This is a genomic window from Sphingopyxis sp. SE2 (genome assembly GCF_032227185.1).
GTDB lineage: Bacteria > Pseudomonadota > Alphaproteobacteria > Sphingomonadales > Sphingomonadaceae > Sphingopyxis.
Genome location: NZ_JAPMXW010000001.1, coordinates 2,608,748 through 2,664,289 on the forward strand (window position 1 = coordinate 2,608,748; position 55,542 = coordinate 2,664,289).

60 protein-coding genes and 1 tRNA gene (2 of these 61 only partly in view) are annotated in these 55,542 nt (G+C 65.9%); 33 read left to right on the plus strand and 28 right to left on the minus strand.

Annotated features, from left to right (window positions below; genetic code table 11):
- From OVY29_RS12375 to OVY29_RS12405, 7 genes are all read left to right on the plus strand, one after another.
- Positions 1-283, plus strand: partial view of a CHASE domain-containing protein gene (locus OVY29_RS12375; protein WP_313911497.1) — the 3' portion only. 1,364 nt of this gene lie to the left of the window's left edge; 283 of the gene's 1,647 nt are visible here — the last part of the coding sequence; its start codon lies off the left edge, out of view; its stop codon occupies positions 281-283.
- Entirely contained in the window at positions 267-3,950 is a 3,684-nt protein-coding gene (locus tag OVY29_RS12380; RefSeq protein ID WP_313911498.1) for a hydantoinase B/oxoprolinase family protein, read from the plus strand. Before OVY29_RS12375 ends, OVY29_RS12380 begins: the two co-directional genes overlap by 17 nt.
- Before the next feature lie 200 nt (positions 3,951-4,150).
- Positions 4,151-4,822 (plus strand): DUF969 domain-containing protein, encoded by a 672-nt coding sequence (locus OVY29_RS12385; protein ID WP_313911499.1) that lies wholly within the window; start codon positions 4,151-4,153, stop codon positions 4,820-4,822.
- Positions 4,819-5,757, plus strand: a complete 939-nt coding sequence (locus tag OVY29_RS12390; RefSeq protein WP_313911500.1) for a DUF979 domain-containing protein — start codon at positions 4,819-4,821, stop codon at positions 5,755-5,757. The genes OVY29_RS12385 and OVY29_RS12390 overlap by 4 nt, the downstream gene beginning before the upstream one ends.
- A 7-nt stretch (positions 5,758-5,764) precedes the next feature.
- Positions 5,765-6,760 carry a DUF2891 domain-containing protein gene (locus OVY29_RS12395; protein WP_313911501.1) on the plus strand — a complete coding sequence of 332 codons (996 nt, stop codon included), beginning with the start codon at positions 5,765-5,767 and terminating at the stop codon, positions 6,758-6,760.
- Positions 6,761-6,821: 61 nt separating this feature from the next.
- On the plus strand, positions 6,822-7,826 hold the full coding sequence (locus tag OVY29_RS12400; RefSeq protein ID WP_313911502.1) for a LacI family DNA-binding transcriptional regulator: 1,005 nt from the start codon (positions 6,822-6,824) through the stop codon (positions 7,824-7,826).
- Positions 7,827-7,945: 119 nt separating this feature from the next.
- Complete coding sequence (locus OVY29_RS12405; protein ID WP_037557238.1) at positions 7,946-8,125, plus strand: Flp family type IVb pilin; 180 nt, start codon at positions 7,946-7,948, stop codon at positions 8,123-8,125.
- Here the strand turns inward: OVY29_RS12405 and OVY29_RS12410 are convergent.
- The 5 genes from OVY29_RS12410 to OVY29_RS12430 form a co-directional block, all read right to left on the minus strand.
- On the minus strand, positions 8,115-8,864 hold the full coding sequence (locus tag OVY29_RS12410) for a hypothetical protein (RefSeq protein ID WP_313911503.1): 750 nt from the start codon (positions 8,862-8,864) through the stop codon (positions 8,115-8,117). The two genes, OVY29_RS12405 and OVY29_RS12410, sit on opposite strands and share 11 nt — an antisense overlap.
- 150 nt (positions 8,865-9,014) lie before the next feature.
- On the minus strand, positions 9,015-9,707 hold the full coding sequence (locus tag OVY29_RS12415; protein WP_313911504.1) for a hypothetical protein: 693 nt from the start codon (positions 9,705-9,707) through the stop codon (positions 9,015-9,017).
- Between the two features lie 202 nt (positions 9,708-9,909).
- Complete coding sequence (locus OVY29_RS12420; protein ID WP_313911505.1) at positions 9,910-10,176, minus strand: hypothetical protein; 267 nt, start codon at positions 10,174-10,176, stop codon at positions 9,910-9,912.
- 301 nt (positions 10,177-10,477) lie between these two features.
- Complete coding sequence (locus OVY29_RS12425; protein WP_313911506.1) at positions 10,478-11,398, minus strand: IS1595 family transposase; 921 nt, start codon at positions 11,396-11,398, stop codon at positions 10,478-10,480.
- Between the two features lie 154 nt (positions 11,399-11,552).
- On the minus strand, positions 11,553-12,362 hold the full coding sequence (locus OVY29_RS12430; protein ID WP_313911507.1) for a hypothetical protein: 810 nt from the start codon (positions 12,360-12,362) through the stop codon (positions 11,553-11,555).
- 229 nt (positions 12,363-12,591) lie between these two features.
- Between OVY29_RS12430 and acnA the strand changes: the two genes are divergently transcribed.
- Entirely contained in the window at positions 12,592-15,264 is a 2,673-nt protein-coding gene (acnA, locus tag OVY29_RS12435; protein ID WP_313911508.1) for an aconitate hydratase AcnA, read from the plus strand.
- 73 nt (positions 15,265-15,337) lie between these two features.
- The gene (locus OVY29_RS12440; RefSeq protein WP_037557678.1) at positions 15,338-15,613 is read left to right on the plus strand and encodes a CBU_0592 family membrane protein; all 276 of its coding nucleotides are present in this window, start codon (positions 15,338-15,340) and stop codon (positions 15,611-15,613) included.
- Here OVY29_RS12440 and OVY29_RS12445 read toward each other — a convergent pair.
- The 5 genes from OVY29_RS12445 to OVY29_RS12465 all read right to left on the minus strand — a co-directional run bounded on the left by OVY29_RS12445 (position 15,610) and on the right by OVY29_RS12465 (position 19,736).
- Positions 15,610-17,067 carry an amidohydrolase family protein gene (locus tag OVY29_RS12445; RefSeq protein ID WP_313911509.1) on the minus strand — a complete coding sequence of 486 codons (1,458 nt, stop codon included), beginning with the start codon at positions 17,065-17,067 and terminating at the stop codon, positions 15,610-15,612. The genes OVY29_RS12440 and OVY29_RS12445 overlap by 4 nt on opposite strands.
- Before the next feature lie 63 nt (positions 17,068-17,130).
- Positions 17,131-17,206, minus strand: a tRNA-Val gene (locus tag OVY29_RS12450).
- Positions 17,207-17,280: 74 nt separating this feature from the next.
- Positions 17,281-18,252 (minus strand): magnesium and cobalt transport protein CorA, encoded by a 972-nt coding sequence (locus OVY29_RS12455; RefSeq protein WP_313911510.1) that lies wholly within the window; start codon positions 18,250-18,252, stop codon positions 17,281-17,283.
- A gap of 75 nt (positions 18,253-18,327) precedes the next feature.
- Positions 18,328-18,840 (minus strand): hypothetical protein, encoded by a 513-nt coding sequence (locus OVY29_RS12460; protein WP_313911511.1) that lies wholly within the window; start codon positions 18,838-18,840, stop codon positions 18,328-18,330.
- Between the two features lie 38 nt (positions 18,841-18,878).
- On the minus strand, positions 18,879-19,736 hold the full coding sequence (locus OVY29_RS12465; RefSeq protein WP_313911512.1) for a winged helix DNA-binding protein: 858 nt from the start codon (positions 19,734-19,736) through the stop codon (positions 18,879-18,881).
- 467 nt (positions 19,737-20,203) lie between these two features.
- Between OVY29_RS12465 and OVY29_RS12470 the strand changes: the two genes are divergently transcribed.
- The 6 genes from OVY29_RS12470 (at position 20,204) to OVY29_RS12495 (ending at position 23,918) form a co-directional block, all read left to right on the plus strand.
- Entirely contained in the window at positions 20,204-20,737 is a 534-nt protein-coding gene (locus OVY29_RS12470) for a thermonuclease family protein (protein ID WP_313911513.1), read from the plus strand.
- A gap of 62 nt (positions 20,738-20,799) precedes the next feature.
- A complete protein-coding gene (crcB, locus tag OVY29_RS12475) occupies positions 20,800-21,180 on the plus strand; it encodes a fluoride efflux transporter CrcB (RefSeq protein ID WP_037557675.1) in 381 nt (126 codons plus the stop codon).
- A complete protein-coding gene (locus OVY29_RS12480) occupies positions 21,177-22,379 on the plus strand; it encodes an RluA family pseudouridine synthase (protein WP_037557674.1) in 1,203 nt (400 codons plus the stop codon). The genes crcB and OVY29_RS12480 overlap by 4 nt, the downstream gene beginning before the upstream one ends.
- The gene (locus OVY29_RS12485) at positions 22,379-22,999 is read left to right on the plus strand and encodes an FMN-binding negative transcriptional regulator (protein WP_037557673.1); all 621 of its coding nucleotides are present in this window, start codon (positions 22,379-22,381) and stop codon (positions 22,997-22,999) included. Before OVY29_RS12480 ends, OVY29_RS12485 begins: the two co-directional genes overlap by 1 nt.
- Positions 22,996-23,232: a hypothetical protein gene (locus OVY29_RS12490; protein ID WP_037557672.1), complete on the plus strand. Its 237-nt coding sequence runs from the start codon at positions 22,996-22,998 to the stop codon at positions 23,230-23,232. The genes OVY29_RS12485 and OVY29_RS12490 overlap by 4 nt, the downstream gene beginning before the upstream one ends.
- Positions 23,229-23,918 (plus strand): ATP12 family chaperone protein, encoded by a 690-nt coding sequence (locus OVY29_RS12495; RefSeq protein WP_037557671.1) that lies wholly within the window; start codon positions 23,229-23,231, stop codon positions 23,916-23,918. The genes OVY29_RS12490 and OVY29_RS12495 overlap by 4 nt, the downstream gene beginning before the upstream one ends.
- On the opposite strand, the gene OVY29_RS12500 is transcribed toward OVY29_RS12495, so the two are convergent.
- The 4 genes from OVY29_RS12500 to OVY29_RS12515 all read right to left on the minus strand — a co-directional run bounded on the left by OVY29_RS12500 (position 23,915) and on the right by OVY29_RS12515 (position 27,897).
- Positions 23,915-24,718, minus strand: coding sequence for a crotonase/enoyl-CoA hydratase family protein (locus OVY29_RS12500; protein ID WP_313911514.1), 804 nt, complete (start codon positions 24,716-24,718; stop codon positions 23,915-23,917). The two genes, OVY29_RS12495 and OVY29_RS12500, sit on opposite strands and share 4 nt — an antisense overlap.
- A gap of 14 nt (positions 24,719-24,732) precedes the next feature.
- A complete protein-coding gene (locus tag OVY29_RS12505; RefSeq protein ID WP_037557669.1) occupies positions 24,733-25,341 on the minus strand; it encodes a 2-hydroxychromene-2-carboxylate isomerase in 609 nt (202 codons plus the stop codon).
- A gap of 2 nt (positions 25,342-25,343) precedes the next feature.
- Positions 25,344-26,876, minus strand: a complete 1,533-nt coding sequence (locus tag OVY29_RS12510) for an acyl-CoA synthetase (RefSeq protein ID WP_313911515.1) — start codon at positions 26,874-26,876, stop codon at positions 25,344-25,346.
- A 307-nt stretch (positions 26,877-27,183) separates the two neighbouring features.
- Entirely contained in the window at positions 27,184-27,897 is a 714-nt protein-coding gene (locus tag OVY29_RS12515) for a response regulator transcription factor (protein WP_313911516.1), read from the minus strand.
- 87 nt (positions 27,898-27,984) lie between these two features.
- On the opposite strand from OVY29_RS12515, the gene OVY29_RS12520 reads away from it, so the two are divergent.
- The gene (locus OVY29_RS12520; protein ID WP_313911517.1) at positions 27,985-29,517 is read left to right on the plus strand and encodes a class I adenylate-forming enzyme family protein; all 1,533 of its coding nucleotides are present in this window, start codon (positions 27,985-27,987) and stop codon (positions 29,515-29,517) included.
- Between the two features lie 425 nt (positions 29,518-29,942).
- On the opposite strand, the gene OVY29_RS12525 is transcribed toward OVY29_RS12520, so the two are convergent.
- On the minus strand, positions 29,943-30,353 hold the full coding sequence (locus tag OVY29_RS12525; protein WP_313911518.1) for a DUF2141 domain-containing protein: 411 nt from the start codon (positions 30,351-30,353) through the stop codon (positions 29,943-29,945).
- A complete protein-coding gene (locus tag OVY29_RS12530; RefSeq protein WP_037557666.1) occupies positions 30,298-31,056 on the minus strand; it encodes a sterol desaturase family protein in 759 nt (252 codons plus the stop codon). The genes OVY29_RS12525 and OVY29_RS12530 overlap by 56 nt, the downstream gene beginning before the upstream one ends.
- A 74-nt stretch (positions 31,057-31,130) precedes the next feature.
- Between OVY29_RS12530 and crtY the strand changes: the two genes are divergently transcribed.
- From crtY to OVY29_RS12575, 9 genes are read left to right on the plus strand one after another with little or no spacing between them, the layout of a single operon-like run.
- The gene (gene crtY / locus OVY29_RS12535; RefSeq protein ID WP_313911519.1) at positions 31,131-32,288 is read left to right on the plus strand and encodes a lycopene beta-cyclase CrtY; all 1,158 of its coding nucleotides are present in this window, start codon (positions 31,131-31,133) and stop codon (positions 32,286-32,288) included.
- Entirely contained in the window at positions 32,285-33,763 is a 1,479-nt protein-coding gene (locus tag OVY29_RS12540) for a phytoene desaturase (protein ID WP_313911520.1), read from the plus strand. Before crtY ends, OVY29_RS12540 begins: the two co-directional genes overlap by 4 nt.
- Positions 33,760-34,341: a TIGR00730 family Rossman fold protein gene (locus tag OVY29_RS12545; RefSeq protein WP_313911521.1), complete on the plus strand. Its 582-nt coding sequence runs from the start codon at positions 33,760-33,762 to the stop codon at positions 34,339-34,341. The genes OVY29_RS12540 and OVY29_RS12545 overlap by 4 nt, the downstream gene beginning before the upstream one ends.
- Positions 34,341-35,300 carry a phytoene/squalene synthase family protein gene (locus OVY29_RS12550; protein WP_037557662.1) on the plus strand — a complete coding sequence of 320 codons (960 nt, stop codon included), beginning with the start codon at positions 34,341-34,343 and terminating at the stop codon, positions 35,298-35,300. Before OVY29_RS12545 ends, OVY29_RS12550 begins: the two co-directional genes overlap by 1 nt.
- Positions 35,297-35,857 carry a nicotinamide riboside transporter PnuC gene (pnuC, locus tag OVY29_RS12555; RefSeq protein WP_313911522.1) on the plus strand — a complete coding sequence of 187 codons (561 nt, stop codon included), beginning with the start codon at positions 35,297-35,299 and terminating at the stop codon, positions 35,855-35,857. The genes OVY29_RS12550 and pnuC overlap by 4 nt, the downstream gene beginning before the upstream one ends.
- A 4-nt stretch (positions 35,858-35,861) precedes the next feature.
- Positions 35,862-36,380 carry an AAA family ATPase gene (locus OVY29_RS12560; protein ID WP_037557661.1) on the plus strand — a complete coding sequence of 173 codons (519 nt, stop codon included), beginning with the start codon at positions 35,862-35,864 and terminating at the stop codon, positions 36,378-36,380.
- A 48-nt stretch (positions 36,381-36,428) separates the two neighbouring features.
- Positions 36,429-38,018: an apolipoprotein N-acyltransferase gene (lnt, locus tag OVY29_RS12565; RefSeq protein ID WP_313911523.1), complete on the plus strand. Its 1,590-nt coding sequence runs from the start codon at positions 36,429-36,431 to the stop codon at positions 38,016-38,018.
- A 52-nt stretch (positions 38,019-38,070) separates the two neighbouring features.
- Positions 38,071-39,291: a methionine adenosyltransferase gene (gene metK, locus OVY29_RS12570; RefSeq protein WP_037557660.1), complete on the plus strand. Its 1,221-nt coding sequence runs from the start codon at positions 38,071-38,073 to the stop codon at positions 39,289-39,291.
- Positions 39,292-39,345: 54 nt separating this feature from the next.
- Positions 39,346-40,059 (plus strand): tRNA (guanine(46)-N(7))-methyltransferase TrmB, encoded by a 714-nt coding sequence (locus OVY29_RS12575; RefSeq protein ID WP_313911524.1) that lies wholly within the window; start codon positions 39,346-39,348, stop codon positions 40,057-40,059.
- Here the strand turns inward: OVY29_RS12575 and OVY29_RS12580 are convergent.
- The gene (locus OVY29_RS12580) at positions 40,056-40,193 is read right to left on the minus strand and encodes a hypothetical protein (protein WP_313911525.1); all 138 of its coding nucleotides are present in this window, start codon (positions 40,191-40,193) and stop codon (positions 40,056-40,058) included. The genes OVY29_RS12575 and OVY29_RS12580 overlap by 4 nt on opposite strands.
- Before the next feature lie 151 nt (positions 40,194-40,344).
- The gene (locus OVY29_RS12585) at positions 40,345-40,680 is read right to left on the minus strand and encodes a hypothetical protein (protein WP_037556229.1); all 336 of its coding nucleotides are present in this window, start codon (positions 40,678-40,680) and stop codon (positions 40,345-40,347) included.
- Positions 40,681-40,763: 83 nt separating this feature from the next.
- Between OVY29_RS12585 and OVY29_RS12590 the strand changes: the two genes are divergently transcribed.
- Both OVY29_RS12590 and OVY29_RS12595 read left to right on the plus strand, forming a co-directional pair.
- The gene (locus tag OVY29_RS12590) at positions 40,764-41,690 is read left to right on the plus strand and encodes a LysR family transcriptional regulator (protein WP_313911526.1); all 927 of its coding nucleotides are present in this window, start codon (positions 40,764-40,766) and stop codon (positions 41,688-41,690) included.
- A gap of 270 nt (positions 41,691-41,960) precedes the next feature.
- Positions 41,961-42,731, plus strand: coding sequence for a sulfite exporter TauE/SafE family protein (locus OVY29_RS12595; protein ID WP_037556233.1), 771 nt, complete (start codon positions 41,961-41,963; stop codon positions 42,729-42,731).
- 284 nt (positions 42,732-43,015) lie between these two features.
- Here OVY29_RS12595 and OVY29_RS12600 read toward each other — a convergent pair whose 3' ends face one another.
- Positions 43,016-43,567, minus strand: coding sequence for a hypothetical protein (locus OVY29_RS12600; RefSeq protein ID WP_313911527.1), 552 nt, complete (start codon positions 43,565-43,567; stop codon positions 43,016-43,018).
- A 192-nt stretch (positions 43,568-43,759) separates the two neighbouring features.
- Here OVY29_RS12600 and OVY29_RS12605 point away from each other — a divergent pair, with 192 nt between their 5' ends.
- Positions 43,760-44,896, plus strand: a complete 1,137-nt coding sequence (locus OVY29_RS12605) for a beta-ketoacyl-ACP synthase III (RefSeq protein WP_313911528.1) — start codon at positions 43,760-43,762, stop codon at positions 44,894-44,896.
- Between the two features lie 88 nt (positions 44,897-44,984).
- Here the strand turns inward: OVY29_RS12605 and OVY29_RS12610 are convergent, their stop codons facing one another.
- From OVY29_RS12610 to hisB, 5 genes are read right to left on the minus strand one after another with little or no spacing between them, the layout of a single operon-like run.
- Entirely contained in the window at positions 44,985-46,073 is a 1,089-nt protein-coding gene (locus OVY29_RS12610) for an ionic transporter y4hA (protein ID WP_313911529.1), read from the minus strand.
- Between the two features lie 50 nt (positions 46,074-46,123).
- Complete coding sequence (hisF, locus tag OVY29_RS12615; protein ID WP_313911530.1) at positions 46,124-46,888, minus strand: imidazole glycerol phosphate synthase subunit HisF; 765 nt, start codon at positions 46,886-46,888, stop codon at positions 46,124-46,126.
- Complete coding sequence (hisA, locus tag OVY29_RS12620; RefSeq protein ID WP_313911531.1) at positions 46,885-47,631, minus strand: 1-(5-phosphoribosyl)-5-[(5-phosphoribosylamino)methylideneamino]imidazole-4-carboxamide isomerase; 747 nt, start codon at positions 47,629-47,631, stop codon at positions 46,885-46,887. The genes hisF and hisA overlap by 4 nt, the downstream gene beginning before the upstream one ends.
- Positions 47,619-48,227, minus strand: a complete 609-nt coding sequence (gene hisH, locus OVY29_RS12625) for an imidazole glycerol phosphate synthase subunit HisH (protein WP_313911532.1) — start codon at positions 48,225-48,227, stop codon at positions 47,619-47,621. The genes hisA and hisH overlap by 13 nt, the downstream gene beginning before the upstream one ends.
- A gap of 9 nt (positions 48,228-48,236) precedes the next feature.
- Positions 48,237-48,824 (minus strand): imidazoleglycerol-phosphate dehydratase HisB, encoded by a 588-nt coding sequence (hisB, locus tag OVY29_RS12630; RefSeq protein ID WP_037556247.1) that lies wholly within the window; start codon positions 48,822-48,824, stop codon positions 48,237-48,239.
- 97 nt (positions 48,825-48,921) lie between these two features.
- On the opposite strand from hisB, the gene OVY29_RS12635 reads away from it, so the two are divergent.
- From OVY29_RS12635 to OVY29_RS12650, 4 genes are read left to right on the plus strand one after another with little or no spacing between them, the layout of a single operon-like run.
- Complete coding sequence (locus tag OVY29_RS12635) at positions 48,922-49,404, plus strand: SspB family protein (protein ID WP_037556249.1); 483 nt, start codon at positions 48,922-48,924, stop codon at positions 49,402-49,404.
- Positions 49,405-49,408: 4 nt separating this feature from the next.
- Positions 49,409-49,720: a hypothetical protein gene (locus tag OVY29_RS12640; protein ID WP_037556251.1), complete on the plus strand. Its 312-nt coding sequence runs from the start codon at positions 49,409-49,411 to the stop codon at positions 49,718-49,720.
- Positions 49,717-51,111 (plus strand): class II fumarate hydratase, encoded by a 1,395-nt coding sequence (gene fumC / locus OVY29_RS12645; RefSeq protein ID WP_313911533.1) that lies wholly within the window; start codon positions 49,717-49,719, stop codon positions 51,109-51,111. The genes OVY29_RS12640 and fumC overlap by 4 nt, the downstream gene beginning before the upstream one ends.
- A gap of 50 nt (positions 51,112-51,161) precedes the next feature.
- Entirely contained in the window at positions 51,162-51,530 is a 369-nt protein-coding gene (locus OVY29_RS12650) for a hypothetical protein (RefSeq protein ID WP_081933132.1), read from the plus strand.
- A 200-nt stretch (positions 51,531-51,730) separates the two neighbouring features.
- On the opposite strand, the gene OVY29_RS12655 is transcribed toward OVY29_RS12650, so the two are convergent.
- Positions 51,731-52,297, minus strand: coding sequence for a DUF2585 domain-containing protein (locus OVY29_RS12655; protein WP_313911534.1), 567 nt, complete (start codon positions 52,295-52,297; stop codon positions 51,731-51,733).
- A gap of 49 nt (positions 52,298-52,346) precedes the next feature.
- On the opposite strand from OVY29_RS12655, the gene gmk reads away from it, so the two are divergent.
- Positions 52,347-53,009: a guanylate kinase gene (gene gmk / locus OVY29_RS12660; RefSeq protein WP_313911535.1), complete on the plus strand. Its 663-nt coding sequence runs from the start codon at positions 52,347-52,349 to the stop codon at positions 53,007-53,009.
- A 182-nt stretch (positions 53,010-53,191) separates the two neighbouring features.
- On the opposite strand, the gene OVY29_RS12665 is transcribed toward gmk, so the two are convergent.
- The 3 genes from OVY29_RS12665 to OVY29_RS12675 form a co-directional block, all read right to left on the minus strand.
- On the minus strand, positions 53,192-53,629 hold the full coding sequence (locus tag OVY29_RS12665) for an acyl-CoA thioesterase (protein WP_313911536.1): 438 nt from the start codon (positions 53,627-53,629) through the stop codon (positions 53,192-53,194).
- Between the two features lies 1 nt (position 53,630).
- Positions 53,631-54,413 (minus strand): SDR family NAD(P)-dependent oxidoreductase, encoded by a 783-nt coding sequence (locus OVY29_RS12670; RefSeq protein ID WP_313911537.1) that lies wholly within the window; start codon positions 54,411-54,413, stop codon positions 53,631-53,633.
- Positions 54,414-54,517: 104 nt separating this feature from the next.
- A protein-coding gene (locus OVY29_RS12675; protein ID WP_037556263.1) for an acetyl-CoA C-acetyltransferase crosses the window boundary here: on the minus strand, positions 54,518-55,542 show its 3' portion. It continues 145 nt past the right edge of the window; 1,025 of the gene's 1,170 nt are visible here — the last part of the coding sequence; its start codon lies beyond the right edge, outside the window; the stop codon is at positions 54,518-54,520.

Below are 55,542 nucleotides of genomic sequence, written 5' to 3' on the forward strand. Positions count from 1 at the left end.
CTCGCTCGCGATCCACGAATTCGTCACCAACAGCATCAAATATGGCGCGCTCGCGGGCAAGGGACATCTTTCGGTCGGCTGGCACCGCGACGATGGCGAGATCGAACTCGACTGGACCGAAAGCGACCTCGCCGAAACCCCGCATATCGAAAGCGAAAGTTTCGGCACCCAGTTCATCCGCACCTTGATCGAGCGGCAATTGAAGGGCAGCTGGACCCGCACCGCGGTTGACAATCGCCTCGCCATCGTCATTCGCTGGCCCGAATATGGCACCCCCGACTGACGACATGGGTCCCGGCCCCCTCTGGCAAATCTGGATCGACCGCGGCGGCACCTTCACCGACGTCGTCGCGCGCCGCCCCGACGGCGCCGTCGTCACGACCAAATATCTCTCCGAGGATCCCGCACGCCCCGGCGACGCCGCGGTGGGCGCGATCCGCGACCTCACCGGCGCAGGGGACGGCGCGCTGCCCCCGCTCGCGATCCGCATGGGCTCGACCGTCGCGACCAACGCACTGCTCGAACGCAAGGGCGAGGCGACCCTGCTCGCGATCACGCGCGGCTTCGGCGACGCGCTGACGATCGGCTATCAGGACCGCCCCGAGCTGTTCGCGCGCCGCCTCGACCGCATCGCGCCGCCCCATGCCGAAGTCGCGGAGATTGCCGAGCGCATCGCCCCCGACGGCGAAGTGCTGACCCGGCTCGACGAGGAGGCCGCGCGCGCCACGCTCGCCACCGCGCGCGACCGCGGCCTTTCCAGCATCGCCATCGTCCTGATGCACGGCTACGCCCACCCGGCGCACGAATTGCGCCTCGCCGACATCGCGCGCGAGATCGGCTTCACCCAAATCTCGACCAGCCACGAGGTCAGCGCGCTGATCAAGCTCGTCGGGCGCGGCGACACGACGCTCGCCGACGCCTATCTCTCGCCCGTGCTGCGCCATTATGTCGATCAGTTCGTCGCGCAGCTCGGAGAGGGCATCGACCCGCAATTCATGAAAAGCTCGGGCGGCCTCGCCGCCGCAGCCGCCTTCCACGGCCGCGACGCGATCCTCTCGGGCCCCGCCGGCGGCATCGTCGGCATGGTCGGCAGCGCCGCGCCGCTCGGCAAAGACCGCCTGATCGGCTTCGACATGGGCGGCACCTCGACCGACGTCAGCCATTATGCCGGCCGCCTCGAACGCGATAACGAGACCATCGTCGCGGGCACGCGCATCCGCGCCCCGATGCTGCGCATCCACACCGTCGCCGCGGGCGGCGGCTCGATCTGCCGCTGGGACGGCGCGCGCCTCCTCGTCGGCCCCGAAAGCGCGGGCGCCAACCCCGGCCCCGCCGCCTATGGCCGCGGCGGCCCGCTCACCGTCACCGACTGCAACGTCCTGCTCGGCAAGATCCAGCCCGATCATTTCCCCAAACTCTTCGGTCCGAACGGCGACCAGCCGCTCGACCGCGCGGTGGTGGTGGAAAAATTCGCCGCGATGGCCGCCGAGGTCGGAAACATCACCCCCGAAGCCCTCGCCGAAGGCCTGCTCGCCATAGCGGTTCAGCAGATGGCGAACGCGATCAAGCGCATCACCGTCGCGCGCGGCCACGACGTCACCCAAGGCTACAGCCTCGTCGGCTTCGGCGGCGCCGCGGGCCAGCATGTCTGCCTCGTCGCCGACGCGCTCGGGATCGACGAAATCCTGCTCCATCCGCTCGCGGGGGTGCTCTCGGCCTATGGCATGGGCCTCGCCAAGCCCTCGGCGATCCGCGAGCGCACGCTCGCGCTCAAACTCGACCGTGATTGCGCCGCCGCCCTCGCCGCTGCCGAAGCCGAACTCGCCGAACAGGCCCGCGCCGATCTCTCCGAGAGCGCCGAAACCGCCCGCGAAACCCTGCTCTTCGTCCGTCTCGCCGACAGCGACAATGCGATCGAACTCCCCCTCGCGCCGCCCGCCGACGTCAGGCAGGCCTTCGCCGCCGCCTTCCGCCAGCGCTTCGGCTATGCCCCGCACGCCGATCTCGTCGTCGACCGCATCCGCGTCGAACTCACCGAGGCGGGCGACGCTCCTGCCAGCCTGCCCCCGCCCGCACCGACCGCCGAAACCGAACCCGAAACCGTCACCGTCTGGCTCGCCGGCGTATCGCACGCCGTCCCGCTCCACCAGCGCAGCGCCCTCGCCCCCGGCCGCACCATCGCCGGCCCCGCGATCGTCATCGACGCGCTCTCGACCACCATCGTCGAACCCGGCTGGACCGCATCGGTCGAGCAGGAGGACTGCGCCTTATCAAAAAACCAGATAAGCCCCTCGCTTCGGGGGAGGGTTTGGGGTGGATCTATCGACCTTGCGCTGGCCGCGGCACCCGCCTCCCTGAAGGGGAGGGGTGAAGAAGCACCAGACCCGATCCGCCTCGAAATCTTCAACAGCCTGTTCATGGCGATCGCCGAGGAAATGGGCGGCGCGCTCCAGCACAGCGCCTCGTCGATCAACATCCGCGAGCGGCTCGATTTCTCCTGCGCGATCTTCGACGGCGCGGGCAGTCTCGTCGCCAACGCCCCGCACATGCCCGTTCACTTGGGATCGATGGGCGAAAGCGTCCGCACCATCCTGCGCCAGCGCGGTCCCGGCGCCGACGGTCGGCCGCGCGACGGCCGCGGCATCCGCCCGGGCGACGCCTATGCGCTCAACGCCCCTTATGACGGCGGCACCCACCTCCCCGACATCACCGTCATCATGCCGGTTTTCGTTGAAGGCGACACGCCAAGCTTCTTCGTCGCCGCACGCGGCCATCACGCCGACCTCGGCGGCATCGCCCCCGGCTCGATGCCCCCCGACAGCAGGAGCATCGCCGACGAAGGCATCCTCTTCGACAACAGGCTGATCGTCGACGACGGCCATTTCCTCGACGCCGATGTCCACGCGCACCTCACGACAAGCGAATGGCCCGCACGCAACCCCGCGCTCAACATCGCCGACCTCAAAGCGCAGGTCGCCGCCTGCCAACGCGGCGCGAGCGCGCTCGCCGACCTTTCCGCAACGCACGGCGCCGCGACCGTCGCCGCCTATATGGCGCACGGCCAGCGCCAGGCCGAAGCCGCCGTCCGCCAGCTGATAGCGCGTCTCGAGAACGGCCACTTCCGCTACGCGATGGACAACGGCGCCGAGGTCGCGGTCGCCGTGAAGGTCGCCCGTGAAGCCCGCAACGTCACCATCGACTTCACCGGCTCCAGCGCCACCCTCCCCGACAATTTCAACGCGCCGCTGCCCGTCGTCCGCGCCGCCGTCCTCTATGTCCTGCGCACGATGCTCGACGACCCGATCCCGATGAACGAGGGCTGCCTCGCCCCGGTGACATTGATCGTCCCCGAAGATTCGATGCTCAGCCCGCGCTATCCCGCCGCGGTCGTCGCGGGCAATGTCGAGACGAGCCAGGTCATCACCGACGCGCTCTTCGCCGCCTTCGGCGCGATGGCCCCCGCGCAGGGCACGATGAACAATTTCACCTTCGGGAACGAGCGCCACCAATATTATGAGACGATCGCCGGCGGATCGGGCGCCGGTCCCGGCTTCGACGGCACAGCCGTGATCCAGACCCATATGACCAACAGCCGAATGACCGACCCCGAAGTCATGGAAACCCGCTTCCCCGTCATTGTCGAAGAGTTCGCGATCCGCAAAGGCTCGGGCGGCGCGGGCCGCTGGCACGGCGGCGACGGCGCCACCCGCCGCATCCGCTTCCGCGAGCCCATGACCGCGAACATCCTCGCCAACCGCCGCAAGATACCCCCTGCGGGCCTCGCGGGCGGCGACGATGCCGTACCGGGGCGCAACTGGGTCGAACGCGCCGACGGCCGGGTCGAAATGCTGGGCGCCACCGGCAGCGCCGATCTCGAAGCGGGCGACGCCTTCGTGATCGAAACGCCCGGCGGCGGGGGCTATGGAAATGCCAAGGGGGATCGGGATTGAAAGCATCGCTGCACCGCCTCCTTCTCCCTCGATGGGAGAAGGATACGCAGCCTTATCGCGAAGCGATTAGGCGAAGTTGGATGAGGGTGAAGGCGCGTCCCCGCACCGTCCCCGCAGGCCGAAACCGCACCCCCACCGCTGCGACTAGCCAGCAAGCTGCCAAGTCTCGCTGCCTCCCCCATCAATGGGGAGGGAAATAGATGCTCGTCCTGATCGGCATCCTCATCATCATCGCGGGCTTCCTGCTCCGCTTCAATCCGCTGCTCGTGATCATGGCCTCGGCGCTCGCGACCGGGCTCGCCGCTGGGCTCGACATCGCCGCGATCGTCGCCGCCTTCGGCAAGGCGTTCAACGACACGCGCTATGTCTCGATCGTCTGGATCGTCCTCCCCGTGATCGGCCTGCTCGAAGCTTACGGCCTGCAACAGCACGCCCGCAGCCTGATCGGCCGCATGAAGGGCGCAACGCTCGGCCGCCTGCTCACCTCCTACCTCTTGCTGCGACAGGCGATGGCCGCGGTCGGTCTCACCTCGGTCGCGGGCCATCCGCAGACGGTCCGCCCGCTCGTCGCGCCCATGGCCGAAGCCGCCGCCGAGGCGAAGAACGCCGCGCTCTCGGGCGACCAGCGCGAGGAGGTCAAGGCCTTCGCCGCCGCGACCGACAATGTCGGCCTCTTCTTCGGCGAGGATATCTTTCTCGCGATCGGCTCGATCCTGCTGATGAAGGGCGTGCTCGAAGGCTATGGCTATGTCATCGAGCCGCTGCATTTCTCGCTCTGGGCGATCCCGACCGCGATCGCCGCCTTCATCATCCACGGCCTCCGCCTCCGCCGCCTCGAAAAGCGCATGGCAAAAGCGGAGGCGAGCGCATGATCACGCTCGGCTTCGTCTATGTTCTCGCCGGGCTGGCCTTCGCGGCCTTCGCCTTCCTCGGACTTCGTGACCGCACCAACCCCAAACGCTTCGGCAACGCCGCCTTCTGGGGCCTGCTCGCCGTCTCGATGCTCGCGGGCGACCGGCTCGGCGACTTCGGCAACGGACTGCTCGTGCTCGCACTGGTGGCCATCGCCGGAACCGGCCAGATCGGCCGCGCGCCCGGCGGCGACGTTCCGCCCGATGTGCAGGCACAGCGCGCCGCGAAGCACGGCAATTTCCTGCTCCTCGTCGCGCTGATCATCCCCGCGGTCGCGCTCGCGGGCACCTTCCTCTTCAAATGGATCCCCGGCCTCGCCGACCCCCAACAGGCGACACTCATCTCGCTTGCCATCGGCGTGCTCATCGCGCTTGGCGTCGGCATGGCGCGCCTCAAACCGCCGCCGCTGCTCCCGCTCGAGCAGGGGCGCCGCCTGCTCGACGCGGTCGGCTGGGCCGCGATCCTGCCGCAGATGCTCGCCAGCCTCGGCGCAGTCTTCGCCCTCGCCGGCGTGGGCGAAGTCGTCGGCGACCTCATCGGCACGACAATCCCCGAAGGCAGCCTGTTCGGCGCCACCCTCGCCTTCGGGCTCGGCATGGCGCTCTTCACCATGGTGATGGGCAACGCCTTCGCCGCCTTCCCGGTGATGCTCGCCGCGGTCGGCATGCCCCTGCTCATCGAGCAATATGACGGCGACCCAGCGGTCGTCGCCGCGATCGGCATGCTCGCGGGCTTCTGCGGCACGCTGATGACCCCGATGGCGGCCAACTTCAACCTCGTCCCCGCGGCCTTGCTCGAGCTCAAGAATCCCTATGGCGTGATCAAGGCGCAGATCGGCACCGCGGTACCCTTGCTCGCGGTGAACATCCTCTTCATCTGGCTCTTCGCTTTCTAGGCACTTCATGCACCTCACCCCCGACCACGCCACCCGCTTCGCGACCGCGACCCTCGCGCATCTCGGCCGCGAATATCCCTACAAGATGGACCTCGTCCTCACCGGCCCCGAGGACGCCAGGCCCCCGCGCGAGCACCATCCCATCTTCCACGGCAGCTTCGACTGGCACAGCTGCGTCCATGGCTGGTGGCAAATCCTCCGCCTCGCGCGCCGCTTCCCCGATCTTCCCGTCGCCGCGGACATCCGCGCGCGCGCCGACGCCATGCTCGTTCCCGGCAAGGTCGCGGGCGAACTCGCCTTCCTGTTGCGCCCTTACTCCGCCGCCTTCGAGCGCCCTTACGGCTGGGCCTGGCTCCTCGCCCTCCACGCCGAAGCAGCGCGCCACGACGCCCCGTGGAGCGCCGCGCTCGAACCGCTCGCGCGCGCCTTCGCCGAACGCTTCCACGCCTTCCTGCCCAAGCTCACCTATCCCTTGCGCGTCGGCACCCATTTCAATATCGCCTTCGCGCTCCTCCTCGCGCGCCACTGGGCCGAAGGCCGCGACCCCGCACTCATCGCCCTCATCGACGCCCGCGCCCGCAGTTGGTTCGAGGCCGACCGCGACTGTCAGGCGTGGGAACCCGGCGGCGACGAATTCCTCTCCTCGGCGCTCACCGAAGCGCATCTGATGACCGCCGTCCTCGGCGTCGATTTCCCCCGCTGGTTCGACGCCTTCCTGCCCCGCGCCGCCAGCGAACAACCCGCCACCCTCTTCACCCCCGCCACCGTCTCCGACCGCAGCGACGGCAAGATCGCGCACCTCGACGGGCTCAACCTCAGCCGCGCGTGGAGCTGGCGCGCCATCGCCGCCGCGCTCGGCCCCGCGCATCCCGTCGCTGCGCAAGCCGAGGCCGCGGCCGAGCGCCACCTCGCCGCCGCGCTCCCCCACGTCACCGGCGACTATATGGGCGAGCACTGGCTCGCGAGCTTCGCCTTGCTCGCGCTCGACGGCCTCGCCGATTGACAAGCCCCGCCCGCGCGGCAACAGACGGCGCGAGGGGGAGAGGCCAGAGGTGAACGGAAAGATGCTGCGTCCCACATCGTTCGACGTCGCCGAACGCGCCGGCGTGTCGCAATCGACCGTCTCGCGCGCGCTCCGGGGCTCGCCCGGCGTCAACGCCGAAACGCGCGCGCGCGTCGCCGCCGCCGCACGCGAGCTCGGCTATGTCGTCGACCGCCACGCCTCGTCGCTGCGCCTCAAGAGCAGCGAGACGATCGCGCTCGTCACCATCTGCCGCCCCGGCGAGGACCGCAGCGCGATCAACCCCTTCTATTTCGCGCTGCTCGGCAGCATCGCCGCCGCGACCTCGGCGCGCGGCTTCAACCTGCTCGTCTCGTTCCAGGAGAATGAAGACAATTTCCGCGCCGATTTCGTCGCCAGCGGGCTCGCCGACGCGATGATCGTCATCGGCACCACCAGCAACCGCGCGGCGTGGAAATATTTCGCCGAGGCGCAGGCGTCGGGCCTCGACTTCGTCTGCTGGGGCAGCCCGGGCAGTCCCTTCCACTGGATGCGGAGCGAGAATGACATCGGCGGCCAGCTCGCCGCCGAGCATTTTATCGCGACCGGCCGCCGCCACATCGCCTTCGTCGGGCCGCAGCAGTCGCCGCAGCGCCAGTTCGACGAGCGCCGCGACGGCTTCACCGCCGCGCTCGGCCTCCACGGCCTCACCCCGATCGTCGCCGAGCCCCCCGCCGCCGCCGACCGCCACGCGCAGGGCGTCGCCGCGGTGCAGGCCTTGCTAGCGGCGCATCCCGAAACCGACGCGATCTTCGCCGCCAGCGACATGCTCGCCCTGGGCGTGCTGCAGGGGCTCAAGGACGCCGGCCGCCGCGTGCCGCAGGACGTCGCGCTGATCGGCTTCGACGGCATCCGCGCCGGCACCCTCGCCGACCCCGCGCTCACCACGCTCGAACCCGATCTCGACGCCGCGGGCGAGGCGCTCGTCGCGATGGCGCTCGAGGATGACGAACGCACGCGCAGCGGCACGCGCATCCCCGTCCACCTCGTCGTCCGCGGCACCGCCTGAGCGCGCGGCGCGCCGCGAAAAACACCGCCTTGCCCGCGCGTTAAGCCTGTTCGTCAACCCGCCCGCCATGCGCGCCGCCCTATCGCGGCGCGGGACCATGACGAGCGAAGGGCGAGCGGATGATGCGCGAACGGGCGATGCGCGAACGAACATTGCTGAAGGACCAGCGCGGCGCCACCGCGATCGAATATGGGCTGATCGCCGCGCTGATCGCGCTCGCGTGCATCATCGCCTTCCAGACGCTCGGGCTCAATCTCGAAACCATCTTCACGACGATCAACGACGCGCTCAATCGTTAGCGGCCCCGTCCTCGCCCCTTTCGTTGCCGCCTGCCTTCTCACCGCGCGCCGCCGCCAGCCGCGCGGCGGCCTCGCCCGTCGCCGGCTGGCCGCAGCGCATGCAGCAACCGCGTTCCACCTCCTCCGCGGCGGCCGCGGCGCGCATCCGGTCGAGCTTGCCGACCAGCTTCTCAATCGCGCTGCCCGGATGGAAATATTTGATTCCCCCGCCGTCGAAGCGCCAGCCCGCCAGATGCTCCTCGGCGCTGATCGCCGCATCGCCGTCATAGCGCCGGTAGAGCGTTCCCGCCGCGCCGCCCTCTCCCAGCTCGCCGCGCTTGATCAGCAGCCCGAGCATCGAATCCGACGGCACGATCCGCCGCTCGACCTCCTTGCCGTCGCGGATCACCACCATCTCGCGCCCCACCACCGCGCGTTCATAGGCGATCGCCGTGAGCCCGCGCTGCGCGCGCGCCAGCGCGGTCGAACAGGCGCGATCGAATTCCTCGAAACGCCGCCGCGCGTCGTTGACCGACTTGCGGCTCATCCCCGCAACGCGCGCCGCATCGGTGACGCACCCCGACTGCGCGAGCACCGCCAGAAACGTCCGCGTCCGCGCCGCGGTCCACCCATCCTCGCGAATGCGCAGCCCGGGCATGAAGGGATTGGCGAGCTTAGGCCCTCCGCCCCCTTTGATCCCTCCCGCTTCGGGAAGTGCAGGCTTGCCCGCTAGTCGCAGCGGGGAGGGCCTAATCCCCACGCCGCCCTTCTCCCCGATTTCCCGCGAACCCGCGAACCCGCGCCACCTTACGTCCCATAGCTGCATCTCCCGAATCACTGGCAATTATATACTTGAGAAAGCAGGATGGCCGATCTACAGCAGCACCGACAGGCCGGCATTCAAAGCACATTATGGATTGGCGGAGAGGGCAGCGAACGCTTCCAGCGTGCCCTCAACAAGCTCCACCAGCTCATGAAGCGTTGGGACTATCTCGCGACCAGCGAACACGCTGTCGGTAGGAAAGCTCACAGCGATTTCGGGGACGCTGCCCTCGACCATGCGGATGACCGGCGGCCATGTTGACGTGTCTGCGTAGACCTCTGGCGTCGTCATCATGTTAGTAGACGGAATGAGGCGGTGGTGTTTGTCCTGAATATCGAGGTCGTGGATAGCGCGAAGCGCAATGTTCCCCCCTTTGAAAGGTTTGAGGCTTTCAAGAAGTGCTACCGACTCAGGGCCAGCGCGGTGGAAATTCCGCTTCTTGATCATCAGGTCTAGGTCGACCTCTTGCTCGCAGAACGGGAAGTAGACGCTTTTGGAATTTTGACCCCTCAGCTCGACGAGAGACACGGCCATCAAATCTAGGGCCGCCCTAAGATTATGGACAGCGTCACCAACTATCGCACCGACCACTGGGGGTGGGGCACTACCGCGAACATGAATTTGAGCGTCTTTTCCGTCCTTCGCTTCGATGAAAGTTGAGACAGGAGGATGCGTGGCGTAGTGGTTGCGCAACAACTCGTCCAGTTCGCCAATGTGTTGTCGCGCGCGCTCGACTTTGAGCTTTGAGGCTAAGAAAGGTTCGGGCACTATGGCTGCCATGTCTGACACCGATCAAAAAGAGCTAGAGACGCTTCGCCGGATGCTGGCGACGCCACCGACACCGCACAAGGCGAAAAAGGAGAGCCAGGTTGATGCCCCTAAGAAAAAGGCTCGTCGGCCTTCTGAGTAGCGTCTTTGGCCTCACCGTGTTTATCGACGGGGTGCGGTTTGGAAGACCTGACCGCACCCCGCGCGATCCCGCTTAGAAGCGAGCGTCTAGCCAAGCCTTTGTGCCCTGATTGCATTTGTAGGGCGCAGGACGGCTTTCCAGTTTGGCCACGAAGATCATATCGTCGTTATCGACCAGCGCCGCTAGATGATCTCGGAGCACGACGGCGCTGTCGGTCTCAACGTCGACTAGATAATAATCATTCATTGCTTTGTGCGCGTTGAGCCGTGCGAACTCCGCCCAAAGAGGCTTGTATTCTTTGGATTTGTTGAGTTGATAGGATACTGCAAAATAAGCCATGGTGGCCTCCGTCGTCTAAGGACGGGCCTTGCAAAATGGCGGAAAACATGGCACTACAAAACTGCTAGGGATTGGAGCACTTACCTGTTTCAACCACTTTGGGACTGGCGACCCGTCCAAGGAAATTGCCAATCTCGAATAAGGCGGTCCGCGAGGGCCGCCTTAGTTCGTTTAGGTAGCTGAAAACCGCCGTTTTGTCGAATCTGTTCTCATCTGGCACGGAAAGAACGATTCGCGCCCATATCAGGAACGCGACCAACGCTTTCGGCGCTCACCAATCTGGCGCGGCGCCTCATACCAATCAGGCTGCGATTGCGTCAGTCCGCCGATAGGTCAGACGCTTGCCGCCGATGCGCGACAGGGCAACCGCGCTACGTTCGGCGTCGGTCATGGTGCGGGTGTTGTAGCGGAAATCAAATTCGGCGGTGTAGCGGGCAAGGTGCGCCTCGCTCATATGGTGATAGGTGCCGATCACGCCGCGCTTGAAGATGGAGAAGAAGTTTTCGGCGGTGTTGCTGTGCGACAGGCCTTGGTGGCGGACATACTGCTTCTTGCCGTGATGGACGGCGGTGTGAGCGCGCATTTCAAGGCCGACCTGCTTATACATGCTGCTTTCGTCGGTCATCAGGTGCGCCTTGCGGTCCACGTTGGTGACGATCAGGGCGCGAATGTCTTTCGCGTTCAGGTTGGCGATGTGGAAGCTGCGAACGTGGCCTTCGCGCTCGACCAGCGAGACGACGATCTTCTTTTCAGGGATTTTGCCCCAAGCGCGGTTCTTTGCCTTGCCGCCAACATAGGTTTCATCGGCCTCAACGATACGCGAGGGAGTATTGCCGCCAAGCGGGCCATCGGTTTCGTCGGCCTTCATCGCTTCACGGATGCGATGGCACATGAACCAAGCGGTTTTGTAGGTGACGCCGAGCATACGCTCGATTTGCTTTGCACTCATGCCCTTCTTGGACGCGCAAAGCAGGTGATTGCAGAGCAGCCATTTGTGAAGGGGAACCTTCGAGCGTTCGAACACGGTGCCAACGGTGACGGTGTATTGCTCGCGGCAATCGTTGCACTGGATCAGGCCCGCGCGGTGCTTCTTGCCCTCAAGGCGGGTTGCAGCGAACGAACCGCAATGGGGACAGAACGGACCTTCAGGCCAACGGATCGCTTCCAAATGCTCGCGGGCCTTGGTTTCGTCGTGAAAGTGCGGGGCGGTGATGTTCGTCATGCCCTATTTTATGCCGTCTCATGGGCTGCTTTGTCAAGTATATAATTGCCGAATCACTTGGAATGAATCGGAATGACTTTGAACCCATTTGGATAATGTAGGAAAGTGTAATTTATGGGATTCAGCGTACTTACCCACGCAGACCCTAGTCGCATCAATCCTCGTCTTGATTCCAGTCTAGGGCGAAACCCCAGTCGTCGTCATCATCGTCACTATCGTATCCATAGCGGGTCCGACTAATGGCACTCTTACCGGATGGCTTCACCGCTTCAATGTGCGCTTGGATGTCAACCAGTTTCACAGATTTGCCAGCGAGATGGTTGAACTCATCAGCCAATGGCCCGCTGAATGCCGCCCTTGAGAAGCCTGTGGCTCGTGCAACGAGGTTGGTTAGCCATTGGTCATCTGTAGTTTGCAATTTATTCCCGAGCCGGATCGCTGGCCTTTTGGCGATCCGGCCATCGGCAAAGGCACCTATAACGAGCGCCAGAATGTGACCGTTGCGGTTTTTGCAAAGCTCTCCAGAGAGTTGTTCCGTTATCTCAATGCCGCAACATAGGAGCAGCCAAAGATAGCACCATTCCGTGACACGCTCTAAAAGCAGTCTTAGGCACCAGTTGTAGAAAATTTTGTCGTTCGCTCGCCCCAGATTTGGATTGTAGTGCCTTCTCATGCTATCTTTGTGCGAAGCAACAGCAAAAATTCTACAAGGCTTCCTACCCAACATTCGGCAGACACGCGCCCTATTTGGTTCAGATAGATTCCTATAATGAAGAGCGTCCGAATTGAGATTACGAACCGCCTCATTCATATCTCGCACCCAATCCACCACGTCGAGCCGTTTTTGGTAGCTAACGACAACGGCTGAAACGACAAACCAATCGGTCAAATGCGGCCCATCGATCACCTTTGGCTTAACGCCCGGATCTCCAGCTTCATCGATGAATACTTGGAACGTGGGCATCCCATCAATTTACAAGGGTTGTAAAGTTCGAGTCGAGTCTGAATTGCGACGCTGCCGTCGCCTTCTCGACCTTCAACAAGCCAGCCCCTCCCCACCCTTGCATTTCACCTCGGCGCGCGTAAGTGGCGGCGCTAACATAAACCTGCGCGTGCGACTCCGCTTAGCTCCGCTCTCCCGAACGGGCACCGGCCGTCATTCCCCGCCGCGCCAACATGGGGACTGCAATCCTATGACCACCACGGGTAACGACACGCTGGGCACCCGCTCGACGCTCGACGTCGGCGGCAAAAGCTACGCCTATTATTCGCTCGACAAGGCCGCAGCCAAGCTCGGCGACGTTTCGCGGCTGCCCTTCTCGATGAAGGTGCTGCTCGAAAACCTGCTGCGCTTCGAGGATGGCGGCTTCACCGTGTCGAAGGATGACGTGCAGGCGCTGGTCGACTGGCAGAAGGACCCGCATTCGAACCGCGAGATCCAGTATCGCCCGGCGCGCGTGCTGCTGCAGGATTTCACCGGCGTTCCCTGCGTCGTCGACCTCGCCGCGATGCGCGATGCGATCGCGACGCTCGGCGGCGACACGTCGAAGATCAACCCGCTCGTCCCCGTCCACCTCGTCATCGACCACTCGGTGATGGTCGACGAATTCGGCCATCCCAAGGCGTTCGAGCAGAATGTCGAGATCGAATATTATCGCAATGGCGAGCGCTACGACTTCCTGAAATGGGGATCGAAGTCGCTCGACAATTTCAAGGCGGTGCCCCCGGGCACCGGCATCTGCCACCAGGTCAATCTGGAGCATATCGCGCAGGCGGTTTGGTCGAGCGAGGATGCCGACGGTAACATGGTCGCCTATCCCGACACCTGCGTCGGCACCGACAGCCACACGACGATGATCAACGGGCTCGGCGTGCTCGGCTGGGGCGTCGGCGGAATCGAGGCCGAGGCCGCGATGCTCGGCCAGCCCGTGTCGATGCTCATCCCCGAAGTCGTCGGCTTCAAATTCACCGGCAAGCTGAAGGAAGGCGTCACCGCGACCGACCTGGTGCTCACCGCGACGCAGATGCTGCGCGAGCGCGGCGTCGTCGGCCGCTTCGTCGAATATTTCGGCCCCGGCCTCGCCTCGCTCAGCCTCGCCGACCGCGCGACGCTCGCCAATATGGCGCCCGAATATGGCGCGACCTGCGGCTTCTTCGGCATCGACGACAAGACGCTCGATTATATGCGCCTGACCGGGCGCAGCGAAGAGAATATCGCGCTGGTCGAAGCCTATGCCAAGGCGCAGGGCCTGTGGATCGTCGAAGGTGCCGCGGACCCCATTTTCACCGACACGCTCGAACTCGACCTCGGCAGCGTCGTGCCGTCACTCGCGGGGCCGAAGCGTCCGCAGGACCGCGTCTCGCTTCCCGACGTCGACGATGTGTTCAACGCCGACATGGCGAAGGTCTATAACAAGGCGCAGGCGCGCGTGCCGGTCGAGGGCAAGGATTTCGACATCGGCGACGGCGACGTCACCATCGCCGCGATCACCAGCTGCACCAACACCTCGAACCCCGGCGTGCTCGTCGCCGCGGGGCTCGTTGCGAAAAAGGCCGACGCGCTGGGGCTGAAGCCCAAGCCGTGGGTCAAGACCTCGCTCGCCCCGGGGTCGCAGGTCGTCACCGACTATCTGGAGAAGGCCGGGCTGCAGAAGCATCTCGACAATATCGGCTTCAACCTCGTCGGCTATGGCTGCACGACCTGCATCGGCAACTCGGGCCCGCTCGCCGAGCCGATTTCGAAGGCGATCAACGAAAACGGCCTCGTCGCCGCGGCCGTGATCTCGGGCAACCGCAACTTCGAAGGCCGCGTGTCGCCCGACGTGCGCGCGAACTTCTTGGCTTCCCCGCCGCTCGTCGTCGCCTATGCGCTGAAGGGCACGGTGATCGAGGATTTCACCACCACCCCGATCGGGCAGGACCAGTCGGGCAACGACGTGTTCCTGAAGGACATCTGGCCGACCAACCAGGAAGTCGCCGAGACGGTGCAGGGCGCGGTCGACCGCGACATGTTCGAGGCGCGCTACGCCCATGTCTACAAGGGCGACGAGCATTGGCAGAAGATCGAAGTCGAAGGCAGCGACACCTATCAGTGGCGCGCCGGCTCCACTTACGTGGCGAACCCGCCGTACTTCGGGGGCATGACGATGACCCCGGCGCCCGTGTCGGACATCGTGGGCGCGAAGCCGCTCGCGATCCTCGGCGACAGCATCACGACCGACCACATCAGCCCCGCCGGCAGCATCAAGGCGGACTCGCCGGCCGGAAAATGGCTTATGGAACATCAGGTTAGCAAGGCCGACTTCAACAGCTACGGCGCCCGCCGCGGCCACCACGACGTCATGATGCGCGGCACCTTCGCCAACATCCGCATCAAAAACGAAATGGTCCCCGGCATCGAGGGCGGCATGTCGCGCTACGGCTCGGAGGTCATGCCGATCTACGACGCCGCGATGCGCCACAAGGCCGACGGCACGCCTTTGGTGGTCATCGCGGGCAAGGAATATGGCACCGGCTCGTCGCGCGACTGGGCGGCGAAGGGCACGAACCTGCTCGGCGTCCGCGCGGTAATCGTCGAAAGCTTCGAGCGTATCCACCGCTCGAACCTCGTCGGCATGGGCGTGCTGCCGTTGCAGTTCCTCGAAGGCCAGAGCCGCGAGACGCTGGGCCTGACCGGCGACGACCAGTTCACGATCACCGGCGTCGCGGACCTGAAGCCGCGCCAGACGGTCTCCGTGAACGTCACCCGCCCCGACGGCTCGACCTTCGCTTTCGACACGCTCTGCCGCATCGATACCGCGAACGAGGTCGAATATTATATGAACGGCGGCATCCTGCACTATGTGCTGCGCAAGCTCGCGGCCTGACGCCGCGCGCCGCTGATGCTATGAGCGCCCGCCCCCTCGCCGGGGCGGGCGTTTTCATTTGGAGAAGGACCGCATGAACGCGGAGGTCATCGTCATCGAGGTGATCGGCTGGACCGCCGCCGCGATCATCCTCGCCGCCTATATCCTGCTGTCGCTCGGCAAGCTCGAAGCACGCGGCTATTTCTATCAGTGGATGAACGTGATCGGCGCGGGGGGTTTCATCGTCAATTCGGGCTACAACGGCGCGCTGCCATCGGCCGTGCTCAACGTTATCTGGGCCGGGATGGGCCTGTTCACGCTGTGGAGCGTCTGGCGCGCACGGCAGGCGGCGCGGGCCGCAATCCTTTAACGCGCCGCCCCCTCGGCGTTCCATGTCGCGACCTTCGCGCGCATGTCGGCGAGCATCTTGTCGAGCGCAGCGCGATCCTGGACCATCCCGCGCAGCACCACCGTGTCGATGGCGCGCGTCGCCGCAATGTCCTCAAGCGGATTCCTGGTGAGCAATACGAGGTCGGCCGCCATTCCAGGCTTGATCGCCCCATAGCGATCGAGCCAGCCGAACCACGCCGGCCCCGCCCGCGTCGCCGATACGAGCGCCTGCGCCGGAGTCAGTCCCTTCGCGGTAAAAAGCTCGATCTCGTCATGCAGGCCAAAGCCCGGATAGTTGAAGCTGTTGAGGAAGCCCGCGTCGGTTCCCGCAATGATCGGCACCCCTGCTTCGGCGAGCATCGGCAGGATCGTCGCCACATCCTCGATCTGCTGGTGCCGTGCCGCGATCGCCGCCGCGTCCGCCTTCGCCGCACGCTCGATCCGCCAATCATAGGTCTTGCGCAGCTTCGGCCCGATATAGGCGAGCCCCTCGTCCTTCGAATGATCGTCGCGGTCGAGATAGGCGATGATCCGGCTGCCGTTGAGCGTCGGCGTGACGAACACATCCTTGGCCGCAAAGCGGCGATAGGCCGCCATCGCGGTGTCGCGGTCGAACCCCGCGTCGAGCCGGCGGTTCGCCTCGGCCCGGTCGATGTGCTTCGCGGCGAAATCGGCGGCGATCGCGGCTTCGTCCTTCGCGCCGGCATTATAGGCATAGTCGAGATGCTCGATCGAACTGATCCCCGCGTCGATCGCCTGATCGACGGTCAGCGCCATCGGGATGTGTCCCGACGTCTTGAGGCCGAGGATCTTCGCCTGCCGCAGCGCATAGAGGAAGAGTTCGGGTTTCAGCGTGCTGTCGGTGATCTTGACGAAATCGACCTTGTCGCGGTTCTTCAGGCGGTCGAGCGCCGCATCGACATCGGCCTCGCTGCCGACCTCGATCGTGCCCTTCCACACCGGCGCGATCCCTTCGATCTTTGCCCCCGAGGTCAGCAGGCGCGGGCCGAACAGGCTGCCGCTCGCAATCTCGCCGCGCCATGCCAGCACGTGCTCGGGCAGGTCCCCCGAACAGTCGCGGATCGTGGTGATGCCGTTTGCGACATACAGCGGCAGCAGCGCCTTATTCTCTTCGATCAGTTCGGGCCCGCCGCCGAAATGGACGTGCATGTCCCACAGGCCGGGGATCAGGTAACGCCCCTCGCCTTCGACCGTCCGCGCCGCGCGCCAATCTTTGGCAATCGCGCCATCGGCACCCACCGCGACAATATCGTCGCCTTTCAGCACAACGGCCTGCCCGGCTACGATCTTCGCCGCCTCGACGTCGACGATCGAGACATGGCGGATGATCACGTCGCCGTGTTTTGGTGCAGCGACGACGGGCGACGCGAGGCCAAGCAGCGGCAAGACGAGGGCGGCGATCAGATATTTCATGGGCGACCTTTCCGAACAGGAAAGGGCTTTAGCGTCACGGCGCCCCGCACGACAAGGGCAGGATGGTGGGCGCTGACGGGCTCGAACCGCCGACCCTCTCGGTGTAAACGAGATGCTCTACCAACTGAGCTAAGCGCCCCCAGGATGTCGCCATCGGGGAGGAGCGCCCCTGCCACAAGCCGCCGTCGCTGGCAAGCGATCGGTCGCCCGCGGTCAGAGCCAGCCGATATGTTTGAAGCGCCAATAGAGCGTGAGGCAGATCGCGCCCATCGCGCCGACGATCAGCGGATAGCCAAAGGTCCAGCCGAGTTCCGGCATATGTTCGAAATTCATGCCGTAAATCCCCGCGATCGCGGTCGGAACCGCAAGGATCGCGGCCCAGGCGGCGAGTTGGCGAGTTATCACGCCCTGACGCTGCTGTTCGAGCATGCCGTTGGTCTCGATGACCGACGCGGCAATGTCGCGCAGCCCGTTGAGGCGATATTCGGCGCGCTGCACATGATCCCAGACGTCGCGATAGAAAGGACGCACCGCGGGGTCGATATTGGGTAGATCATCGTCCGTGGCCAGGCGGCCGGCAACCTCTTTCATCATTCCGACCAGCCGCTGAAAACGGATGATCTCGTGCCTTTGTTTGTAAAGATGGCGGATTTCGCTGGCGTCGAGCGGGGTGTCCATCACGCTGTCCTCGACCGCCAACATCCGTTCCTCGATCGCATCGATCACCGGGAAATAGCCGTCGACGATGAAATCGAGCACGGCATAGAGAACATAATCGGGGCCGTGCGCGAGCTTCGCCGGCAGGCTTTCAAGCCGCGTCCGGACATCGGTGTGCGTCCGCGCCGATCCGTGGCGGACACTGACGAAGAAATGCGGGCCGATGAAAAAGGCGGTTTCGCCCGGCTGGATCGTATCGCCGTCGAGATTGGCGGTCCGGGTAATGATGAACAGCTGGTCGCCATAGGTTTCGACCTTGGGCAACTGGTTCGCCTTCAGCGCGTCCTCGACCGCCAGCGGATGCAGGCCGAACCGCTTGGCGATGCCGGCAAGTTCGCCCGGGGTCGGCTCGTAGAGGCCGAGCCAGAAGAAATCGCCGGTGTCGCAATCATCGGGAATCGCCTCGTCCGGGCCAAGATCGCGGACGAGCTTGCCGTCATGATAGAGGCGGGCGGCCATGATCGGCATTCGGTGGAAACTCCCTTGCGTGCGGCGTCTACATAGTGCGCGGGAGCGGCAAGGGAAATCACCTCCTCGACCGGACTAGATATCGCGACTGTCATACGCCCATTGGAGCAGCGCCTGGCGCTGCTTCGGGCGGCAAAAGGGATCGCCGGGCTCGCAATGCTTGCGCACTTGCGCCGCATGACGCCGGAACGCACGCCATCGCGCGATCTGCCGGCGATCTTCGTCCGGCATGCGCCGCCCCGAATAATAGCGGCAATACCATTGGAACCAGCCCCGCGGATCGTCGGGATGGATCCAGCCCTTTTCGATCCAGACGCGGAGCGGCACGCTCGCCCGAACGCCGAAATAGTTCAGCGAACAATCGGGATCATGCGGCGCGAGCTTCGCCCCCTTGAACCAGCTTGCAGGGAATTCGGCCGCACAGTCGGTCATATATTTCCCGCAAAACACGCCCAGCCTCAGCATTTCCGCCGGGGTGAGTTCGGGCTCGAAATCGGGATCGAACGCACGCCCCATTGGCGCCGCGCGCGTGTAACGATAGCCCTTTTGCATCCGGTCGTTCACAACCACTTCGGCTTCGTTCTTCATCAGCCGAGACTAGCGTCCCGCTCCCGACCGGGCCATCGCTATTCGTCGAGTGCCTCGAAATAGCGGGCAAGCGCATCAAAAGCGCCCTCGGCCAGCGCGATGAAGATGCGGCGGCCATCGTGGGGGTCGGCTTCGCGCACGAAGAGGCCCGCGTCGGTCATCGTCTTGATCCAGCGCAGCGCCGTCGTCGCGGGAACAGCGGCCGCGATGCACAGGCTCGACACCGACACCGGCTGCCGTTCGAGCCGCGCGGCGTAAAGGTCGAGCAACATGTCCCACGCCGGATCAGCGAACAGGTCGGCGGGGAAATATTGCTCGCGCATCCGCCGCTGCCGCAGCATCCGCCGCACCGCTTTCGCACGCTGCCGGTCGAGCGCCCGGTCTTCGGGAATGAAGCTGCGCGGCATGGCCGCATAGTCGCGCGTCGGTGCGCGAACCTGCTCTGACGCTGCCGAATCCGCGTCCCATGGCACGAAGCCGGTCGGCGTGCCGGGAAGACCGCTCCGCTGTCCCGCAAGGTCGCCGAGAAGGCGGGAAATGCGCGCGACTTCCTCCTGCAGCCGGTCGATCCGCTCCATCGCGTCGTCGCGGGCGATATCATGGACCACCCCGTACCGCGTGCGTCGTGCCGCGGCGAGCGCAACGAGCTTGTCGGCCGCATCGGCGTCGATGAGTAGCTGAACCTCGATCGATGCGGGAATGGCCGCGACAATTCGGTCGAGTCCCGACAAAGAGGTTTCGCAAATCAGGTTGCATCCCTGCTCGCCCGCTGCCGCGCAAATATCGGCCAGCATCTCGCTCTCCACCGCGTCCGCTGCCATCAGCCAGATGATGTCGAGCGTATCGGTCCGCCGGATATGGCTGGCCGCCTGCGACGCCGCGAGCGTTCCGGCCACCCGTATGTCTGAGAGGACGGCAATATCGGGCAAATCCGCGCGGGTCCCGACGAACAACAGCGGCGACGCGACAGTTTGGGGGATCGAACCCCTGGATTGTGGCCCTGCCCAGACCTCGCCCGAATGAAAACCGCGATCCGGAAGAACCGACGTGTCGAAGTCGATTTGCGTCCTCTGATCCATCATGCTGCAGCCCCCGTTTCCATCGCTCCACCTTGGCGTAACTATGTCGTCATTCCGGCGCTATTCACCTTTTGTTCGTTCCTGTTTGCCGCCAATCCGGACCCAAGCGCGCGATTAGCATGAGTCGCCACTATGTCGGCTGGAACGGAATGATCCATTTTGGACATGATTTGTTCTCCTCGTCAATATCTTATTCGGACTTGCCAATCCGGCAGCCGCGGGCGCACTCGGGGACCATGATCCGCGCTCCGTCTCCCCTTACCCGTTTGCGCTGGCGGCGGCGCTTGCGTTCGCTCGTCGCGTTGCTGTTGCTCGCGGGCTTGGCGCTGGCGGCGTGGGTTTGGTTGCCGGCACCGGTCACGACGGTGCCGCTTGTCCATATCATCGACGGCGACAGCCTGACGGTGCGGCATGACGACAGCACGCTGACCATCCGCCTGACCGGGATCGACGCGGCCGAATATCGGCAGGATTGCGCGCGCGCCGACGCAAGCCGGTGGCCCTGCGGCCGGGAGGCGCGCGGGATGCTCGAAAAGCTCGCGGGGCGAGGGCCACTCCATTGCGAGGTCGCGGCGAAGGATCATTACGACCGCATCCTCGCCGCCTGCCGCACCGGGCCCCCTCCCGACGGGATCGATCTGGGCGCCGAGATGGTCAGGCTGGGCGGCGCGATCGCGACCAGCGGCGCCTATATGGCCGAAGAGGCCGAAGCGCAGGCAAAGCGGCGGGGAATCTGGCAAGGCGATTTTGTCCGGCCCGCCGACTGGCGCGCAGCGCACGAAGGCCCCGCGAAAGCGCTCGCGCCGCCCGACAGCTAGTATCGGGCGCACCATGACGCACCCGCTATGCCTCGCCGCCGTTTCCGGCTAGGGCGAGCGACATGAACAGCCTGTTCCCCGTCATGATCGGCGGCGCGATCGGCGCCGGCGCCCGCCATCTGGTTGGGCAGGCGATGCTTGCGCGGCTCGGCCCCGGTTTTCCCTGGTGGACGCTCTCGGTCAACATCGCCGGCAGCCTCCTGATGGGCCTGTTGATCGGCGCGCTGGCGCGGGGCAGCGACGGCGGCGAAACCGCGCGTCTTTTTGTCGGCGTCGGGATCCTCGGCGGCTTCACCACCTTTTCCTCCTTCAGCATGGAATTCTGGATGCTTTTCGAACGCGGTCAGATCGCTCAGGCGGCCGCCTATATGCTTGCGTCGGTGATCGGCGCCATCCTCGCCTGCGGGCTCGGCCTGTTCGTCATGCGGCAGATGCCGGCATGAGCGCGCGGGGCACCAAACTCGACGGCGCGACGATCGCCGAAGAGGATGACGGCATCCGTCTCGACCGCTGGTTCAAGCGCCACCGACCGGGAACGCCGCACGCTTTGCTCGCGCGCTGGGCGCGCTCGGGACAGTTGACGCTCGACGGGAAAAAGGCCGATGTTTCGGATCGCATCGCAACCGGGCAAAAGCTCGCCATGCCGACCCCGCCCGCCGAGATCGAAGCACGCCCGGCGCGCAAGGGGCGCCCGCTGACCGACGCTGATATCGAGCTCGCCGAATCGATGCTCATCCATCGCGACGCGAGCGCGCTGGTGATAAACAAGCTACCGGGCCTTGCGACGCAGGGCGGCACCAAGACCGAGCAGCATGTCGACGGCCTGCTCGACGCGCTCAAATATGACGGGCCGGTGCGGCCGAAGCTCGTCCATCGGCTCGACAAGGATACGTCGGGCGCGTTGCTGATCGCGCGCACGCCGAAAGCGGCCGCCTATTTCGCGAAGAGCTTTTCGAACCGCAGCGCCAAGAAGACCTATTGGGCGATCGTCGTCGGCGTTCCCGACATCGCACAGGGCGAGATCGACCTGCCGCTCGCCAAACAGCCCGGATCGGGCGGCGAGAAGATGCACGTCCACGACAGCGGCCTCGCGTCGAAAACGCGCTACCGCGTGATCGAGCGCGCGGGGAACAGCGCCGCGTGGGTCGAGCTGCAACCGCTGACCGGGCGCACGCACCAACTGCGCGTCCATATGGCGGCGATCGGCCATCCGATCGTCGGCGACGGCAAATATGGCGGCAAGGGCGCCTTCCTGACCGGCACGATCAGCCGCAAGATGCACCTTCACAGCCGCCGCCTGCGCATTGACCATCCCGATGGCGGCGCGATCGACATCAGCGCGGAGGTGCCCGAGCATTTCGCGGCCAGCCTCGACGCGCTCGGCTTCGACCCGCTGCTCGGCGAGGTCGGGATCGACGATGTCGCCAAGGGTCCGGCGCCGAAAGCCGCGGCAAAAGCCGCTGCGAAAGCGCACAGTAAGCAAATCCGCAAGGCGCGGCGCGGCGAAAGGCGCGGACGCACCGCGACGAGCAAGCCGACCGATCATGTCGGCAAGCCGAAACCCAAGACGAAGACCGGCAAACCCGCAGCGCAGAAGCCTGGTACCAAGAGACCGCCGTCGCGTCCCGCGCGGCCGCGCTGATGCACCCCAATAGCGCTTTCAGGCCGAAGCAGGACGACCTCGCCGAGCTGCTCGTGCGCGAGATCGGCTTTGCCGCAATCTTCGCGAGCACCCCCGACGGCCCGCGCGTCGCGCACGCGCCGGTGGTGCTGAACGACGATCGCTCCACGCTGCAATTCCACCTCGCGCGCGGCAACGCGCTCACCCGCCATCTCGACGGGGCGAGTGCACTCGCCGTCGTGCAGGGGCCCGACGCCTATGTGAGTGCGAGCTGGTATGCCGGAGCCGACCAGGTGCCGACCTGGAATTATGTCGCGATCGAGATGGAAGGTGTCGCCCGCAGGCTGGACGACATCGCGCTGGTCGCGCAGCTCGATACCCTATCGGCACAGCATGAGGCACGCGTCGGGGCGAACCCGCCGTGGACGCGCGCCAAGATGAATCCCGCGATCTTCGGCAAGATGACCGGCGCGATCACCGGCTTCGAGATGCGGATCACCGCTTGGCGCCCGACGATCAAGCTGTCGCAGAACAAGTCCGCCGACGAACGCGCGCGCGTCATTGCCGGGGTCGAGGCGACCGGCCACGGCGCGCTCGCGGAGTTGATGCGCCACCTCGGCGGCGATAGGGAGGGCGCATGAGCCAGGCCGACGACGCACTCGCCAAGAAACGCTTTTTCGCACTCAACCTGATGCGCCTGATGGGCGCGGCTTTCGTGGCGATCGGGTTCATTTTGATCGGCGGCGGCTTCACCTTCGCCGGCCAGCCGGCGGATCGCTGGATCGGCGCGGCGATCGTGCTGGTCGGCGCGTTCGATTTTGCGGTCATGCCCTTACTGCTCGCGCGCCGCTGGCGGTCGCCCAAAGACCTGTGAAACGCTTCTGGAAAGAGGTTGCCGTCATCGAGGAGGATGGCGGCTGGGGCATCGCGCTCGACGGGCGCCCGGTGCGCACGCCGCAGCGCGCGCCACTGGCGGTCGCGAGCTTCCCGCTCGCCGAAGCCATCGCCGCAGAATGGCGCGATGTCGGAGAGACGATCGATCCGGCGGCGATGCCGATGACGGGGCTCACCAACGCCGCGATCGACCTCGCCGCGCCCGACCTCGCCGCCTTCGCCGCGCCGGTCGCCGCCTATGCGGAGAGCGATCTTTTCTGTTACCGCGACGCGCGCGACGCGACGCTGCAGGCCGAACAGGCGGCGGCGTGGAACCCGTTGCTCGCCTGGGCCGAAGAACGCTACGGCATCGAATTCACGCTGACGCAGGGCGTGCTGCCCGTCGATCAACCCGAAGCAACGGTAGCCGCGCTGCAAGATGCGGCATTCGCGCAGGGTCAATGGCGCATCACCGCGCTGACGCCGCTGGTGACGATCGGCGGCTCGCTCGTCGCGGGCCTCGCGCTCGTCGAGAACGCCTTCGACGCCGACGCGCTGTGGGATGCGGTCAGCCTCGACGAACTGTATCAGGAGCGTCGCTGGGGCGCCGACAGCGAAGCGCAGAAAGTGCGCGCCGCGAACAAGCGCAACTGGGACAATGCCGCGCGGTTTTTGACCCTGCTCTAGTCGACGAAATGCGGCTTTCGCTTCTGCATCCCGGCCATCACCGCTTCCATCTGGTTGGGCGTGCGGATGACCTTGACCTGCTCGTCGCTCTCGGCCTGCAATATTTCGGCGTCGCTCGCCTGGCCGAGCATGTTGCAGAGCCGCTTCGCGCCGCGGATCGCGTGCGGATTCTTGTCGGCGATCACTTCGGCGAGTTCCATCGCCTTCGCCAGCGGATCGTCCGACACATGCGTCGCAAAGCCAAGCAGCTTCGCTTCCGACCCGTTGAATTCACGGTTGGTGTAAATCAGCTCGCGCAGCACATCGTCGGCAACCTGCGTGCGCCACAACGCCATGCCCGCGACGTCGGGGACAAGGCCCCAGCGCATTTCCATGATCGCGATGCGCGTGTCGGGGTGGACGATGCGAATGTCGGCGGCAGCCATGATCTGGCTGCCCGCGCCGAACGCGACACCATGCACCGCCGCGATCACCGGCACCGGCAATTCGCGCCAGCCCCACGCCGCATATTGGGCATTGTTCGCGATGCCCTTGGTCCGGTCGGCAAGGCTGCCGCCCGCGCTGCTCGCACCCGGATCGCGATCATTGCTGAGGCTGGAGAGGTCGAGTCCGGCGCAGAAAGCGCGCCCCTCGCCCGACAGCACGACGACGCGGAGGCCCGCAGTCGCCTTCAATTCATCGACCGCTTGGGCAAGCGCTTCCCACATCGCGGGATCGAGCGCATTCATCTTGTCGGCGCGGATCAACCGGACATCGGCGATCCCGCCATCGAGCATGGTGATCGAAATACGGTCTTTCACGGGAGAATCCTTTTTCAGCGTTTCAATGCAGCCTCGACGAGCGGAAGCTGGTCGTTGCCGAAATACATGTCGTCCCCATCGACGAAGATCGTCGGCGAACCATAGCCACCGCGCGCGATGACTTCATCGGTGTTCGCGCGCAGCCGCGCCTTGACCGCGTCGCTGCCCGCCGCTGCGGCGAGCGCAGCGCCGTCCAGCCCCTCGGCGTCGGCAACCACCGCCAGCACGGCGGGGTCGTCGAGATTTTCCTGCCGGTCGAAATAGCTTGCAAAGGCACCCCGCACAAAACGCACCAGCGCCGCCTGATCTTCCTCGAGCGCAGAGCAGAAACGCATCGCAGCGATGCTTTTTGCAGGGTGCCACTGCGACGGAAAATTCATTGGAACCCCGGCAAGGCGCGCCCAGTCCTTCAGCACCTTCCAGCTATGCGTCAACCGCCGGTTGTCGGCCTGCTCGCGCGCCGCATAGACGGCGGGATTGACCGCATTGAACACCCCGCCGACGAGGATCGGCCGATAGACCACGGTCGCGCCGGTGCGTTCGAGCACGCCCGGCAGATTGTGGAACGCGAGGCAGGTCCACGGGCTCGACAGATCGAAGAAAAATTCGACGCGCGGGGTCATGCTCAGGCCTCGGCCTTCGCCTTTTCCCAATATTGGTCGCGGAGCAGGCGCTTGTAGAGCTTGCCCGTATCGTGGCGCGGCAGCGCTTCGAGGAAGTCGATGCGGCGCGGGATCTTCACCCCCGACAATTTCTCGCGGGCATAGGCGATCAGTTCGTCGCGCAATTCCTCGGTCGCGTCGGCCATATTCGCGGGCTGGATCACCGCGATCACTTCCTCGCCCATTTCGTCGTGCGGCCCGCCGACGACCGCGACGTCGGCGACCTTGGGGTGGGTGACGAGGTGGTTCTCGATCTCCTGCGGATAGATGTTCACGCCGCCCGAGATGATCATGAAGCTCTTGCGGTCGGTGAGGTAGAGGAAGCCATCTTCATCAACTTTGCCCACATCGCCCAAAGTCGACCAGCCCCGGGAGTTGCGGCTCGAAGCCGTCTTCTCATTATCCCCATGATATTCGAAGACATTTTCGCTTTCGAAGAAAACCGCGCCTTCCTCGTCGGGACCGAGCTCGGTCTCGTTGTCCTCGCCCATGATGTGCACGGTGCCGAGGATCGGGCGGCCGACGCTGCCCTTGTGCGTCAGCCAGTCGGGGCTGGAGATGAAGGTCATGCCATTGCCTTCGGACCCGGCATAATATTCGAAGAGCACCGGCCCCCACCAGTCGATCATCGCCTGCTTGACCGGCACCGGACACGGCGCCGCGGCGTGGATCGCGACCTTCAATGAGGATGTGTCGTAGCGGGTGCGAACATCGCCCGGCAGTTTGAGCATCCGCACGAAATGCGTCGGCACCCACTGGCTCGAATTCACGCGATATTTTTCGATGTGCGACAGCGCCGCCTCGGGATCGAATTTCTTCATCAGGACGACGGTGCCGCCGAGGCGGTGGATCGTCATCGACCAGCGCAAGGGCGCGGCGTGATAGAGCGGCGCGGGCGAGAGATAGATGCTGTCCGAATTGATCTGGAACACCGCCGACGCGAGCATGACGAGGCTGTTGACCGCGTCGATCGCCGGATCCTCGGGCAGCGGCACGCGCACGCCCTTGGGCCGCCCGGTGGTGCCCGACGAATAGAGCATATCGACCCCGGCGCGCTCGTCGGCAACGGGAGTCGCGGGCATCGCCGCGACGGCATCCTCCCAGCTTTCGTAACCGGGAATGTCGCCGCCCATCGCGAAACGCTTGATTCCGGTGGTGAGCTGCTGTGCCGCGGCGGCGAGGCTAGCCGACACGACGAGTATCTTCGCGCCCGAATTTTCGAGGATATAGTCGGTTTCGTCCTGCGTCAGCCGCGACGAGATGCACACATAGCGCAGCCCCGCGCGCTGCGCCCCCCAGGTGAGGCCATAATAATGCGGCGTGTTGTCAAGCATGAAGGCGACGACATCCTCATGCCCCAGCCCGTGTGAGCGAAAGAGCTGCGCGGCGCGGTTCGACGCCGCGTCGAGTTCGCCATAGCTGACCGCCTCGCCCGTCTCCGCGACGATGATCGCGGGCTTGTCGGGGTTGGCGCGGGCGTGGACTGAGGGGTGCATCGGGCATCATCTCCGGAATCACTGGTTTCTTTATGTCGAAGATGAGTAGCAACCTGAAACTTTTGGTCAAGCAAGCTGGGGCTCGTGACGTCAAGAAGGGCAAATCCGAACGGCACGTCGGTCAAATCGTCGATCCTCCCTGTGCCGGAGGCGTGGGGAGGTGGCAGCCTCGAAGAGGCTGACGGAGGGCCGGACGCGACGTTGCCGCCCCTCCGTCAGCGCTGCGCCGAAGGCGCAGTTTATCCTGAGCGCCTGCAAGGCAGTCGAAGGGCGCTGCCACCTCCCCATCGCTGCGCGACAGGGAGGATTAATCGGGCCGCGAGCGCAGCGTATAGCCACGCCCTTTCACCGTGTGCAGCATCGGCCAGTCGAACCCGCGGTCGACCTTGGCGCGCAGCCGCGACATATGCACCTCGACCCGGTTGGTGCCAGGATCGAAATCGATCCGCCACACGGCACGGAGCAACGCATCGCGCGACACCGGGCGGTCGGGAACGCGCGCAAGATTGGCGAGCAGGTCGAACTCGCGCAGCGGCAGGCGGATGAGCCGCCCCGCGCGCTCGACGCGGCGGTCGATCAGGTCGATGCGAAGCTCGCCCTCGCCGAGTTGCCCCGCCGCGATGCGGCTGCGCCAGAGCAGGCCGGCGATGCGCGCGAGCAGCTCGGGGAGATTGTTCGTCCATCCGGCCGCATCGTCGGCGCCCGCGGACAGCGCCGTCATCCGGTCACCCAGCGCGTCGCGATCCGATACGACGAGCAGCGGCCGCCGTCCCGCGATCGATCGCGCCAGCCGGACAAATTCGGACGGTTCCTGCCAACCCAGAAACGGATTGACGAGAAGCAGGTCGAAACAGCTGTCGACCCAGGCGCGCAGCCCGTCGACATGCTGCGGGAGCAGTTGCACCGCAAGGCCGGCGGCACCGATCGCCGTTATCAGCGCATGGGCCCGATCCGGCTGCGGATGATAGACGGCGACGAGCAATTTCCTGTCGCCGGCCTCCGCAATCCCCGATGGTGCCATCCGTCTCCCCCGTCGTCGACGCAACATCTTGTCGCCCCGCCGCCCCGCCGGCATTGCACCGCCTTTCGGCTGTGCTAACCCATAGGCATGACCAGTATCGAAATGCTTGACGGCGACTTCGCCACCCTGCCCGACCTTGTCCGTGCCCATGCCGCGGAGCGTCCCGATGCCGTAGCGGCTGCCGACCCGTTGCGGCGGCTGAGCTGGTCCGAACTGGATCAATTGACCGACCGAATCGCCGCGCGACTGCAACAGGATGGATTCGCGAAAGGCGACCGCACCGCCATTGCCGGGCTCAACAGCGTCGAGCAGATGACGGTGATCCTCGGCACCTTGCGCGCAGGCGGCGTCGCGGGGCTCGTCACCAACAGCGCGACCGGCGAGCAGATGGCGGCGATGATCGCCGACACCGGCGCGCGCCACCTGTTCCTCGACAGCGCGGCAAAGGCGAGCCTCGAAGGCCATGTCATCACCGCGAGCGACCTGATCGCGATGGACGGCAGCGACGCGGGCACGCCGATCGATACCTGGCTCTCGCCCGCGGGCGTGAAGCCGGTGCCGGTCGACATCCAGCCGGGCGACGGGTTCAACATCATCTATTCGTCGGGGACCACCGGAACGCCGAAGGGCATCGTCCACAGCCACGCGATGCGCTGGCAGCATATCATCCGCGGCGCCCCCGCCTATGGGCCCAATGCGGTGACGATCCTGTCGACACCGCTCTATTCGAACACGACCATGGCGAGCTTCATGCCCACCGTCGGGTCGGGCGGGCAAGTCGTCCTGATGAAGAAATTCGACGCGCGCGGCTTCCTCGAACTGGCGGAGCGCGAACGCGCGACGAACACCATGCTCGTGCCGGTGCAATATCGCCGCATCATGGCACTCGACGATTTCGACCGCTTCGACCTCTCCAGCTTCGTGATGAAATATTGCACCTCGGCGCCCTTTCCCGCGGCGCTCAAGGCAGATGTGCTGAAACGCTGGCCCGGCGGGCTCGTCGAGATTTACGGCATGACCGAGGGCGGCGCGGCCTTCATCCTCGAGGCGCATCAATTCCCCGACAAGCTGCACACCGTCGGCAAGCCCGCGCCCGGGCATATCGCCAAGGTGATAGACGAGGACGGCAACGAATTGCCGCAAGGATCGGTCGGCGAAGTCGTCGGCCGCAGCCCCGCGATGATGACCGGATACAACAACCGCCCCGACGCGACCAAGGCGATGCACTGGTACGATGGCGAAGGAAATCTCTTCTATCGCCACGGCGACATCGGACGGATCGACGAAGACGGCTTTCTGACGCTGATGGACCGCGCGAAGGACATGATCATTTCGGGCGGCTTCAACATCTTCCCGAGCGATCTCGAGGCGATATTGATCGCCGACGATCGCGTGGTCGAGGCGGCGGTCGTCGGGATGCCAAGCGAGGAGTGGGGCGAAACGCCGGTGGCGTTCGTCGTGCTGAAACCCGGCGCCGATGCCGAAAGCGTGCGCGCCGATTGCAACGCCAAGGTCGGCAAAACGCAGCGGCTGAGCGCAATTACCCGAGTCGAGGAACTACCCCGCAGCCCGATCGGCAAGGTGCTGAAACGCGAACTGCGCGATGCCTACGCCGGGTGAATCGCGGGTGAGGAAAGGTCTGAAAGCGACCGATAGTTGCCCATTGATCCTCCCTGTGGCGAAGCCATGGGGAGGTGGCAGCGCCCTTCGACTGCCTTGCAGGCGCTCAGGATAAACTGCGCCTTCGGCGCAGCGCTGACGGAGGGGCTATTGGCGCGAAGTTGCCGCCCCTCCACCATCGCCTAGGCGCCTCGCGGGAAGCAACGCGCCCAGCGCGTTGCTTTTACCCCGCTCGCTCCCCCTTCCCATACCTGCGGCATGAGGAGGATGTTTCTTTCCCCGTCATCCTCGTACGAGGCACGTGACTCGTACGACTTGTTCCGGGGTCCATTCTAGCCAGCGCCAGAGGATGGATCCCCGATCAAGTCCGGGATGACGGAAGTGGGGAACGTCCGCTCACCACACCAAAACCACCGCGTACGCCCTCACAGCATATATTTCATCCTGATCGACTGGCGCATGTCGCCCGCGACCGCGAAGCTGGCCGATTTGAAGCTGGGCGGCCCGACGGTGATCGTCGGGTTGCGCGAAAAGCCGAAGCCTTCCTTCGGCAGGAAGATGGCAGTGTCGAGCTTGTTGTTGCTGTTCTCGTCATGCACGACCGCGATCGCATAGGTTCCGGCGGCGGGTGCATGGATGGCGAAATTTTCCGCGTCGGCCGCCTTCACCGCCATGCGCACCGAGCCCGCATCCTTGCTGCAATCGGGAAAGGCCCTGCGGTTCGTGGTCAGGCAGACGAGGACCTGCCCCTTCGCGCTGCGCAGACCCGTGACGCTGACCTCAACCGTCGGCGGCGGCGGGCTCACGGCGGTCAGCAGCGCGGGCAAAAGAGCCAAGCCCGATATCCGTGCCGCACGCCTTGTCCCAAAAGCGGAAATAAAGGCCATAATTCCCCCGGTAAGCCGCATGATGCGCCTGATGGTGCGTTGCGGTTATCAGCCATTTCCCTGCGGGTCCATGAACAAGCGCGCGCGGAAACATCTCCCACCCCATATGGTTGCCGACCCCCATCACCGTCATGATCGCAAGCACGAGGCCGAGCATCGCGACGTGGATGGGGACCAGAAAGACGAGCCCCGGAATGACGATGGCACCGGTGATCGCCTCAAGCGGATGGAAGCTCATCGCCGCCCACGCGGTGGGCGGGCGGCTCGCATGATGGACCGCATGCGCGGCGCGGAACAGCGCCGGGCGGTGCATCCAGCGGTGCGTCCAGTAAAACCAGCTATCGTGGAGCAGCAGATAGGCAAGCAGGCTGACGGGCAGATACCAGAGCGGAAAAGCGTGGACGTCGGTATAGATGCGCGTCCAGCCATGTTCCTGCCAGCCCCAGGCGACGATGCCCGCCGGAACCCCGTAAATGGCGGCGCTCGCGAGGCTCCAGCCAATCTCGCGCTTCATCTGCGGTTCGAGCCCGCGATACAGGCCGGGGTGCCTCCACTTCGTCGCGAAGGCGAAGGCGCCGCTGGTGATCAGATAGCGCACGCCGACGATCGCGGTCATCGCGAGCACGGAAAAAAGGATCGCCCAGCCGGTCATGGCGCAAGGCTAGCCGCTCGCCGCCGCGTTGCAATGGCTTTGCGCCCGCGCGTTCGGGTGGCTAAGGCGGAGGGATGGCGGGGCAGAACATCGATAGATGCGACATCGCGATCGTCGGCGGCGGGCTCGCCGGCGGCCTTGCGGCGCTCGCGCTCGCGGCGAAGCGGCCCGACCTCGACGTGCGGCTGGTCGAACCGGGACCGGTCGGCGGCAATCACATCTGGTCCTTTTTCGACAGCGACATCGCAAAGAAGGATCGCTGGCTCGTCGCGCCGCTCGTGCGCCATCACTGGCCGCGCTACGGCGTCCGCTTTCCCGGGCACGAGCGCAGGCTGCGCATGGGGTACAAGAGCATCACCGGCGAAGCGCTCGCCGAAGCGGTCGCGGCGGCGCTGCCCGAGGGGCACATCATCGCCGACAAGGCGAAGCATGTCGCGCCCGACCATCTGCTGCTGGCGCGCGGCGGGCGATTGTCGGCGAAGCATGTCATCGATGCACGCGGCGCGGGCAAATTTCCGGGGCTCGACTGCGGCTGGCAGAAATTCGTCGGACAGGCGCTGACGGTGAAGGGCGGGCATGGCGTCGACCATCCGGTCGTGATGGACGCGGCCGTCGAGCAGCTGGACGGCTATCGTTTCGTCTATCTGCTGCCCTTCGATGCCGAGACTGTGTTCGTCGAGGACACTTATTACGGCGACGACGCCGACCTCGATGTGGGGGCGGTGCGCGAACGCATCGCCGCCTATGCCGCGGCGCAAGGCTGGAAGGTCAAGGCGACCACGCGCGAGGAAAACGGCGTGCTGCCCGTGGTCGTCGCGGGCGATTTCGAGCGGCTGTGGCCGGCGTCCGACCGCACCGCGCGGATCGGCGTGCGCGCCGGCCTGTTCCACGCGACGACCGGCTATTCGCTGCCTGACGCGGTGCGCACCGCATCGGTGCTGCCCGCGCTCGTCGACCGGTCCGACCTTGCCGCCGTCCTGCGCGGCCGCGCGGCGGCGGCGTGGCGGCGCCAGCGTTTCTACCGGATGCTCGGCGCGATGCTGTTCCGCGCGGCCGAGCCCGAGACGCGTTTCCGCGTCTTCGAGCGTTTCTATCGCCTGTCGCCGCGGCTGATCGCGCGCTTCTATGCGGGTCGCTCGACGACGGGCGACAAGCTGCGACTGCTCGCCGGCAAGCCGCCGGTTCCCGTCGGTCGCGCGGTTGCCGCGCTGGCGAAGTTCGACTGGCGATGACCCGCCGCGCGATCGTTATCGGCGCGGGGTTCGGCGGGCTCGCGCTCGCGATCCGGCTGCAATCGGCGGGCGTCGCGACGACGATCGTCGAGGCGCGCGACAAAGCCGGCGGGCGCGCCTATCACTGGCAGCGCGACGGTTTCACCTTCGATGCGGGGCCGACCGTCATCACCGACCCGCCGTGCCTCGAAGAACTCTGGGCACTCAGCGGGCAGAATATGGGGCAGGACGTCGAGCTCGTCCCCGTCACGCCCTTCTACCGCCTCAACTGGCCCGACGGCACGAATTTCGACTATTCGAACGACGAAGCGGCGCTGCGCGAGGAGATCGCGAAGCTCCATCCCGCCGATGTCGCCGGCTACGACCGCTTTCTCGAATATTCGAAGGGGGTGTATGAACAGGGCTATGTGAAGCTCGGCGCGGTCGCCTTTCTCGACTTCGCTTCGATGGTCCGGGCGGCGCCGGCGCTGATGAAATATCGGGCGTGGCGCAGCGTCTATGCGATCGTCTCCTCCTATGTGCGCGACGAGCGGCTGCGGCAGGCGCTCTCCTTCCATACGTTGCTCGTCGGCGGCAATCCGATGACGACGAGCGCCATCTACGCGCTGATCCACACGATCGAAAAGGAGGGCGGCGTCTGGTTCGCGCGCGGCGGCACCAATGCGCTGGTGCGCGGCATGGTGCGCCTGTTCGAGCGGCTGGGAGGGGTGCTGCGCCTCGACGATCCGGTGGCGAAAATCGACACGGCCAGCGACCGCGCGACCGGCGTGACGACGCAAAGCGGCTGGCAATGCGAGGCCGACATGGTCGCGACCAACGCCGACTTGATGCACAGCTACCGCGACTTGCTCGGCGGTCATCGGCGCGGGAAGAGGGCCGCAAAGAGCCTGGCGCGCAAACGCTGGTCGCCCTCGCTCTTCGTCGTCCATTTCGGGGTGAAGGGCAGCTATCCCGGCGTCGCGCACCACAGCATCTTGTTCGGGCCGCGCTACAAGGGGCTGCTCGACGACATTTACGGCGGCAAAGTGCCTGACGATTTCTCGCTCTATCTCCACCATCCGAGCGTCACCGACCCGGGCATGGCACCTCCGGGACACTCGACCTTCTATGCGCTCGCCCCCGTCGCGCATCTCGGCAAGGCGCGGGCCGACTGGGACGGCGATTTCGGCGAGCAGTTCGCCGACGCGATCCTCGACGAGGTCGAGCGCCGCGTCGCACCGGGCCTCTGCGCCAACCTCGTCACGCGCTTCCACTATACGCCCGCCGATTTCGGCCGCGACCTGTCGGCGCACCTCGGCAGCGCATTCAGTCTGGAACCGGTGCTGTGGCAAAGCGCTTGGTTCCGCGCGCATAATCGCGACGACGTGATTTCGAATCTTTACTTCGTCGGCGCGGGGACGCATCCGGGCGCGGGTATTCCGGGGGTGGTCGGCAGCGCCAAGGCGACCGCCCGTTTGATGTTGGAAGATATATGAAGCGCCTTGCCGTCTATTGCGGGTCCGCGACCCCCGAAGATCCGATCTATATCGAAACCGCGCGCCACGTCGGGCGCACGCTGGCCGAGCGGGGGATCGGCGTCGTCTATGGCGGCGGCCGGCTCGGGCTGATGGGCGCGGTCGCCGACAGCGCATTGGAAGCCGGCGGCGAAGTGATCGGAATCATTCCCGACGCGCTCGTCGGCGCCGAAGTCGCGCATCGCGGCGTCACCGAACTCCATGTCGTCAGCGGCATGCACGAGCGCAAGAAGATGTTCACCGACCTCTCCGACGGCTTCCTTACCATCCCCGGCGGCGTCGGCACGATGGATGAGCTATGGGAAGCGATCAGCTGGGCGCAGCTCGGCTATCATGCGAAGCCCGTCGGGCTGCTCAACGCCGCGGGCTTCTATAACGACCTGATCGCGTTCAACCGCCATATGATCGAGGTCGGCTTCATCCGCCCCGCGCACGCCGGGATCATGATCGTCGACGCCGGGCTCGACGAGCTGCTGGACAAAATGGCGGCCTATGTGCCGCACAAGACGATCTTCGCGATGAAGGCCGAAAACCTCTGATGACCGAGGAGGGGGTCTATGACGCACACGCCCTCCACGGTTTCGCGCACGACAGCATCGCGCGCGGATCGAAAAGCTTTGCCCTGGCGAGCCAGCTGTTCGACCGGATCACGCGCGAGCGCGTGTGGCTGCTCTATGCCTGGTGCCGCGCCGCCGACGATCTGACCGACGGACAGGATCATGGCGGCACGATGAAGCCGGACCACGACCCCGCCGCCGCCGTCGCGCATATCCGCGCGCAGACCGACAAGGCCTTTGCCGGCGAGCCGACCGGCGAGGCCGCCTTCGACGCGCTCGGCTTCCTGCTCACCGAGGTCGCCATCCCGCGCGCGGTGATCGAGGACATCATCGCGGGGTTCGAGCTCGACGCAAAGGACTGGCGCCCGCGCAGCGAGGACGACCTGCTGCGCTACGCCTATCATGTCGCGGGCGCGGTGGGGGTCGCGATGGCGCTGGTCATGGGGATCGACGCGCAAGACGAAACGACGCTCGATCGCGCCTCCGACCTCGGCATCGCTTTCCAGCTCGCCAATATCGCGCGCGACGTCGCCGAGGATGCCGCCGCCGACCGCTGTTATCTGCCCGTCGAATGGATGGTCGAACTCGACATCCCGCCGGGGCAGCACATGCACCCGGCCTTTCGCCCACGCCTGTCGGTGATGGCCAAATGGCTCGCCGAGATGGCCGGGGAATATGAGGCGTCGGGGCGCTGGGGCGCACGCAAGCTGCCCCCGCGCAGTCGCTGGGCGGTGCTCGCGGCCGCGGGAATCTATGGCGACATCGCGCGCGAGGTACGGCGCCGCGGCGACCATGCGTGGGATCATCGCGCGGCATCGAGCCTGCTCGCCAAGCTCGGCTGGATCGCGCGCGCCGGCTGGTCGGTGCTGCGCCGGCCGCCGCAGCGGCGGATCAGCCGCGAGGGGCTGTGGATGCGTCCGCGCCGCGAACCGTCGGCATGAGCCCGATCGAGGGGCTCGCGGCGGCGCTGGTCCTCGTCAACGTCGCGCTCGTCGCGCTGCGGAGCGTATGGAACTATCCCTTCGCGCTCGTCGCGGTGACGCTCTACGCCTTCGTCTTCTTCGAAGCGAAGCTGTACAGCGATATGCTGCTCCAAGGCTTTTTCTTCGCGCTCAACCTTTACGGCTGGGCGGCGTGGACGCGTGCGCGCGACGAGAGCGGCGTGCCAGTACGCTGGATGACCGGCCGCGCCCGCCGGGGCTGGGCGCTGGCGACGATCGCCGCCTGGGCCGGTTGGAGCTTTGCGATGGACCGATATACCGACGCCGTCGCGCCATGGATCGACGGCGCGATCGCAATGCTCAGCATCACCGCGCAATGGCTGCTCGCGCGGCGCCGCGTCGAAAGCTGGTTCCTCTGGATCCTCGTCGATCTGATCGCCATTCCGCTCTTCGCCTCGCGCGGCCTCTACGCGACGAGCGCGGTTTATGTCGTGCTGCTCGGTCTGTCGATCGACGGGCTGATCCAGTGGCGCCGCGCCGCGCGACGGGCCGGGTAGCGCTGTGACGCGCCATATCTGCCTCCACGGCGCCGAAAGCACCGGCAAATCGACGCTCGCCCCGCGTCTCGCCTTGCGGCTCGGCGGCCTGGTCGTCCCCGAATATGGCCGCACCTACGCCGAAGCCAACGGCATCGACCTCGACGAGGTCGACCTGCTCGCGATCTTCGACGGGCATCGCGCGGCGACCGAGGCCGCGCTCGCGCAAAAGCCCGAATGGCTGATATCGGACACCGATCCGCTGATGACGCAAGCGTGGGCGATCATGCTGCTCGGCCGCCGCCTGCCCGAAATCGACCTGTGGGACGCGGTCGCCGATCTCTATCTCGTCCCCGCGATGGACCTGCCCTGGCAAGAGGATGGCACGCGCCTGTTCGGCAGCGTCCTGGCGCGCGCGCAATTCATGGAGGTCGCGATCGGCGAACTCGACCGGCGCCGGCTTCGATGGGCGTGGGTCGAGGGCGAAGGCGATGCGCGGGTCGAGAGTGCGCTGGCGGCGATCGAGGCGGCCGGGCTGGGCTAGCCGCTATCTTCATTGTCGCAGCCGCGCCGCACGGCTAAAGCAACGCGCGTGACCGCGCTTTCCCTCCGCATCGCCGCTTTCGCCGACCGCCGGCCAAAGCTCCTCGCCCTGTTGCTGGGTGCCGTTTCGGCGACGGGATTTGCGCCGCTCCACCTCTGGCCGCTCTCTCTGCTCGCGATCGCGGGCTGGATGGCGCTGGTCGCGCGCAGCTCCAAAGGTTCGCGCGCGCTCGGCATCGGCTGGGCGTTCGGCGTCGGTCATTTCGTCGCCGGGCTGAACTGGATCGCGACCGCTTTCACCTATCAGGCGGCGATGCCCGCGTGGCTGGGCTGGATCGCAGTCGTGCTGCTGTCGCTTTATCTGGCGGTCTATCCGGCACTGGCAGCCTGGGGCGCGTGGCTGGCGAAGCCGAGGGGCGATACGCATTTTGCCGCACCGTCCTATCTGCTGGCGTTCGGCGGGCTCTGGATTCTCACCGAGTGGCTGCGCAGCTGGATTTTTACCGGCTTCGCGTGGAATCCGATGGGGGTGATCACCGTCCCGCACGCTGCCATGCCCGCGCGCTGGATCGGGACCTATGGCATGAGCGGGTTCGTCTTCCTGCTCGCGGGGGTCCTGATACTGGCGTGGTTTCGCCGCCGCGTCGCCGCCACCGCGCTATTCGGCAGCCTGCTGCTTTTCTGGGGCGCAGCCTTCGTTTCGCAAATGGGCAGCAGCGCCGACGCCGCCGTCCGATCCAAGGGCATCGCCCGGATACCCATCACCGTCGTCCAGCCCAATGTCGGACAGGAGGACAAGTGGGAAGGCAGCAAGGCCGACGCCAATTTCGCCAAGCTCGCGCGGCTGACGACGCAGAAGGACGACAGACCGCGGCTGATCCTGTGGCCCGAAGCGGCCGTCCCCGACTATCTCGAACGCGGCTATCCGTCGGTCTATTACGACCGTTCGCCTGCCGAAGCGCGCGCGCGGATCGTTCGGTTGATGAACCCGAACGACATCATGCTGCTCGGCGCGCTCAGGCTCGAACTCGACAAGGCGGGCGATGTCGTCGGCGCGCGCAATGCGGTGATGACGTTGCACGCCGACGGCACGCTGGGCCCGCGTTACGACAAGGCGCATCTGGTGCCCTATGGCGAATATCTGCCGATGCGCCCGATCCTGTCGGCGATCGGCCTGTCGCGGCTTGCGCCCGGCGACATCGATTTCTGGCCGGGGCCCGGCCCGCGCACGCTCGATCTCGGCGCCTTCGGCCGCGCGGGGCTGCAGATCTGCTACGAGATCATCTTTTCGGGCCAGGTCGTCGACCGCGACCATCGCCCCGACTTCATCTTCAATCCGTCGAACGACGCCTGGTTCGGCAGCTGGGGCCCGCCGCAGCATCTCGCACAGGCGCGGCTGCGCGCGGTCGAGGAAGGCCTGCCGGTGATCCGCGCGACACCCACCGGGATCAGCGCGGTGATCGACGCCGATGGCCGCATTGTCGAATCGCTGCCGATGCACAAGGCGGGGCGTATCGATACGACGGTGCCGCCCGCGCGCCCGCTGACGCTCTTTGCGCGCTTCGGCAACGCTCTGCCGGTCGGTTTCGCGCTGCTGTTGCTCGCGCTGGCCATTGCGTTCCGGCGCTCGGGACGCTAACAGCGCGCGGACATAAAGCATCCTTTATATTCGATTTCGAGAAGGCTTTCCCATGCGCAACAGCTTCCTTTTCACCTCCGAAAGCGTTTCGGAGGGCCATCCCGACAAGGTCGCCGACCAGATTTCGGATTCGATCGTCGACCTGTTCCTGTCGAAGGATCCCGAGGCGCGCGTGGCGTGCGAAACGCTGACGACGACGCAGCTCGTCGTGCTCGCGGGCGAGATCCGCTGCAAGGGCGTGTTCGAGGATGACGCATGGGCACCGGGCGCGCTCGACGAGATCGAGGCGACCGTGCGCAACACGGTACGCGAGATCGGCTATGAGCAGTCGGGCTTCCACTGGCAGAGCTTCCGCTTCGAGAATAATCTCCACGGCCAGTCGGCACATATCGCGCAGGGCGTCGACGAAAGCGGCGACAAGGACGAGGGCGCGGGCGACCAAGGGATCATGTTCGGCTATGCGTCGGACGAAACCCCCGACCTGATGCCCGCGACGCTCGATTACAGCCACAAGATCCTCGAGCGCATGGCCGCCGATCGCAAGGCGGGCACCGCGCCCTTCCTCGAACCCGACACCAAGAGCCAGGTTACGCTGCGCTACGCCAACGAGCGCCCGGTCGAGGCGACGGCGATCGTCGTATCGACGCAGCACGCGCCGGGCTATTATTTCCACAACGGCGAAGGCGACGAGGCGAAATATAGCGAGCTTCGCAAATATGTGCTCGGCGTGATCGCCGACGTGATGCCCGCCGAGCTGCTCACCGCGAACACCGTCTATCACATCAACCCGACCGGCCGCTTCGAGATCGGCGGGCCCGACGGCGACGCGGGGCTGACCGGGCGCAAGATCATCGTCGACACCTATGGCGGCGCCAGCCCGCACGGCGGCGGCGCGTTCAGCGGCAAGGACCCGACGAAGGTCGACCGTTCGGCCGCCTATATCACGCGCTATCTGGCGAAGAATATCGTCGCCGCGGGCCTCGCGCGCCGCTGCACGATCCAGCTTTCCTATGCGATCGGCGTCGCCGAGCCGCTGTCGATCTATGTCGACCTGCACGGCACCGGCACGGTCGAGGAAGGCCGCATCGAAGCTGTTCTTCCACAGCTCGTGCGCCTGACGCCCAAGGGCATCCGCACACATTTGGGGCTCAACAAGCCGATCTATCGGCAGACCGCGGCCTATGGCCACTTCGGCCGCACCGCCGAGGGCGACGCCTTCCCGTGGGAGCGCACCGACCTCGTCGACAAGCTCAAGGCGGCGCTCGCCGCCTGACGCGGGTAGCGGGGGCGCTTGCCGCCCCCGCCTCGCCGCGCTAACGGGCGCGGCATGACTGCGCACAAACCCGGCGATCCGACGACCCTCAACCGCCTTTACGGCCGTTCGAAGGGCAAGCCGCTGCGCGCGGGGCAGCAGGATCTGGTCGATACGCTGTTGCCGCAGATCGCGGTGCCCGAAGTTGGCGAAGTTTCCGCGGAGCGTCTGTTCGGGCAGGCATGTCCGTTGCATTTTGAAATTGGTTTTGGCGGCGGCGAGCACATGGCGGGGCGCGCCGACATGCTGCCCGATCATGGCTTCATCGGCGCCGAGCCCTTCATCAACGGCGTGGCACAGGCGCTGGTCCATGTCGCGGGCGATCATGGCGCAAGGCTGCCGCTCGGCAACGTCCGCATCCATCATGGCGATGCGCTCGAAGTGCTGCGGCGGATCCCCGACGGCGCGTTGTCCTTCGCCTATCTGCTCCACCCCGACCCCTGGCCCAAGGCGCGCCACGCGAAGCGGCGGATGATGAACGATGGCCCGCTCGACCTGATCGCGGCGAAGCTCAAGCCCGGCGGCGAGTTCCGCTTCGGCACCGACCATCCGATCTATCTGCAGCACGCGTTGATGGTGATGCGCCGCCACCGCCACCAGTATGAATGGCTGGCGCAGGGCGCGCGCGATTTCCAGCAGCGCCCCGGCGGCTGGCCCGAAACGCGCTACGAAGCCAAGGCGCGCGCGCAGGGGCATGAGGTCTGGTATTTCCGTTACCGGCGGATCTAGCCCTTGGATTCGCGCTTCGCGGCCTTGGCTTGCCGCAGCCGGTTCTCGCGCATCGCGAGTTCTTCGTAGCGGCACAGCGGCACCGGGGGCTTCGCGGCGCGGGATGTTTCGCGGCGGGGTTTCTTGCCGGGCATGATGGCGCATCCTAGCGCGCGCACCGCGCATAAACAAATGGGGCGGCCTCGTATCGAGTGCCGCCCCAGTGTTGTGGATCCGTCGGGGAGAGGGAGAGGACGGTTCCGGAGATTGGTGTCAGTCTGTCTTGGCTTGTCTTAGCGCCCCAAATTAACGGGAGGCCATCTGGCTGTCGGTTTCGACTTCGGCGACGCCGGCGATCTTGAGCGCGGCGCGGAACTGCTTGGCGGCGGCGCGTTCGTTACCCGCTTCGCACAGCTTCTTGCCGGTCGAAACGAAGCGCTTGGCGCTCGACTGCTTGGCTCCTTCGACGCCGCTGGCGGCGACATGCGCCTGTTCGGCGAGACCGGCGCAGCGATAATCGCCGCCCGACTGGGCATAAGCGGGGGTCGTCGATGCCATCAGGCCGGTGAAGGCGAGCGCCGAAGCGGCGACGACGGCAAAGGCGGTAGGAAAGCGGCGGAAAGAGGAGAGCTGATAGGACATGGGAGAGGTTCCTTTCGTTTCGTTGTGCAACCTTTATAGGCGCGGTTGCGCACTTAGATAATCCTCTATAATCTGCAAGTGCTTTGAAGCAGGATTTAACAATCCCCCAAGGGGCGCTCGACGGGATCGAAGCCTTCCTGCGTGTCGCGGAAAGGCGCAGCTTTTCCGCTGCGGCCGCCGACCTCGGCGTCTCCCCCTCCGCGATCAGCCAGACGGTCAAGGCGCTCGAAGCGCGCGTCGGCGCGCCCTTGTTCATGCGCACGACGCGCAGCGTCGGGCTGACCCAGGCGGGCGAGATGTTCCTCGAGCGCGCGGCGCCCGCCTATACCGGGCTCGCCGACGCCTATGAAGCGGCGCGCAACCTCGGCAACCGGCCCGCGGGGCGGCTGCGGATCAATCTGATGCGCGGCGCGGTCCAGCCTTTGTTCGAGCCGATCATCGCGGGCTTTTGCGAAACCTATCCCGACATCGAGCTCGAAATCTACGCCGACGATGCGCTGGCCGACCTCAGCGCCGGCGGTTTCGACGCCGGGGTGCGGATGGGCGAATCGCTCGACGCCGACGTGATCGCCGTCCGCCTGACCGGACCCTTCCGTTTCGTCGTCGCGGCGGCGCCCGCCTATCTGGCGAAGCACGGCCGCCCCGAAACCCCCGAGGAACTGCGCGACCATCGCTGCGTCCGCTTTCGCCTCGCCACCGGCGCGCTGATGCCGTGGACGTTCGAGAAGGGAAACCGCGAATATGACGTCAGCGTCACCGGACCGGTGATCGTCAACGACTGGATCGCCGCGCTCGTCGCGATCCGCGCCGGGGTCGCGATGGGCATGATGGCCGAACCGATGGCAAAGGCGATGGTGGAAAACGGCGAGCTCGAACTGGTGCTCACCGACTATGCGTCGGCGACCTCGGGGCTCTTCCTCTATTATCCCGGCCGCAAGCAGGTGATGCCCAAGCTGCGCGCCTTCATCGATTATGTGCGCGAAAATCTGCCCGACGAGATCACCGCCTAGGACCGGCCGACATTCAGCCCCCGGCGGCCTGCAAATGGCGGCCTTCCGCGCTTCCGGTGCTCACGTGCAAAAGCACGCTGCGCTCCGGGTCACGGAAAACCACCATTTTCGACTCACCGGGAGCTGAATCTCAACCGGTCCTGAAGGCTGTCCCCTCGATAATCGGCCCGGCGCGGAAACAAATCCCTTTGCCGACAGCAGAAAAATTGGGCTGGCGCATTGCCCCAAATCGCGGCAGCAAGTTGTCAACTAAATGAGTTGGGATGAATCATGATCGATCTTGCGGCCATCGACTTTACCGCGCTCCTGCCGTTCATCCTGATCGGTTTCGCAGCGCAGCTCGTCGACGGCGCGCTCGGCATGGCGTTCGGGGTGATCTGTAACACCTTGCTCGTCGCGGTGCTCGGCGTCCCGCCCGCGACCGCGTCGGCACGCATCCATGTCGTCGAGATTTTCACCACCGGCGTGTCGGGGCTGAGCCATGTGTTCCACCGCAACATCGACTGGCCGCTGTTCTTTCGTCTGCTCGTCCCCGGGGTGATCGGCGGGGTGCTCGGCGCCTATGTGCTGTCGTCGCTGCACGCCGAGGTCGTGAAGCCCTTCGTACTCGGCTATCTCGTGCTGATCGGTATCTGGTTGCTGATCCGCGGCGTGCTCTATCCGCCCAAATTTTCGAAGCCCAAGGTCGTCGGCCCGCTCGCGGTGGTCGGCGGCTTTCTCGACGCCGCGGGCGGCGGCGGCTGGGGCCCGGTCGTGACCTCGAACCTGCTCGTCCAGGGCGGCGAACCGCGCAAGGTCGTCGGCACGGTCAACAGCGTCGAATTCTTCCTCGCGGTCGCGGTCTCGCTCGCCTTTATCTGGCATTTGGGCATCGACGATATCCTCGGCCCGACGCTCGGCCTGATCATCGGCGGCGTCGTCGCCGCGCCGATCGGCGCGATGATGGCCAAACGTTTCTCGCCCAAGGTCATGCTGATGCTGGTCGGCACCGTGCTGACCGCGACGAGCGCGTTCGGGCTGTACAAGGCGCTGGTGGGCTAGCAGCCATTAAATCCTCCCTGTGGCGAAGCCATGGGGAGGTGGCAGCGCCCTTCGACTGCCTTGCAGGCGCTCAGGATAAACTGCGCCTTCGGCGCAGCGCTGACGGAGGGGCCATGGCGCGAGGTCGCTGCCCCTCCACCACTCGCTTCGCGAGCGGCCCCCCTTCCCCATCGCTTCGCGACAGGGAGGATCTTGCCATCGTCGTCACCCTGGACTTGATCGCCATTGCCGTCTCCCCTCCCGCTTGCGGGAGGGGATGACTGAAACCCACCCAAAGCCGCCGATCAGTTCGCCGGTCGGGTCTCGTCGATCTTGTCGACCCATTCGGGGAAGAAGCTCGGCTCGCGCGCCGACCAGCCGGGGGCGGTGGCGGCGGCTTCGCTGATCGACTGGAGCAGGATCTTACGCTTGTCGGGATGGAGGTGCGGCAGCGAGGCGGCAGCGCAGAAGGCGCCCGGAAGCCACGGCCGCGCGTGCGCGCCGAGCAGCCGTTCGTAGAGGAAGCGATAGGAAGCGAAGCCCGGCAGGCGGTCCTGCCCGAGGTCGAACGCCGACACCGCGATCAGCGGCGCCATGAAATGTTCGAGCGCGTCGAGCCCGCTGTCGTCGGGAACATGCGCCCGCACCTCGCCGAGCCGCTGGTAGACGCGCGCCTGGACACGGATCGCGGTTTCCTCGACCATGTCACGCGACCAGCGCGCGATCGCGTCGTCGCGTTCGAGCCCGACGTCGAGCGACCGGCGGATGTAGCGCTGGGTCGCCGCGGGAAAACCCGCGAATTCCTTGATTTCGGAAAGGGACAGGTCGCCTGCGGCCGGTCCTGAACGCGTCGCCATGGTCATGCTCCCGCTCGGCGCCCGGGGAGCCATCCCCCCGGAGGCCTGCATCACACAGTCTGCCACCAGATTGGTTAGTGGCAGGTTAACCATAGTGTCGGGACTCGTTCAGCAAATCACGGGGCGTTGCGCGATGCCGCGACGGGGCCTAATCAGCGTGTCTTGAAACCATAAGACACACGCAGGTCCACCATGTCCAACGCACCGCAGCCGGTCATTTCCGCAACCGGCCTTTTCACCCCCGCCGAAGCGATCTCCAACGAAGAACTTGTCGCCAGTTTTAACGCGTATGTTGCGCTGCACAATAGAGAAAATGCAGCGGCGATCGCGGCGGGCGAGGCACCCGAACTGACCGAGTCGAGTGTCGAATTCATCGAGAAGGCGAGCGGGATCGGATCGCGTTTCGTCGTCGACAAGGCGGGCATTCTCGATCCGGCGCACATGGCGCCGCGCATCGCCGAACGCGGCAACGACGAGCTGTCGATCCTCGCCGAAATCGGGGTCGCGGCGGCGAAGGATGCGCTGACGCGCGCGGGGCGCGACGCGGGCGACGTCGACGCCGTGCTGTGCGCCGCGTCGAACATGCAGCGCCCCTATCCGGCGATGGCGGTCGAGATTCAGGACGCGCTCGGCATCGACGGCTTCGGTTTCGACATGAATGTCGCCTGTTCGTCGGCGACCTTCGGCATCCAGACCGCCGCCGACTATATCCGCGCGGGCCATGCCAGGAGCGTGCTCGTCGTGAACCCCGAAATCTGTTCGGGGCATCTGAACTGGCGCGACCGCGACAGCCATTTCATCTTCGGCGACGTCGCGACCGCGATTCTGGTCGAGGACAAGGACATCGCGGCGGCGGGGCATTGGGACATTCTCGGCACCAAGCTGAAGACCGTCTTTTCGAACAATATCCGCAACAATTTCGGCTTTTTGAACCGCGGGCACGGCGGGATCGACCAGTCGGGGCCGAAGTCGGACAAGCTTTTCGTCCAGGAAGGCCGCAAGGTGTTCAAGGAGGTCGTGCCGATGGTCGCCAATATGATCGTCGAGCAGATGGAGGTGCTCGGTCTCGAAGGCGGCGATATGCGCCGGCTGTGGCTGCACCAGGCGAACACCAATATGAACCGGCTGATTGCGCAGCGCGTGCTGGGTCATGAGGCGAGCGAGGACGAGAGCCCGACGGTGCTCGATACCTATGGCAATACGTCGAGCGCGGGGTCGATCATCGCCTTTCACCTGAACCATGCGGATATGGTGGCGGGCGATACCGGGCTGATCTGTTCGTTCGGCGCGGGGTATAGCGCGGGGACGGTGTTCGTGCGGAGGACGTGATGCAGTAATCGTCGTCCCCGCGAAGGCGGGGACCGCTAGCAACCTTACGCTACGCCGACAGCGGCCCCCGCCTGCGCGGGGGCGACGTTCATGGCACAAATGTCGTGAACAGGTAGATCGCGAAGAGCATCAGGTGGATCACCCCCTGCAGCACGGTCGTCCGGCCGTTCGCCAGCGTCTGCACCGAAACGATCAGCGAGAGGAAGAGCAGCACGGTCGACTTGGCGTCGAGGCCGAGGCCGATCGGCATGTCGGCGACGATCGACAGGATCGCGACCGCCGGAATGGTGAGGCCGATAGTCGCGAGCGCCGAGCCGAGCGCGAGGTTGAGGCTGGTCTGGAGGCGGTCGGCCTTCGCCGCGCGCACCGCCGCGAGCCCTTCGGGCGCGAGGATCAGCGCGGCGATCAGCACGCCGAGCACCGCGGGCGGCGCGCCCCAGTCGGCAAGCAGCGCGCCCATCACCGGCGAAAGATTTTTGGCGAGCAGCACGACCGCGACGAGGCTGGCGAGGAGCAGCGCGCCCGAAATGGCGGTGCGCTGCATGCTCGGCGGCGGGGCGTGCGCGTCGGGTACGCCGTCACCGTCAGCATCGCCGTCGGGAAGGAAATAATCGCGGTGGCGGACCGTCTGGACGAGCGCGAAAGTCGCGTAGAGGATCAGCGACACCACGGCGACGAAACCGAGCTGGGTTGCCGAATAGAAGGGGCCCGGCACGCTCGAGGTAAAATTGGGCAGCACCAGCGTGACGACCGTCAGCACCGTCAGCGTCGCAAGCGCGGCGCCGATGCCGGTGCGCTGGAAACGCTGTTCGTGATGGCGGATCGCCCCGCTCAAAAGGCAGAGGCCCATCAGGAGGTTGAGGATCACCATGACCGCGGCGAACACCGTGTCGCGCGCGAGCGTCAGCGCCTTTTCGGGTTCGGCCTGCATCAGGGTGAGGATCAGCCCGACCTCGATCACCGTCACCGCGAGCGCGAGGATCAGCGTGCCGAAGGGTTCGCCGACGCGGTGCGCGATCACCTCGGCATGGTGAACCGCCGCGACGACCGCGCCCGCGAGGATGAAGGCAACGAGCCAGGGGTTGAGCGGCATCGCAAGGCTCGCCATCGCGGCGACGAAGCCGAGGATCGGAAAGATGTCGTTGGTGCGATCGGCGAGGCGGAGCTTTGCGGTCATGGGGCTTCTATTGCAGCCGCTTTCGCGCCTGAACACCCCGACGGCGCAATTTAATGCGCGCGCACCGGCAGCCCCGCGGCGGCGAGCCGCGCGTGCGCTTCGGCGATCGTCGCCTCGCCGAAGTGGAAGATGCTGGCGGCGAGCACCGCGCTGGCGCCGCCGTCGATCACGCCGGCGGCGAGATGGTCGAGGTTGCCGACGCCGCCCGATGCGATCACGGGCACGCTGACCGCGTCGGCGATCGCGCGGGTGAGCGCGAGGTCGTAGCCGTCCTTGGTGCCGTCGCGGTCCATGCTGGTCACGAGCAGCTCGCCCGCGCCGAGGGTGGCGAGGCGGACGGCGTGTTCGAGCGCGTCGATCCCGGTCGGCTTGCGGCCGCCGTGGGTGAATATTTCCCAGCGGGCGTCTTCGACCCGCCGCGCGTCGATGCTCCCGACCGCGCACTGGCTGCCGAACCGATCGGCGATGTCGGCGACGAGTTCGGGGCGCGCGACCGCGGCGCTGTTCACCGCGACCTTGTCGGCGCCCGCGAGGAGCAGCGCGCGCGCGTCGTCGGCGCTGCGCACGCCGCCGCCGACGGTGAGCGGCATGAAACAGACCTCGGCGGTGCGGGCGACCATGTCGAGCAGAGTGCCGCGCCCCTGATGGCTCGCCGAAATGTCGAGGAAGCACAGCTCGTCGGCGCCCGCGGCGTCATAGGCGCGTGCCGCCTCGACCGGATCGCCCGCATCGCGCAGGTCGACGAAGTTGACCCCCTTGACGACGCGCCCGTCGGCGACGTCGAGGCAGGGGATGACGCGGACGCGGACGGTCACGCCGCCCCCGCCGCGATCGCCTCGGCGAGGTCGAGGCGGCCGTCGTAGAGCGCGCGGCCGGTGATCACGCCCTCGATCCCCTCGGCGACATGGGGGCGGAGTGCGTGGATGTCGCCGATGCCGGCGACGCCGCCGCTGGCGATCACCGGGATGCGCACCGATTTGGCGAGCGCGACGGTCGCCTCGACGTTGCAGCCCTTGAGCAGCCCGTCGCGCCCGACGTCGGTGAAGAGCAAGGCGGCGACGCCGGCATCCTCGAAGCGGCGCGCGAGGTCTTCGACGCGGACGTCGGAGACGTCGGCCCAGCCCTCGGTCGCGACCATGCCGTCGCGGGCGTCGACGCCGACGACGATCCGGCCGGGCAGGTCGCGCGCGGCGGACTTCACGAACTCCGGGTCCTTGAGCGCCGCGGTGCCGATGATCACGCGATCGACGCCGAGCGCGAGCCAGCGGTCGACGCCGGCACGATCGCGGATGCCGCCGCCGACCTGCACCTTGCCCGGAAAGGCCGCGATGATGCTCTCGACCGCCGCGCCGTTGACGCTTGTCCCCGCAAAGGCGCCGTCGAGATCGACGACGTGGAGGTGCGACGCGCCCGCATCGGCGAAGAGGCGCGCCTGCGCCGCGGGATCGTCGCCATAGACGGTCGCGCGCGCCATATCGCCCTCGGCGAGCCGCACCACCTGCCCGCCCTTGAGGTCGATCGCGGGGAAAATGGTCAGGCCAGAATCTACGGGCGCCATGCCAGGAATCTCTCTAGTGTCGCGAGGCCATAGGCCTGGCTTTTTTCGGGGTGGAACTGGACGCCGACGATATTGTCCTTCGCCACGGCGGCGGTGAAGGTCGCGCCGTGGCTGCTCGTCGCGGCGACATGCGCGGCATCGGCGAAATGATAGCCGTGGAGATAATAGGCCTCGCCCGCCGCGATCACCGGATGCGCGAAACTCGGCACGACGTCGTTCCAGCCCATGTGCGGGATGCGGAGGCCGGGCGCGGGGTCGAGGGCGCGCACGGTGCCGCCGATCCAGCCGAGCCCCTTGTGCGTCCCATGCTCCTCGCCCGCGTCGGCGAGCAATTGCATGCCGACGCAGATGCCGAGGAAAGGCGCGCCTTCGCCGCGCACGCGCTGCTCCATCGCCGCGATCAACCCGTCGATCGCCGAAAGCCCGTTCATGCACGCGGCGAAGGCGCCGACGCCGGGCAGGACGATGCGGTCGGCTTGTCCCACGACATCGGGATCGGCGGTGACCGCGACATTCTCCGCGCCCGCCGCGACGAGCGCATTGTGCACCGAGCGAAGATTGCCCGCGCCATAGTCGATCAGGGCAACAACGCTCATGGATGGCCCCTAGAGAACGCCCTTGGTCGAGGGAATCGCGTCGCCCTTGCGCGGGTCGATTTCGACCGCCTGGCGCAGCGCGCGCGCGAGCGCCTTGTACATGCTTTCGGCGATGTGATGGTTATTCTCGCCGTAGAGCGTTTCGATGTGCAGCGTGATCCCCGCGGTCTGCGCGAAACTGTGAAACCAGTGCGGGAACATCTCGGTGTCCATCTCGCCGAGCCGCGGCTGCGAGAAGCTGGATTTATAGACGCAGTGCGGGCGTCCCGAAATGTCGAGCACGCAGCGCGTCAGCGTCTCGTCCATCGGCGCGTGCGCCTCGCCGTAACGGGCGATGCCGCGCTTGTCGCCGAGCGCCTTGGCTACCGCTTCGCCGAGCGCCAATGCGCTGTCCTCGACCGTGTGGTGCTGGTCGATGTGGAGGTCGCCCTTCACGGCCATCGAGATGTCGATCAGCGAGTGGCGCGACAATTGTTCGACCATATGGTCGAGGAAACCGATGCCGGTGGACACCGAATATTCGCCCGTCCCGTCGAGATTGACGGTGATCGCGATATCCGTTTCCTTGGTCGTGCGCTGGACGGTGGCGGTTCGCATGGGCGACCCCTTAGAGCGTCTGTTTCGCGTTGCAAGGCGATTCTCCCCCCTTGACCCCCCTTGACCCGCACGCGGCGCGCGTTCATCCCCCTTCGCCATGAGTGATGACGTTCGCGACAGCCTGATTCCCTATGACGAAATCGTGCAGGACGCGCTGCGCGCCGTGGTCGGCCGCGTGCTGAGCCAGATCGAAGGTTACGACAGCCTGCCCGGCGAACATCATTTCTATATCACCTTCAAGACGCAGGCCCCCGGGGTCGACATCCCCGCGCATCTGATCGCCAAATTCCCCGACGAAATGACGATCGTGCTGCAGAACCGTTTCTGGGACCTGAGCGTCGAGGAGGATCATTTCCGCGTCGGCCTGTCGTTCAACCAGACGCCGTCGATGCTGACGATCCCCTATGCCGCGATCACCGCCTTCGTCGATCCGTCGGTCGATTTCGGGCTGCAATTCCAGGTCAGCGACGACGAGGCCGCGCAGCCCGAGCCGCACGACGAAGCCGACAACGACCGTCCCGACGTCACGAGCGAGGACGGGTCGAACGTCGTGACGGTGGATTTCGGCAAGAAGAGATAGCGTCGTGGGCCCACTCTGGCCCCCGAGCCGCTTCTGGCAATATTGGGCGCTTGCGGGAATGCTCGTGCTGACCGGCGCCTTCTGGTGGGGCGTCGAGGGCTATGCGCTGTTCGAGGGCAACCATGCGCGCGGCCAGATTGCCGACGGGCTGCTGCGCTTCAGCCTGCTGGTGCTGACGCCGGCGCTGGTCATCGTCTGGCTTGCCGCCGCATGGCTGCGCCGCCGCGTCGGCGAGGGCGGCTATTGGCAGTTGCTCGGCCTCGTCGCGATGATCTGGGCGGGCGCGGTGCTGGTGACGAGGATGCTGGTGGCATGAGCACACGAACCGAAAGCGATTCGATCGGCGAGATCGAGGTTTCGGCCGAGGCCTATTGGGGCGCGCAGACCGAACGCAGCCGCCATAATTTCGCTTTTCCCGCGCATGAGCGCATGCCGTTGCCGATCGTCCATGCGCTCGCGCGGATCAAGGGCGCCGCGGCGCGAGTCAACCGCAACCACGGGCTCGACGCGGGGATTGCCGATGCGATCGCCGCAGCGGCCGACGCGGTCGTGGCAGGCGATTACGACGACCAGTTCCCGCTCGCGATCTGGCAGACGGGCAGCGGCACCCAGTCGAACATGAACGCGAACGAGGTGATCGCCGGGATCGCGAACGAAAAGCTCGCGGGCACGCGCGGCGGCAAGACGCCCGTCCATCCCAACGACCATGTCAACATGGGCCAGTCGTCGAACGACAGTTTCCCGACCGCTCTGCACGTCGCGGTCGCGGTCGAGACGACGGCGCGGCTGTTGCCGTCGCTGATCGCGCTGACCGACGCGCTCGCCGCGAAGGCCGAAGCGTGGCGCGATATCGTCAAGATCGGGCGCACCCACTTGCAGGATGCGACCCCGCTGACGCTGGGGCAGGAGTTTTCGGGCTATGCCGCGCAGCTCGCCGCCTGCCGCGCGCGCATCGAGGGCGCGCTGGCGCATGATATCTGCAAGCTCGCGCAAGGCGGCACCGCCGTCGGCACCGGGCTCAACGCCCCCGCGGGCTTCGACGTCGCCATCGCGGCCGAGCTGTCGAAAAACACCGGCATCGCGTTCGAGACCGCGGCGAACAAGTTCGAGGCGCTGGCATCGAACGACGCGCTCGTCTTCTTCTCGGGCGCGCTGAACACGCTTGGCGTCGCGCTCACGAAGATCGCGAACGACATTCGCCTTCTGGGCTCGGGCCCGCGCGCGGGGCTCGGCGAACTCGACCTGCCCGCGAACGAGCCCGGCAGCTCGATCATGCCGGGCAAGGTCAACCCGACCCAGTGCGAGATGCTGACGATGGTCGCGGCGCAGGTCATCGGCAACCATCAGGCGGTGACCGTCGGCGGCTTGCAGGGGCATCTCGAGCTCAATGTGTTCAAGCCGCTGATCGGAGCCAATGTGCTGCGTTCGATCGAGCTGCTGAGCGTCGGCATGGCGGGCTTTACCGAACATTGCGTCGTCGGCATCGAACCCAATCGCGCGCGCATCGACGAGCTGATGAACCGCTCGCTGATGCTCGTCACTGCGCTGGCGCCCGAAATCGGTTACGACAAGGCGGCGAAGATCGCGAAACATGCGCATGAGACGGGCAGCACGCTCAAGGAAGCGGCGCTCGACCTCGGCTATGTCGATGCCGCGACCTTCGACCGGGTGGTCGATCCGCGCACGATGCTGGGCCCCGACGGCTGACGGAACCCGCGGCGCCTTCCGGGGATTGATGAGGGGAAGGAGAGATGAGCATGATCGGTCGGATCGTAGGCGGCGTTCTGGGCAGCGCCATCGGACGCCGCAAGGGCAATCATCCCGTCGCGGGCGCGGTGATCGGCGCGGGCACATTGTTCGCGGCGCGGCGCCTGTTCCCGCAGCGTTACGCGGTGCTCGCGGCGACGGTCGCGGGGGCCTATCTCACCAAGAAATGGGCCGAACGCGCCGAGGCGCGCAAGGCGGCGGCGGAAGCGCATGCGGTCGATCCCGAACTGGCGCGCGCAGGCGTCGTCGACACCTATGCGGGCACCGCGAAGGCGCCGACCGATGGCGAGACGATGGGCGACGCGTTGCCGCCGGCGATTCCGGTGGATGCAAACGGGAAACGGCCGGCGATTCATTGAACGTCCTACATTCGTCGCCCCTGCGAAGGGCGACGGAATAGGACGCCGATCGTGCATTGAATGACGGACATTCCCTCCGTCATTCCGGCGAAGGGTGTTCAGAGGCACGTGACTCTGAAACACGATCTCGCCGTTTCGGTCTGACGCACCGGGTGAGATCCCGGCCTTCGCCGGGATGACGATTCAAAAATACTCGCACTTCAGCCATCCGCCTGCCACTCCTTCACCGCCTCGACCGGCGAGACCAGCATCAGCACATTGAGCGTCAGATTGTCGCGAATCGTCCACAGCGTGAACAGTTCGAATATGATCGCGATCGCCACCGTCACCCACCAGCGCATCCGGCTCGCCGCGAGGAAGCCGAGGATCATGAAGAGCGCGTCGCTGACCGAATTGAGGATCGAATCGCCCGAATAGCCATAGGCCATCGTGACTTCGCGATAGCGGTCGATGATGACGGGCGAATTTTCGAGGATTTCCCACGCCGCCTCGATCCCGATCGCGAGCGCGAGCGCTACCCACAAGGGCTGGCGCGGGATCAGCCAGCGCGACAGGCCGAAGAAGAGGAAGCCGTGGATGACATGGCTGAAGCTGTACCAGTCCGAAATCTGTTGGCTGTTCTGGTTCGACTGGACGGTGCCATGCCACAGGCTGATGGTCCCGCACGGGCAGATCGGCGGGCGTCCCATCGCGAACAGGATCGCGGCGAAAAGGACCATCAGCGCCGCGGCGACCAGCCAGCCCCGTCGTGAAACCCCCAATATCATCGCCGCCCTTCCCGCTTGACCGCACCCGTCTCTCGCGCAATTAGCGCCCATGGCTGAAAGCGTCCACCTGAACCGCCGCGGCGTGTTGTTCGTCCTCTCCTCGCCGTCGGGCGCGGGCAAGACCACCATCTCGCGCATGATGCTCGAGGCCGACAAGGATATCGCGCTGTCGATCTCGGCAACCACACGCCCGCCGCGCCCCGGCGAGATCGACGGGGTCCATTATCATTTCGTCGATGTCGAAACCTTCAAGAAGATGGCCGCCGACGGCGAATTCCTCGAATGGGCGCATGTCTTCGGCCATCGTTACGGGACCCCGCGCGCACCCGTTGACGCGATGCTCGAGGCGGGCAAGGATGTGCTGTTCGACATCGACTGGCAGGGTGCGCAGCAGCTGTATCAGGAGGCGGGCCCCGATGTGGTGCGCGTGTTCGTGCTGCCGCCGACGATGGAGGAGCTCGAACGGCGGCTGCGCGCACGCAACACCGACAGCGACGAGGTGATCGCGGCGCGGATGGAGCGCGCGGCGAACGAGATCAGCCACTGGGACGGTTATGACTATGTGCTGATCAACGACAATGTCGAAGGCTGTTTCGACGAGGTTCGCGCGATCCTGCGCGCCGAGCGGTTGAAGCGGCGGCGGCAGATCGGGCTGATCGGCTTTGCGCGCGATTTGATCCGGTCGGTGCCCGATGCGGACAAGAAGCTTTAATCATTATCCCCCCTTGATGGGGGAGGCAGCGAGACTTGCGAACTTGTTCGCCAGTCGCAGCGGTGGGGGTGAGCTCTCGGCCTGAAACGGCGGCGCAAGGACGCACGATCACCCTCATCCAACTGCGCCTAATCGCTTCGCGATAAGGCTTCGTATCCTTCTCCCATCGAGGGAGAAGGAGATCAGACCGCCCGCGCCAGCTTCTCTTCGAGCTCCGCCACCGTCTCCGCGCGCAGCGGTTTGGCCTGCCCGTCGGTGCGGCATACCACCACCGTGTCGCACGTCGCGATGCAGCGGCCGTTCTGGAACATCGCCTGGACGATCGTCCAGCTCGAGGTGCCGAGCCGGCCGATGCCGGTCGCGATTTGCACCGGATCGGGGAAATTGCCCTCGGCGAGATAGTTGATCTCGACCGCGGCGACCATCGTGCGCTCGTTCGCGGGGCGCTCGTCCAGCGGACGCACGTCGCGGTTGAGGAGGACGCGGCCGCTTTCGAACAGCGCGGCAAAGGCCACATTGTTGAGGTGGCCGTTGATGTCCATGTCCTGAAAGCGCGTCTGCAACTCGATGCAGACGGGGTAGCTGGCGGGGTTCAGCCGCCAGCTTTCCGGTTTGGGCATATCAGCGCGGCGCCATGCGGATGCCGCCGTCGAGGCGCACGTCCTCGCCGTTGAAATAGCCGTTCTCGATCATGCAGAGCGCGAGATTGGCATATTCGTCGGGGTTGCCGAGCCGCTTCGGGTTGAGCACCGAGGCGCCCAATGCGTCGCGGACATTCTGCGGCGCGCCCGCGAGCAGCGGGGTGTCGAAGATGCCGGGCAGGATCGTGTTGACGCGGATATTCTCGTTACCCAAGTCGCGCGCGATCGGGAGGGTCATGCCGACGACGCCGCCCTTCGATGCCGAGTAAGCGGCCTGGCCGATCTGGCCGTCCTCGGCCGCTACGCTCGCGGTGTTGACGATCGCGCCGCGTTCGCCGTCTTCCATCGGGTCGAGCGTCAGCATGCCCGCCGCCGACTTGGCGATGCAGCGGAAGGTGCCGACGAGGTTGATCTGGATGATCCAGTTGAACGCATCGAGCGGGAAATGCTTGATGCTGCCGTCTTCCTTCGAGCGGCTCGCGGTCTTGATCGCGTTGCCGGTGCCCGCGCAGTTGACGAGGATGCGTTCCTGGCCGTGCGCGGCGCGTGCCTTTTCAAAAGCCGCGTCGACCGAAGCGTCGTCGGTGACGTTGCATTCGCAGAAGACGCCGCCGAGTTCGGCGGCGATGGCCTTGCCCTTTTCTTCCTGCAAGTCGAAGATCGCGACCTTGACGCCCTTTGCGGCAAGCGCGCGCGCGGTCGCCGCGCCGAGGCCCGAAGCGCCGCCGGTGACGACGGCGGATATGGTGGAATCGAGTTTCATTATATTCTCCCTTGAAACGTCGCCCCCGCGCAGGCGGGGGCCGTTGGCAGCCTTGCGCTACCCCGATAGCGGCCCCCGCCTGCGCGGGGGCGACGCCAGATTTCTTACAGCCGCTCGACGATGGTGACGTTGGCCTGACCGCCGCCTTCGCACATGGTCTGGAGGCCGTATTTGCCGCCGGTCGCGTCGAGCACGCCGAGCAGCGTCGCCATCAGCTTGGCGCCGCTGGCGCCGAGCGGGTGGCCGAGCGCGATCGCGCCGCCGTGCTGGTTGATCCGCGCCGGATCGGCGCCGAGATATTTGAGCCAGGCGAGCGGCACGGGCGCGAAGGCTTCGTTGACCTCATAAGCGTCGATGTCGCCGATCTTCATGCCCGCCTTTTTGAGCGCGCGTTCGGTCGCGAACAGCGGCTCTTCGAGCATGATCACCGGGTCGCCCGCGGTCACCGAGATGTGGTGGATGCGCGCGCGGGGGGTGAGATTGTGATCCTTCAGCGCCTGTTCGGACACGACGAGCGCGGCGCTCGCGCCGTCGCAGATCTGGCTCGCCGAGGCCGCGGTGATCGCGCCGCCTTCCTGAAGCAGCTTGACGCCCGCAATGCCTTCGAGCGTCGCATCGAAACGGATGCCTTCGTCGATGAGGTGCATTTCGCGGCCTTCGGGGGTGTCGATCTCGACCCCGACGATCTCGCGCTTGAAATGGCCCGCCTCGGTCGCGGCCTTGCCGCGGCGATGGCTTTCGAGCGCATAGGCGTCGAGGTCCGCCTTGGTGAGGCCGTGCTTTTTGACGATCATCTCGGCGCCCATGAACTGGCTGAACATGATACCGGGATATTTTTCCTCGAGCCGCTCGGACTTATAATGGCCGAGGCCTTCCTTCATGAACAAGGTCGCGACGCTGCCCATGGGCACGCGCGTCATGCTTTCGATGCCGCTCGCGAGGACGATGTCCTGCGTGCCCGACATCACCGCCTGCGCGGCGAACTGGATCGCCTGCTGCGACGAGCCGCACTGGCGGTCGATCGTTACGGCGGGGATCGAGTCGGGGAGCTTCGAGGCGAGCACCGCGTTGCGGCCGACGTCCATCGTCTGCTGGCCGCCTTGGCTGACGCAGCCGGTGATGACGTCGT

Coding starts and splice junctions, on each gene's coding strand:
- OVY29_RS12380 (WP_313911498.1), top strand. CDS start 267: ATGGCACCCCCGACTGACGACATGGGTCCCGGCCCCCTCTGGCAAATC.
- OVY29_RS12385 (WP_313911499.1), top strand. CDS start 4,151: ATGCTCGTCCTGATCGGCATCCTCATCATCATCGCGGGCTTCCTGCTC.
- OVY29_RS12390 (WP_313911500.1), top strand. CDS start 4,819: ATGATCACGCTCGGCTTCGTCTATGTTCTCGCCGGGCTGGCCTTCGCG.
- OVY29_RS12395 (WP_313911501.1), top strand. CDS start 5,765: ATGCACCTCACCCCCGACCACGCCACCCGCTTCGCGACCGCGACCCTC.
- OVY29_RS12400 (WP_313911502.1), top strand. CDS start 6,822: ATGCTGCGTCCCACATCGTTCGACGTCGCCGAACGCGCCGGCGTGTCG.
- OVY29_RS12405 (WP_037557238.1), top strand. CDS start 7,946: ATGATGCGCGAACGGGCGATGCGCGAACGAACATTGCTGAAGGACCAG.
- OVY29_RS12415 (WP_313911504.1), bottom strand. CDS start 9,707: ATGGCAGCCATAGTGCCCGAACCTTTCTTAGCCTCAAAGCTCAAAGTC.
- OVY29_RS12420 (WP_313911505.1), bottom strand. CDS start 10,176: ATGGCTTATTTTGCAGTATCCTATCAACTCAACAAATCCAAAGAATAC.
- OVY29_RS12425 (WP_313911506.1), bottom strand. CDS start 11,398: ATGACGAACATCACCGCCCCGCACTTTCACGACGAAACCAAGGCCCGC.
- OVY29_RS12430 (WP_313911507.1), bottom strand. CDS start 12,362: ATGCCCACGTTCCAAGTATTCATCGATGAAGCTGGAGATCCGGGCGTT.
- acnA (WP_313911508.1), top strand. CDS start 12,592: ATGACCACCACGGGTAACGACACGCTGGGCACCCGCTCGACGCTCGAC.
- OVY29_RS12440 (WP_037557678.1), top strand. CDS start 15,338: ATGAACGCGGAGGTCATCGTCATCGAGGTGATCGGCTGGACCGCCGCC.
- OVY29_RS12445 (WP_313911509.1), bottom strand. CDS start 17,067: ATGAAATATCTGATCGCCGCCCTCGTCTTGCCGCTGCTTGGCCTCGCG.
- OVY29_RS12455 (WP_313911510.1), bottom strand. CDS start 18,252: ATGCCGATCATGGCCGCCCGCCTCTATCATGACGGCAAGCTCGTCCGC.
- OVY29_RS12460 (WP_313911511.1), bottom strand. CDS start 18,840: ATGAAGAACGAAGCCGAAGTGGTTGTGAACGACCGGATGCAAAAGGGC.
- crcB (WP_037557675.1), top strand. CDS start 20,800: ATGAACAGCCTGTTCCCCGTCATGATCGGCGGCGCGATCGGCGCCGGC.
- OVY29_RS12480 (WP_037557674.1), top strand. CDS start 21,177: ATGAGCGCGCGGGGCACCAAACTCGACGGCGCGACGATCGCCGAAGAG.
- OVY29_RS12485 (WP_037557673.1), top strand. CDS start 22,379: ATGCACCCCAATAGCGCTTTCAGGCCGAAGCAGGACGACCTCGCCGAG.
- OVY29_RS12490 (WP_037557672.1), top strand. CDS start 22,996: ATGAGCCAGGCCGACGACGCACTCGCCAAGAAACGCTTTTTCGCACTC.
- OVY29_RS12505 (WP_037557669.1), bottom strand. CDS start 25,341: ATGACCCCGCGCGTCGAATTTTTCTTCGATCTGTCGAGCCCGTGGACC.
- OVY29_RS12510 (WP_313911515.1), bottom strand. CDS start 26,876: ATGCACCCCTCAGTCCACGCCCGCGCCAACCCCGACAAGCCCGCGATC.
- OVY29_RS12515 (WP_313911516.1), bottom strand. CDS start 27,897: ATGGCACCATCGGGGATTGCGGAGGCCGGCGACAGGAAATTGCTCGTC.
- OVY29_RS12520 (WP_313911517.1), top strand. CDS start 27,985: ATGACCAGTATCGAAATGCTTGACGGCGACTTCGCCACCCTGCCCGAC.
- OVY29_RS12530 (WP_037557666.1), bottom strand. CDS start 31,056: ATGACCGGCTGGGCGATCCTTTTTTCCGTGCTCGCGATGACCGCGATC.
- crtY (WP_313911519.1), top strand. CDS start 31,131: ATGGCGGGGCAGAACATCGATAGATGCGACATCGCGATCGTCGGCGGC.
- OVY29_RS12540 (WP_313911520.1), top strand. CDS start 32,285: ATGACCCGCCGCGCGATCGTTATCGGCGCGGGGTTCGGCGGGCTCGCG.
- OVY29_RS12545 (WP_313911521.1), top strand. CDS start 33,760: ATGAAGCGCCTTGCCGTCTATTGCGGGTCCGCGACCCCCGAAGATCCG.
- OVY29_RS12550 (WP_037557662.1), top strand. CDS start 34,341: ATGACCGAGGAGGGGGTCTATGACGCACACGCCCTCCACGGTTTCGCG.
- pnuC (WP_313911522.1), top strand. CDS start 35,297: ATGAGCCCGATCGAGGGGCTCGCGGCGGCGCTGGTCCTCGTCAACGTC.
- metK (WP_037557660.1), top strand. CDS start 38,071: ATGCGCAACAGCTTCCTTTTCACCTCCGAAAGCGTTTCGGAGGGCCAT.
- OVY29_RS12575 (WP_313911524.1), top strand. CDS start 39,346: ATGACTGCGCACAAACCCGGCGATCCGACGACCCTCAACCGCCTTTAC.
- OVY29_RS12580 (WP_313911525.1), bottom strand. CDS start 40,193: ATGCCCGGCAAGAAACCCCGCCGCGAAACATCCCGCGCCGCGAAGCCC.
- OVY29_RS12585 (WP_037556229.1), bottom strand. CDS start 40,680: ATGTCCTATCAGCTCTCCTCTTTCCGCCGCTTTCCTACCGCCTTTGCC.
- OVY29_RS12595 (WP_037556233.1), top strand. CDS start 41,961: ATGATCGATCTTGCGGCCATCGACTTTACCGCGCTCCTGCCGTTCATC.
- OVY29_RS12600 (WP_313911527.1), bottom strand. CDS start 43,567: ATGGCGACGCGTTCAGGACCGGCCGCAGGCGACCTGTCCCTTTCCGAA.
- OVY29_RS12605 (WP_313911528.1), top strand. CDS start 43,760: ATGTCCAACGCACCGCAGCCGGTCATTTCCGCAACCGGCCTTTTCACC.
- OVY29_RS12610 (WP_313911529.1), bottom strand. CDS start 46,073: ATGACCGCAAAGCTCCGCCTCGCCGATCGCACCAACGACATCTTTCCG.
- hisA (WP_313911531.1), bottom strand. CDS start 47,631: ATGGCGCCCGTAGATTCTGGCCTGACCATTTTCCCCGCGATCGACCTC.
- hisH (WP_313911532.1), bottom strand. CDS start 48,227: ATGAGCGTTGTTGCCCTGATCGACTATGGCGCGGGCAATCTTCGCTCG.
- hisB (WP_037556247.1), bottom strand. CDS start 48,824: ATGCGAACCGCCACCGTCCAGCGCACGACCAAGGAAACGGATATCGCG.
- OVY29_RS12635 (WP_037556249.1), top strand. CDS start 48,922: ATGAGTGATGACGTTCGCGACAGCCTGATTCCCTATGACGAAATCGTG.
- fumC (WP_313911533.1), top strand. CDS start 49,717: ATGAGCACACGAACCGAAAGCGATTCGATCGGCGAGATCGAGGTTTCG.
- OVY29_RS12650 (WP_081933132.1), top strand. CDS start 51,162: ATGATCGGTCGGATCGTAGGCGGCGTTCTGGGCAGCGCCATCGGACGC.
- OVY29_RS12655 (WP_313911534.1), bottom strand. CDS start 52,297: ATGATATTGGGGGTTTCACGACGGGGCTGGCTGGTCGCCGCGGCGCTG.
- gmk (WP_313911535.1), top strand. CDS start 52,347: ATGGCTGAAAGCGTCCACCTGAACCGCCGCGGCGTGTTGTTCGTCCTC.
- OVY29_RS12665 (WP_313911536.1), bottom strand. CDS start 53,629: ATGCCCAAACCGGAAAGCTGGCGGCTGAACCCCGCCAGCTACCCCGTC.
- OVY29_RS12670 (WP_313911537.1), bottom strand. CDS start 54,413: ATGAAACTCGATTCCACCATATCCGCCGTCGTCACCGGCGGCGCTTCG.